The following is a 55,342-nucleotide window of genomic DNA, read 5'->3' as shown; positions in this document are numbered from 1 at the left end:
GACGACCGTGTGCGGGGAGTACGCCGCGAAGGAGAACAGCCCGGCGAGGCGGGCCGGCCCGTCGTGGTCCCCGACCAGGTGACCCCAGCCGCGCACCGGGTCGTTGAGCGTGGTGTGCCGCAGCGCGGGGCGCGGCCGGACGACCCGGAAGGCGTATCGGCCGGCGCGCGGCCGGAACTCGTCGACTCCCAGCCGCACGGAAGCTCCCCCATGACGTCAGGGATACGCGCGACGGGCCGGGCGCTGCAACAGGATTGCGCCCCGGCGCGGTCCGTGCCGGTCAGAGACCGACGCCGACCATGACCGGCTCGTTCACCAAGGTGATCCCGAACGCGTCCCGGACGCCCGCCACGACCTCGCGGGCCAGCGCCAGCAGGTCCTCCGCGGTGGCGTCGCCCCGGTTGGTGAGGGCGAGGGTGTGCTTGGTGGAGATGCGGGCCGGCCCGCTGCCGTACCCCTTGGTGAAGCCGGCCCTGTCGATCAGCCAGGCCGCGGAGGTCTTGGTGCGGCCCTCGCCCGCGGGGTAGGCGGGCGGTTCCACGCCCTCACCGAGCCGCTCCCGCACACGCGCACGGAAGGCCGCGAACGCCTCGTCGTCGAGGATCGGGTTGGTGAAGAAGGAGCCGGCCGACCAGGTGTCGTGGTCCTCCGGGTCCAGGACCATGCCCTTGCCGGCACGGAGCTTCAGGACCGTCTCGCGCGCCGCGGCCAGCGGTACCCGCTCGCCCGGCTCGACGCCGAGGGCACGGGCCGTCTCGGCGTACCTGACGGGCCCGGACAGTCCGCCCGCGTCCTCCAGCCGGAAGCGCACGCGCAGGACGACGTAGCGCTCGGGATCGGCCTTGAAGCGGCTGTGCCGGTAGGAGAAGGCGCACTCCTCGTTGCCGAGGGTGACCGTCTCGCCGGTGCGGCGGTCGTAGGCGACGACCTCGGTGAGGGTGGAGGAGACCTCCTGGCCGTACGCCCCGACGTTCTGGATCGGGGTCGCGCCCGCCGAGCCGGGGATGCCGGCCAGGCACTCGATGCCGGCGAGGCCCGCCTCCACGGTGCGGGCGACGGCGTCGGTCCACACCTCTCCGGCGGCCAGCTCCAGGCTCGTGCCGTCCAGGACGACGCCCTTGGTGGCGACGACGAGGGCGGTGCCGTCGAAGCCCTTGTCGCCGATGACCAGGTTGGAGCCGCCGCCGACGACCAGCAGCGGCGTACCGCTGTCGTCGGCCTCGCGGACCGCGGCGATCACCTCGTCGTCGGTCGTCGCGGTGACCAGCCGGGCCGCGGGACCGCCCAGCCGGAAGGTGGTGAGCGGGGCGAGGGGGGCGTCGTGGAGTTCCTGCACGGGCCCAAGACTACGAGACGGCGCCGCCGGCCTCGCTCCCCCGGCCGGTTCCGGCTCAGCCCAGCCGGACGACCGCCCGCGACATGCCCAGGACCTTCTGTCCGGCGCTGGTCGCGGTGAGGTCCACGCGCACCGTGTGGTCGTCGAGCTTGGCGGCGACCTTGCCGCCGACCTCGACGACGGCGCCCCGCTCGTCGTCGGGGACGACGACCGGACGGGTGAAGCGGACGCCGTACTCGACGACCGCGCCCGGGTCGCCCACCCAGTCGGTCACCACGCGGATCGCCTCGGCCATGGTGAACATGCCGTGCGCGATGACGTCGGGCAGGCCGACCTCCTTGGCGAACCTCTCGTTCCAGTGGATGGGGTTGAAGTCGCCGGAGGCACCCGCGTACCGGACGAGGGTGGCGCGGGTCACGGGGAACGTCTGTGCGGGCAGCTCGGTGCCGACCTCGACGTCGGCGTAGGAGATCTTCGCCGTCATGGTGTTCGTCACGCCTCCTCGGCCGCGCGGGCCACCAGCTTGGTCCAGGCGGTGACGACGTGCTCGCCGTCCTGGTCGTGCACCTCGCCGCGGATGTCCAGTATGTCGTTGCCGGCCATCGACTTGATCGTCTCGATGGTCGAGGTGACGGTGAGCCGGTCACCGGCGCGCACCGGGCGGTTGTAGGCGAACTTCTGGTCGCCGTGCACCACCCGGCTGTAGTCGAGGCCGAGCCGGGGGTCGGCGACGACCTCGCCCGCGGCCTTGAACGTGATCGCGAACACGAAGGTGGGCGGGGCGATCACATCGGGGTGGCCGAGCGCCTTGGCGGCCTCCACGTCCGTGTACGCGGGGTTGGCGTCCCCCACCGCCTCGGCGAACTCGCGGATCTTCTCCCGGCCCACCTCGTAGGGCGCGGTGGGCGGATAGGTCCGCCCCACGAAGGACTGGTCGAGCGCCATGCGCGCGGCACCTCCTGTGTCGTCTGTCTCTGCCTGCGTCCGGCCGGTCCTGACCGTATCCGGTCGGTGGGAAAACGACACGAGGCCGTCCCCCTGGCGGGGAGACGGCCTCGTGTACGAGCCTGTTTTATCGCGTTTCGCGGTGCGCGGTGTGCGCGTTGCAACGCGGGCAGTGCTTCTTCATCTCAAGACGGTCCGGGTTGTTACGCCGGTTCTTCTTGGTGATGTAGTTCCGCTCCTTGCACTCCACGCAGGCCAGCGTGATCTTCGGGCGGACGTCGGTGGCAGCCACGTGAGTGCTCCTTGACGAACGGATTGACTGTATTAACGCAAGAAGAGTAGCCGATCGAAGGACCGACCCCGCAATCGGCTACTGTCTGTAGCGGTGACCGGACTTGAACCGGTGACACAGCGATTATGAGCCGCTTGCTCTACCGACTGAGCTACACCGCTTTGATGCGATCGGGCCCCGCCTCGCGGCGGGAACCTCACGCACCAGAGCCCCAAAACGGAATCGAACCGTTGACCTTCTCCTTACCATGGAGACGCTCTGCCGACTGAGCTATTGGGGCGAGCGAGGAAGACATTACACGGTCCGCCGCCGTTCGCCCAAATCCGTTGCGGTCCCCCCTCCTCCGGCGCGGACCACGCCGGTACGACTATTGGGCTCCTCCCGGCGAGGGGCGGGCCCCCGGCCTAGGCTCGTCTCACTCTGCGTGATCTTGCCTGCGTGACCTTGCCCTCCGTGCGCAGCCCGAGCCCCTGGAGCGCGATGCCCGACAGCCGGCCGCAGCCACCGCCCCGTCCGCCCTCGCCCCCGGAGCCGGTCCCGGTCGATCCGGCCGCCCCGCTGCTGCTGTGCGGCGCGCGCCTCACCGACGGGCGGACCGTGGACGTACGGCTGGGCGGCGGGCGCATCGAGGCGGTCGGCACGGCCGGCAGCCTGGCGACGGACGGCACCCGGATCGACCTCACCGGCTATCTGCTCCTGCCGGCCCCCGCCGAGCCCCACGTCCACGCGGACACGGCCCTGTCCGCCGACGCCGGCGGCCCCGCCTCGTACGACCCCCGGGACGTCCGGCGCCGCGCGACGGAGGCGGCGCTGCTCCAGCTCGGGCACGGTGCGACGGCACTGCGGGCGCATGTGCGGGTGGGCGACGTGGCCGGGCTCGGCACGCTGACCGCCGTGCTGCTGGCGGAGCGTTCGCTGCGCGGACTGGCCGAACTGACGGTGGTGGCGATGCCCCGGGTGCTGACCGGGGTGGCCGGGGCGGACGGGCTCGCGGTGCTGCGGGACGCGCTGAAGATGGGCGCGTCCGTGGTGGGCGGCTGTCCGGACCTCGATCCCGATCCCCTCGGGTACGTGGAGGCGGTCCTGGAGATCGCCTCCGAACACGGCTGTCCCGTCGATCTGCACACGGACGCCGCCGATCCCGCCCGGCTGGCCCGGTTCGCGGCCATGGCGGGCGGGCTGCGGCCGGGGGTCGTCCTCGGCCCGTGCGGCGGTCTCGCCCGACTGCCCGCCGAACCGGCCGCACGGACCGCGGACCGGCTGGCGGCGGCCGGGGTGACGGTGGCGTGCCTGCCGCAGGGCGGCTGCGGCGCCGTGGACCGCCGGGGCGTGGCTCCGGTACGGCTGCTGCGGTCGGCGGGGGTGCGGGTGGCCGCCGGGAGCGGCGCCCTGCGGGACGCGTCGAACCCGGTGGGCCGCGGCGACCCGCTGGAGGCGGCGTACCTGCTCGCCTCCTGCCACGGGTTGTCCCCGGAGGACGCCTACACCGCGGTGAGCACGTCGGCGCGGGCGGCCCTGGGGCTGCCCGAGGTGCGCGTGGAGGCGGGTTTCCCGGCCGAACTGCTGGCGGTCCGCGGGGACGGGCTCCCCGGGGCGCTGGCGCCGTCGTACAGCCGCGTCGTGGTGCACGGGGGGCGGGTGGTGGCGTGGACGAACGCGGTGCGGGAGTACTGCGGTTCGGCGCCGGCGGCGTGGGAGGCGGACGCGGGGCTGCCCAGGCAGGGCCGGGGCCCCGCGTAGGGCCGGACGGCTCTCCGGGGCGTTGCGCGGCGGATGCGGTCGCCCCGGCGTACGGTCGGAGGCATGCGCATTGTCATCGCTGGTGGTCATGGTCAGATCGCGCTGCGGCTGGAGCGGCTGCTCGCCGCGCGCGGGGACGAGGTGGCGGGCATCATCCGCAAACCCGAACAGGCCGACGAGCTGCGGCGGCTGGGTGCCGAACCGGTGGTGCTCGACCTGGAGTCGGCGTCGGTGGAGGAGGTCGCCGAGCGGCTGGAGGGCGCGGACGCCGCGGTGTTCGCGGCGGGCGCCGGGCCGGGCAGCGGGGTGGACCGCAAGGAGACGGTGGACAGGGCGGCGGCGGTCCTCTTCGCCGACGCTGCCGTCCGCGCGGGGGTGCGGCGTTTCGTGGTCGTGTCGTCCATGGGCGCGGATCCGGCCCACGAGGGCGACGAGGTCTTCGACGCGTACCTGCGCGCCAAGGGCGAGGCGGACGCGTACGTGCGCGGTCTGGACGCCCTGGACTGGACGATCCTGCGCCCCGGTCAGCTCACCGACGACGCCGGCACCGGTCTGGTCCGTCTGGAGGCCCGCACGGGCCGCGGACCCGTTCCGCGCGACGACGTGGCCGCCGTGCTGGCGGAGCTGGTGGACACCCCCGCGACGGCCGGCCTGACCCTGGAGCTGATCGGCGGTCACGCGCCGGTGTCGGTGGCGGTGAAGTCGGTGGCCGGCAACTGAGGCGGCCTGGTCAGAAGAGGGGCATCTGTCCCGGGAAGTCGGGCACCGCGTACCCGTCCAGCGAGGGCTGCTCCGCCCCGAGCGGGGCGAGCCTGCGCGACCCGGGGCACGAGGTCAGCTCCCCGTTCCCCCGGGCGCCGGGCGGATCGTGCCGCGCGTACCGCCCGGCGACGACGGCGATCTCACGACGGCACTCGGGACAGGGGCGACGACGGGACGACATGGGGCCAGTGTGCCCCGGGGCCTTCGCCGGCGGACAGGAAGCCCCCGCGGACACGAAAGGACCCCCTCCCGACCGCGTTTCCGCGATCGGGAGGGGGTCTTCCCCAGTGTGGCGGCGCCAGGATTCGAACCTGGGAAGGCTGAGCCGGCAGATTTACAGTCTGCTCCCTTTGGCCGCTCGGGCACACCGCCGGGGTTGCCGCCTCGAACCGCTTTTCGGCGGTGCTCCTTGGCGACGACGTAAACAATACCCGATGGACAGGGGTGCTTCGCCACCCGATTGATCGCCGTCGGGAAGCCGGAGGTTGACTAGGCTGGTCCGGATGCGGCCGGGGACCGATGCCGGGCTCGGGGGCCGCTTCACGTACGCCGGTACGCACCCGGTGCGCAGCCCGGTACGCACCCCGATACAAGGAGCCACAGGACATGGCCGACTCCAGTTTCGACATCGTCTCGAAGGTCGAGCGGCAGGAGGTCGACAACGCCCTCAACCAGACCGCCAAGGAGATCTCGCAGCGCTACGACTTCAAGGGCGTCGGTGCCTCGATCTCGTGGTCCGGGGAGAAGATCCTCATGGAGGCGAACTCCGAGGACCGGGTGAAGGCCGTCCTCGACGTCTTCCAGTCCAAGCTGATCAAGCGGGGCATCTCCCTGAAGGCCCTGGACGCGGGTGAGCCCCAGCTCTCGGGCAAGGAGTACAAGATCTTCGCGTCGATCGAGGAGGGCATCTCCCAGGAGAACGCGAAGAAGGTCGCGAAGATCATCCGCGATGAGGGCCCGAAGGGCGTGAAGGCCCAGGTGCAGGGCGACGAGCTGCGGGTCAGCTCCAAGAGCCGTGACGACCTGCAGGCCGTCATCGCGCTGCTCAAGGGCAAGGACTTCGACTTCGCCCTGCAGTTCGTGAACTACCGGTAGGTCCGGTCGGCCGGCACCGGTGGCGTTCGCACGCCGCACGGGCGCGGGGAAGGACGGACACCCGAGCGGTGACCGCCCTTCCCGCCCGCCGCGGGCCCCGGGGGCCCGCGGTCCGCGGTCAGTCGCGGGAGTGGCCGAACAGGATGCGGTAGGCGATCAGCAGGACCAGCGAGCCGCCGATCGCGGCGACCCAGGTGGTGCCGTCGTAGAAGTCCTCGGCGATCGGACGGTCGAGCCAACGGGCCGAGATCCAGCCGCCGATGAAGGCGCCGGCGACACCGATCAGCGTCGTGCCGACGAGACCGCCAGGATCGCGTCCGGGCAGCAGGAGCTTCGCCACCGCCCCGGCCAGCAGTCCCAGGATGATCCAGCTGATGATCGTCATGCCCCGTACCTGCCCTTTCCTGCCGCCCTTGCACCATGAGGGACGTCACGGGCGCGCCTGCCGGTTGCGCGCGGACAGTAGGGTGCGGCCCCATGACGCACCCCTCCGGACCCGGACTGCGCCGCACGCTCGGCGTCGGTGACGCCGTGGTCATCGGTCTCGGCTCGATGGTGGGCGCCGGGATCTTCGCCGCCCTGGCGCCCGCCGCGCGCGCGGCCGGTTCCGGACTGCTCCTCGGGCTGGCGGTGGCCGCCGTGGTCGCCTACTGCAACGCCACGTCGTCGGCGCGCCTCGCCGCCCGTCACCCGGCCTCGGGCGGCACGTACGTGTACGGGCGCGAGCGGCTCGGGGACTTCTGGGGTTACCTCGCGGGCTGGGCGTTCGTGGTCGGGAAGACGGCCTCCTGCGCGGCGATGGCCCTCACCGTGGGCGCGTACGTCTGGCCGGGGCAGGCGCACGCCGTGGCGGTCGCCGCCGTGGTGGCGCTGACCGCGGTGAACTACGGCGGTGTCCGGAAGTCCGCGTGGCTGACGCGGGCGATCGTGGGTGTGGTCCTGGCCGTCCTCGCTCTGGTGGTGGTCGTGTGCCTGGCCTCGGGGGAAGCCGGTGCCGGGCGGCCGGGCAGCGGGGTGTCCGGCGGCGCCGGCGGGGTGCTGCAGGCGGCCGGCCTGCTGTTCTTCGCCTTCGCCGGGTACGCCCGTATCGCGACCCTCGGTGAGGAGGTCCGGGATCCGGCGCGCACCATCCCCCGGGCGATCCCGCTGGCCCTGGGCATCGCGCTGGTCGTGTACGCGGCCGTCGCGGTGGCCGTCCTCTCGGTACTGGGGCCGGAGGGGCTGGGCGGGGCCACCGCGCCGCTCGCCGACGCGGGGCGGGCCGCCGGCGCTCCCTGGCTGGTGCCGGTGGTGCGGGCGGGGGCGGCGGTGGCCGCGCTGGGGTCGCTGCTCGCCCTGATCCTGGGTGTCTCGCGGACGACGCTGGCCATGGCCCGGGACCGGCATCTGCCGGGTGCCCTCGCCGTCGTGCACCCGCGGTTCCGGGTGCCGCACCGGGCGGAGTCGGCCGTGGGCGCGGTGGTCGCCGTCCTGGCCGCCACGGTGGACGTGCGGGGCGCGATCGGGTTCTCCTCCTTCGGTGTGCTGGCGTACTACGCGGTGGCCAACGCGTCGGCCTGGACGCTCGATCCACGGCCGGTGACGCGGGTGGTGCCGGCGGTGGGGTTCGCCGGGTGCCTGGTGCTGGCGTTCTCGCTGCCGCGGGTCTCGGTGGCCGTGGGCGCGGGGGTGCTGGCGGCGGGGGTGGCGGTCTACGGCGTGCGGCGGGGGTCGGGGGCGGGCCGCGGCCGGTAGCCGTGGCGGGTCCGGGGCAGCCGTGCTCGCGGGTGCGGCGGGCTCCCCGGGTGCGTCCGGCCCCTTCGTCAGCGCTGTGCGAACGTCTGGTCGGTGCGCACGATCTCCCGGCCCAGCGGGAACAACGAGACCGGGATCAGCTTGAAGTTGGCGATGCCGAGCGGGATGCCGATGATCGTCACGCACAGGACGATGCCGGTGAGGACGTGGCCGAGCGCCAGCCACCAGCCGGCCAGGAGCAGCCAGAGCACGTTGACGAGGAAGGAGGGGGCTCCCGCGTCCCGGCGCTCGACCGTCGTGTACCCGAAGGGCCACAGGGCGTAGAGGCCGATGCGGAAGGCGGCCACGCCGAAGGGGATGCCGATGACCGTGACGCAGAGCAGCACGCCCGCGAGCAGGTAGCCGAGGAACAGCCAGAAGCCGCTGAGGACGAGCCAGATGAGGTTCAGGATGGTCTTCACTGGTGGTGACCTGCCATCTTCTCGAGCCGGGCGATGCGTTCCGTCATCGGCGGGTGGGTGGAGAACATCTTCGAGAGCCCCTGGCCCGGCCGGAACGGGTTCGCGATCATCATGTGACTGGCCGTCTCGATGCGGGGCTCGGGGGGCAGGGGAAGCTGCCTGGTGCCGTGTTCCAGCTTGCGCAGGGCGTCGGCGAGGGCGAGGGGGTCGCCGGTGAGCTGGGCGCCGGAGGCGTCGGCCTCGTACTCCCGGGAGCGGCTGACGGCCAGCTGGATGAGGGAGGCCGCGAGCGGTCCGAGGATCATGATCAGCAGCATGCCGAGGAGGCCGGGGCCGTCGTCGTCGTCCGAGCGGCCGATCGGGATCAGCCAGGCGAAGTTGACCAGGAACATGATCACGGAGGCGAGGGCGCCGGCCACCGAGGAGATCAGGATGTCCCGGTTGTAGACGTGGCTGAGCTCGTGGCCGATGACGCCGCGCAGCTCCCGTTCGTCGAGCAGGCGCAGGATGCCCTCGGTGCAGCACACGGCCGCGTTGCGCGGGTTGCGGCCGGTGGCGAACGCGTTGGGGGCCTCGGTCGGGGAGATGTACAGGCGCGGCATGGGCTGGCGGGCCTGGGTGGAGAGCTCGCGGACCATGCGGTACAGCCCCGGGGCCTCGAACTCGCTCACCGGGCGGGCGCGCATCGCCCGCAGGGCCAGCTTGTCGCTGTTCCAGTACGCGTACGCGTTGGTGCCCAGCGCGATCAGGACGGCGACGACGAGCCCCGTGCGGCCGAAGAAGCCGCCGATGACGATGATGAGTGCGGACAGTCCCCCGAGGAGGACCGCTGTCCTGAGCCCGTTGTGCCGGCGGTGCACGGTGCGCCCTCCAAGTCGTGCGGCAGGGGGACCCTTGCTTGCTGATCTTCTTCTGACCTGCGCTCTCCACTGGCCTCGTGGTGTCACGTCCAGTGGACCCTCCCGTACCGGTCAACGCCAGGCGAAGGGCACTAGTTCCCTTGTGCGCGCGGTGGCGCGTGTCAACCGTCCGGGTGACGGCCGTCCCGGGCGGTGCCCGGTGTGGTCAGAAGAGACCGGTGCCGGTGAAGCGCAGGACCAGCTGGGGGGCGCCGGAGAGGGCGATGCCGAGGACGCCGGTCAGGGCGAGGGCCGCGGTGAGGGGGGCGGGGAGCCGGTGCTTCACCGGCTCGCCCTCGGGGGCGCGGAACAGCAGGGCCGTCCACCGGAGGTAGTAGACCAGCGCGATGACGACGTTGACGGCCATGACGACGGCGAGCCAGCCCAGTCCGGCGTCGACGGCCGCGGAGAACACGGTGACCTTGGCGAAGAGGCCGATGACGCCCGGCGGGAGTCCGGCGAGGCAGAGCAGGAAGAAGCCCATCAGGAGCGCGGTGAGGGGGCTGGAGGCGTAGAGGCCGCGGTAGTCGGCGACGCGGTTGGGGCGGTGCGCGCGGCCGACGAGGGCGGCCACGGCGAACGCACCCAGGTTCACGGCGCCGTACATGAGGGCGTAGGCGACGGTGGAGCCGATCGGCTTCTCGGCGTCGTCGGAGTACGCGGCGGCGGCGATCGGCACCAGGAGGTAGCCGGCCTGGCCGACGGACGACCAGGCGAGGAGGCGTACCGCGCTGTGTGCGCGCGTGGCCCGCTGCCTGAGGGCGCCCACGTTGCCGACGGTCATGGTGAGGGCGGCCAGCGCGGCGAGGGCCGGGCCCCAGACGTCGGCGTACGACGGGAGGGCGACGACGGTGACGAGGATCAGGCCGGAGAAGCCGACCGCCTTGCCGATGACCGACAGGTAGGCGGCGATGGGCAGAGGGGCGCCCACGTAGGTGTCGGGGACCCAGAAGTGGAAGGGGACGGCGGCGGTCTTGAAGGCGAAGCCGACGAGGGTGAGGACGACGCCGGTCTGGGTGAGGGTGTGGAGCTGTCCGTCGACGCCCTGGACGCGCTCGGCGACCAGGGTGAGGTGGAGGGTTCCGGTGGCGGCGTAGACGAAGCTGATGCCCAGCAGGCTGACCGCGGTGGCGGTGACGGAGGACAGGAAGAACTTCAGGGCGGCTTCGGAGGACTTCCGGTCGCCGTGCCGGAGGCCGACCAGGGCGAAGGCGGGCAGGGAGGCGACCTCCAGGGCGACGACGAGGGTCGCGAGGTCGCGGGAGGCGGGCAGGAGGGCGGCGCCGGCCGCGGAGGAGAGGAACAGGAACCAGTACTCGCCCTCGGGGAGCCGCTTGCGTTCGTCCTTCAGGGCGGTGACCGACAGGAGGGCGGCCAGGAGGGCGCCGCCGAGCACCAGGAACTGGATGACGAGGGTGAAGCGGTCCGCGGTGTAGCTGCACACGCCTTCGTCGCCGACCAGGCAGAAGGTGCTGCGGTCGGCGTCGAGGAGGGGCAGCAGCATGAGCGTGGCGGCGGCGAGGCCGGCCACCGAGAGCCCGCCCAGGAGCGGTTTGCGCCTCTCGTCGACGAACAGGTCGGCGACGAGGACGACGAGTCCGACGACGGCCGTGATGGTGGGCGGCGCGATGGCCAGCCAGTCGACGGACTGGACGAGGGAGCTCATCGGGTGCCTCCTGCGAGGAGCTGCTGCACGGCCGGGTCGGTCAGGCCGAGGAGGGCCCCCGGCCAGAGGCCGGCGACGACGGTGAGGACGACGAGCGGGGTCCAGGCCGCGAACTCGTGGGAGCGCACGTCGGTGAGGTTCGGGGTGTCCTGGTGCACGGCGCCCATGCAGACCCTGCGGACCACGACCAGCAGGTAGGCGGCGGTCAGCAGGGTGCCGAACGCGCCGATCGCCGTGAAGGTGAGGAAGGCGGGGCGGCTGAGGCCTTCGGCGGGGTCGAAGGCGCCGAACAGGGCGAGCATCTCGCCCCAGAACCCGGCGAGGCCGGGCAGGCCGAGGGAGGCGACGGCGGCGAAGGCGAGCAGGCCGCCGAGGCGCGGGGCCCTGCCGTAGAGGGCGGCGCCGGTCTCCTGCGCGAGGGTGTCGAGGTCGGTGCTGCCGGTGCGGTCCTTGAGGGCGCCGACCAGGAAGAACAGCAGGCCGGTGATGAGGCCGTGGGCGACGTTGGCGAACAGGGCGCCGTTGACGCCGGTCGGGGTCATGGTCGCGATGCCGAGGAGGACGAAGCCCATGTGGCCGACGGAGGAGTAGGCGATGAGGCGCTTGAGGTCGCCCTTCGCGCCCCGTCTCGCGAGGGCCAGGCAGGCGAGGGATCCGTAGATGACGCCGACGACGGCGAAGGCGGCGAGGTACGGCGCGAAGGTGCGGAAGCCGTCCGGCGCGGCGGGCAGCAGGATCCGTACGAACCCGTACGTGCCCATCTTCAGCAGGACGCCGGCCAGCAGGACCGAGCCGACGGTCGGCGCGGCGGTGTGGGCGTCGGGCAACCAGCTGTGCAGCGGCCACATCGGGGTCTTCACCGCGAGCCCGATCCCGATCGCCAGTACCGCGGTGACCTGCACGGACGTGGTCAGGAACCGGCCGTTGTCAGTGGCGAGCGCCACCATGTCGAACGTGCCCGCCTCGATTCCGATCAGGAGCAGGCCGAGCAGCATGACCACGGAGCCGAGCAGCGTGTAGAGGATGAACCTCCAGGCGGCCCCGGCCCGGCCCTCGCCGCCCCAGCGGGCGATGAGGAAGTACATCGGGACGAGGACCGTCTCGAAGGCGAGGAAGAAGAGGATCAGGTCGAGGACGGCGAAGGTCGCCAGGGTGCCGGACTCGAGGACGAGCAGCAGGGCGACGAAGGCCTTCGGGGACGGTCCCGCGGGCGGCTTGAAGTACGCGTGGAGCGCGCAGAGGAAGGTCAGCAGCGCGGTCAGGACCAGAAGGGGGAGGGAGATGCCGTCGGTGCCGAGGTGGATGCGCACGTCGAGTGCGGGGATCCAGCTGATGTCGGTCGTGGCCTGCATCGTCGACGGCCGGTCGTGGTCGAAGCCGAGCGCGAGGACGGTCGCCGCGACGAGGACCGCGCCGGTGACGGTCACGCCGTGGCGGAGCACCGCCTGGTCGGGTGACTTCCCCTTCAGTCCGGGCGGGGCCGGCAGGAGGGCGGCGGCGGCGCCGAGGAGCGGGCCGGCGACGAGGAACACCAGGAGGAACCGCATCACGGACTCGTTGATATCGATCACGCCTGCTCACGCTCCCGTGGCGACGAGGACGGCGGCGACCGCGAGGACGACGGTGCCGGCGAGCAGCGCGCTCACATAGGTCTGCAGATTGCCCGTCTGGGCCCGTCGTACGGCGGCGCCGAGCCAGCGGGGCAGTGTGCCCGCGCCGCGTACGTAGGTCTCGACGACCTCGCGGTCGAGGAACCGGACGAGGCTCGCGCCGGCCCGGACCGGGCGGACGAAGAGGGTCGTGTACACGGCGTCCAGGTGGAAGCCGGCGGCCGCGTGGCGGTGCAGCGGGCCGAGCAGCAGCCGTCCGGGGTCCGACGGGTCGGGCGCGTACGCGATGTCTCCGTAGGCCGGTTCGTGGGTGGCGATGGCCTCCGCCTCGACCCGCCCGGCGTCGCCCTCGGGGTGGGCGGCGACGGCACCGAGGGGGACGCGGGCGGCGGCGTGTGCGGTGGTGTGCCGCCAGGTGCCGTAGGTGATGATGCCGCCGACCAGCGCCACGCCCGTGCCGAGCACGGAGGTGGTGAGCGTCGGGGCCAGGTCGTGGCCGTCGAACCAGTCGGGCAGTACGCGGAAGGCGAACCCGCCGAGCGCGAGGGACGGTACGGCCAGCACCCACAGCACCGTGGTCATCGTCAGCGGCTGCCTGCCGTGGTCGGGCGCCTCGACGCCGTGTCCGCGGAAGGCCAGCAGCCACAGCCGCGTCGCGTACGCGGCGGTGAGCAGGGCGGTGACGAGGCCGGCGAGGAGGACGATCCAGCCCGCCGCGGCGGGAGCGTGTCCGGTGTGGCCGGTGACGACGTGTTCGGCCGCGCCGAGGACGGCCTCCTTGGAGAAGAAGCCGCTGAAGGGCGGGATCGCGGCGAGCGCGAGGAGCGCCACGGTCATCGTCCAGTAGGCGTCGGGGACCCGGTCCCGCAGGTGGCCCATGCGGGACATGGCGGCCAGTGAGTTGGTGCCGGCGGCGTGGATGACCACGCCGGCCGCGAGGAACAGCAGCGCCTTGAAGGCGCCGTGGGACAGGAGGTGGAAGACGGCGGCGTCGCGGTCGGCGACGGCGAGGGCGCCGGTCATGTAGCCGAGCTGGCCGATCGTCGAGTAGGCGAGGACGCGTTTGACGTCGTCCTGGGCGAGCGCTGCGAGCGCCGAGCCGGCCATGGTGACGGCGGCCATGACGGCGAGGACGACCATCGCGGCCTGCGAGGCCTCGAAGAGCGGGAGGAGACGGGCGATGAAGTAGACGCCGGCGGCGACCATGGTCGCGGCGTGGATCAGCGCGGAGACGGGGGTCGGGCCCGCCATCGCGTCGGGGAGCCAGGTGTGCAGCGGGAACTGCGCCGACTTGCCGGCCACGCCCGCCAGGAGCAGCAGGGCGATGAGCGTGGGGTGTTCGATGCCGCCGTTCGCGACGGCGCCGAGGATCCGGGTGATGCGGAAGGAGCCGGCCTCGGTGGCGAGGGCGAACAGGCCGATGAGGAAGGGGACGTCGCCGAGCTTGGTGACCAGGAAGGCCTTGAGGGAGGCGGCGCGGGCCTCGGGGGTCTCCCAGTAGTGGCCGACGAGGAAGTAGGAGCAGATGCCCATGACCTCCCAGCCGACCAGCAGCACCATCAGGTCGCCGGAGTAGACGACCAGGAGCATCGCGGAGGTGAACAGGGAGACGAGGGCCGCGTAGGAGGGGTAGCGCGGGTCGTCGCGCAGGTAGCCCGTCGAGTAGATCTGCACGCAGCCGGCGACGGCGGTGACCAGGACGGCGGTCAGCGCGGCGAAGCCGTCGATGTGCAGGGCGAGTTCGATCGGGACCGAGCCGGTGGGGGTGAGCTCGGTCGCGGCGTCGACGGCCTGGCCGCCGCCCTGGCGCCAGGCGACCGCGGCGGCCAGTGCGAGGGAGGCGAGCGTCGGCAGGACGGCGAGCGGGCGGACGAAACCGGGGGCGGTGCGGCCCAGGAGGAGCCCGGCGAGCGCGCCGAGGAACGGAAGGAGGGGGACGAGGACGGCGAGGGTGGTCGTGGTCACGCGGTGGCCTCGGCCTTCTCGCCGGCCGTCTGCAGTGCGGCGGCCTCGCCGTCGGGGCCGTCGGGCTCGTGACCCTCGGCGGTGTCGCGGAGCTTGTCGATGTCCGAGGTGCCGCGGTTGCGGTACACGGCGAGGACGATCGCCAGGCCGATGCCGATCTCGGCGGCGGCGACGGCGATGGTGAACAGGGCCAGGGCCTGGCCGGAGTGCAGGGTCTCCTCGGCGGTCCGGCTGAGCCAGACGTCGAAGGCGACCAGGTTCAGGTTGACGGCGTTGAGCATCAGCTCGACCGACATCAGGACCAGGATCGCGTTGCGGCGGGCGAGGACGCCGTACAGGCCGGTGCAGAAGAGGAGCGCGGACAGGACGGCCGGATAGGCGAGGTGCATCAGCGGGCCCCTTCCGTGGCGCGCCGGGTGTCCGCCGTGCGGGCCGCGGCGTCGGCCTTCGCCCTGCGGGACAGGACGATCGCGCCGACGAGGGCGGCGAGGAGGAGGACGGAGAGGGCCTCGAAGGGGAGGACCCAGTGCTGGAAGAGGCTCGCGCCGGTCACCTCGGTCGAGCCGGCGGGGGCGCCGTCCAGGTCGATCCAGGTGGTGCGGAAGGCGTCCACGACCACCCAGACCAGGGCGGCCGCGGCGGCCACCGCCACGGCGAGGGCGACCCGGCGGTTGCCGGAGTCGGCGTCCGGTGAGCGGCCGATGGGGGCCCGGGTGAGCATCAGACCGAACAGGAGGAGGACGACGACGGAACCGACGTAGATGAGGACCTGCACCCAGGCGATGAACTCGGCGGTGAGGAGGAGGTATTCGACGGCGAGTCCGCCGAGGGCCACCACCAGCCACAGGGCGGCGTGCACCAGCTGCCGGGTGGTGACGGTGATGACGGCGGCCCCGAAGGTGACCAGGCCGACGAGGAGGAAGGCGATCTCCACTCCGGTCGGGGAGAGGAAGCCGCGGGACTCGGCCGCCAGGTTCACGCTGCCGGCCGCGAGGCCGCCGAGAGTCGCTGCGGGGGTCATTCCCGGCCCTCCTGCCGTGGCTGGTCCACCTGCTGCTTCGAGTCGCCCGCCGGCCGTGCGGGCGACTCGGCGGCGCGGGCCTGTTCGTCGGCGTGCGGCTCGGTGCCCGCCGACGGCTCCGAGGGCGGGGCCGTCGTCCCCGCGGTCCGGGCGGCGGCCGACTTCTCGGCGGCCTTGCGGGCGGCGGCGAGTTCCTTCGGCTCCTCGGCGCCGGGGTCGAGGGCGGGCGGGGCCGGGACGGTCCACATCCACTCGCGGAGCTTGTCGCGTTCGTGGGTGAGGTCGCGGATGTCGGTCTCGGCGTACTCGAACTCCGGGGACCAGAACAGCGCGTCGAAGGGGCAGACCTCGATGCAGATGCCGCAGTACATGCACAGGGAGAAGTCGATGGCGAACCGGTCGAGGACGTTGCGGCTGCGTTCGCGGCCGCCGGGGGCCGCCGCCGGGACCGTCTCCTTGTGGGAGTCGATGTAGATGCACCAGTCCGGGCACTCGCGGGCGCACAGCATGCAGACCGTGCAGTTCTCCTCGAACAGGCCGATCACTCCGCGGGTGCGGGGCGGGAGGTCGGGCTGGGTGTCCGGGTACGGGGCGGTGACGGACTTCCTCGTCATCGTCCGCAGGGTGACGGCCAGGCCCTTGGCCAGGCCGGAGCCGGGGATCGGGGCCATCAGAGGAACACCACCTTGACGACGCCGGTGAGGGCGATCTGGGCGAGGGACAGGGGGACGAGGAGGGTCCAGGAGAACTTCTGGAGCTGGTCCTCGCGCATGCGGGGGTAGGTGACGCGCAGCCAGATGACGACGAAGGCGAGGAGCGCGGTCTTCAGCAGGGTCCAGAACCAGCCGAGCCCGTCGGCGCCCCAGGGGCCGTGCCAGCCGCCCAGGAAGAGGACGGTGGTCAGGGCGCACAGGACGACGATCCCGGCGTACTCGGCGAGGAGGAAGAGGGCGAAGCGCAGGCCGGTGTACTCGGTGTACGCGCCGAAGATGATCTCCGAGTCGGCGACCGGCATGTCGAAGGGCGGGCGCTGCAGCTCGGCGAGGCCGGCGACGAAGAAGACGAGCGCGCCGGTGATCTGCCAGGGCAGCCACCACCACTCGAAGGCGTCGAGGATGCCGACGAGGGAGACGGTTCCGGCCGCCATCGCCACCGAGGCGGCGGTGAGCAGCATCGGGAGTTCGTAGGAGAGGAGCTGGGCGGCGGTGCGCAGGCCGCCGAGGAGGGAGAACTTGTTGGCGGAGGCCCAGCCGGCCATGAGCGAGCCGAGGACGCCGACCCCCATGACGGCGAGGACGAAGAACACGCCCGCGTCGATCACCTGGCCGACCGCGCCCTCGCCCGGTCCGACCGGGACGGCGAGCAGGACGAGGAGGTAGGGCAGGAGGGCGACGGCGGGGGCGAGCTGGAAGACGCGGCGGTCCGCGCCGGCCGGGACCACGTCCTCCTTCTGCGCGAACTTCACGCCGTCGGCGATGAGCTGGGCCCAGCCGTGGAAGCCGCCGGCGTACATCGGGCCGAGGCGGCCCTGCATGTGGGCCATCACCTTGTGCTCGGTCTGCCCCACGAGCAGGGGGAAGGTGAGGAAGACGACGAACACGGCCAGGAGGCGCAGGGCGACGTCGAGCACGTCGTTCACCGCGGGCCTCCTGAGGGGTCGTCGGGGGCGGGGTTCCCGGGGTCGCTTCCGGGCTCCGGGCGGGGCTCGGGGGCCGCGCCGGCGTCGGGCTCCGCCTCCGTCCCGGGCCGGGCGGAGGCGGGGCGGGCGTGGTGCCAGGGGGCGTCCGGGCTGCGGGGAGCGGCGGGAGGCCTCCGGTCCCGGCGGTCCTCGGTGGGCGCGGAGGCCGGTGCGCCGCCCGTCGACGCGGGTTCCCCGGACGGCTCCGGGGTCCTCGGCGCGGCAGCGCGCTGACTCGCGGACCCCCCGGACGCGGTGCGCGCCCGGCGGGGGCCGCCGCCCGCGGCAGGACCCGGACGCTGCGACGCCGACCCCTCGCTCGCGCTCCTCGTACGTCGTGCGGGGGCGGCGGCCGGCCCGGGGGACGCCTCCGCGGCCCGGCTCGCCGAGCCCTCCGCCGCCGTCCGGGTGCGGCGGGGCGGAGTCGTGGGCCGGTCGGGGGGCTCCGGGGCGGCCGACTGGCTCGCCGAACCCTCCGCCGCCGTCCGGGTGCGGCGGGGACGGTCCCCCGCCCCCGCCGCTCGGGGCGCGCCCGCCGCCGTCCTGCCCGCGCCCCGGGCCGGGCGGGCCGGGGCCGGGGGGAGCTGCCCCTTGAGGGGACCCCATTCGTTCGGGTCGGGGACACCGGGGGGAAGCATCTGGCGGCGCTTGGGGCCGCCGTGCGCCGCGCCCGCCGCCTGCTCCCCGGGTTCCTTGGCGCCGGGCCAGGCCTTGGCGACCCGGGCGGCGAGGACGAAGTCCTTGCGCAGGGGGTGGCCCTCGAAGGTGTCCGGCAGGAGGAGGTGGTCCAGCCCCGGGTGACCGGTGAAGTCGACGCCGAACATCTCGTGCGTCTCGCGCTCGTGCCAGGCGGCGCCCGCGTAGACGTCCACCGCGGAGGGCAGCACCGGGGCCTCGTGCGGCACCGTGGTGCGCAGCAGCAGGCGCCGTACGGGACGCAGGGCGGCGACGTGCGCCGTGACCCGGAAGCCCGTGCCGGGTTCGTCGACCGCGCTCAGCCAGTCGAAGAAGGTGCAGCCGGCACGGTCGCGCGCGGCCTCCAGCGCGGTGATCCAGGAGGCGGGCGGCACGTCGACGGTCAGGACGCCGTACGACTCCTCCGCCGTGGCCTCCGTACCGAACAGTTCCTCGGCGTCGGCGGGGAGCCAGCCGACCGCGGTCATCGGTCCTCCCCCTCACCGGACGGCGCCGGCGGCCGGACCAGCCCGCTTCGCAGCGCCGCCGTGGACGGCCGCGCGCCGCCGCCGGTCCCGTACCGCTCCCCCAGCGACTCCCGGGCGATCTTCTCCTGGAGCTTCAGGATCCCCTGGAGCAGCGCCTCGGGCCGGGGCGGGCAGCCGGGGACGTACACGTCGACCGGGATGATCTGGTCCACGCCCTTGGTGACGGAGTAGGAGTCCCAGTACGGGCCGCCGCAGTTGCTGCACGCGCCGAAGGAGATGACGTACTTGGGCTCGGGCATCTGCTCGTACAGGCGCTTCACCGCGGGCGCCATCTTGTCCGTGACCGTGCCGGAGACGACCATCAGGTCGGCCTGGCGCGGCCCCGGCGCGAAGGGGATGACGCCGAGGCGGATGAAGTCGTGGCGGGCCATCGACGCGGCGATGAACTCGATCGCGCAGCAGGCGAGGCCGAAGTTGAAGACCCACAGCGAGTAGCGGCGGCCCCAGTTGAGGACCACCTTCATCGGCTCGGGTGCCAGCCGGGCGAGCGCGCCGAGCCGCTTCGGTTCCGGGAGCAGGACGGGCTCGGGGGCGGCAGGGTTCACGTCCATGTCAGGACGCCCTTCTTGTATGCGTACAGCAGACCCACGGCGAGGAAGCCGAGGAAGACGAACATCTCCACGAGGGTGGCCGCGCCGTAGCCGTCGGCGGCGAAGACGGTCGCCCAGGGGAAGAGGAAGATCGAGTCGACGGCGAAGATCACGTAGAGGAAGGCGTAGACGTAGTAGCGGACCTGGGTGTGGGCCCAGCCCTCGCCGACGGGGTCGACCCCGCACTCGTACGTCAGGAGCTTCTCGGGCGTGGGGACCACCGGCCGCAGCAGGCGTCCCGCCCCGAAGGCGACGGCGACGAACAGCAGGCCGACGACGGCGAGCAGTCCGACGACCGAGTAGGACTGGAAGTAGTCCGCCGCGACGACGGTCGTTTCCCGCACGTCCGCCCCTCACTCCCTTGATCGACGCCCTGGCCCGTGCCTGTGCCGTGCCCGTGATCCGTGCCGGTGAACGTCACGGTTCGACGGTCCGCACGCACGGGAGTCTAGGCCCTCGTAAATGCACCGTAAGCAGCCCGTCGCGGCCCGGCACGCGGGGGGTGGGGTTTTCCCCCGTGCGTCCTGGCGGTCCGCCTCATGGCGCGAACCCCCGGCTCCGGGCACGCTGATGCCCATGACCGAACCCTTCCCGAGTCCGGGCGCGCCCGTCACCGCAGTTCCGGATCCGGCCGGACGCGGCGACCGCCCGCCGCCGGCCCGCTTCGCGTACGACGTGCACACCTGGAAGGAGATCGCCCATCTCCTGGCGAACCTGCCGGCGTCGCTGATCGGCTTCGTCTACACGGTGACCATGCTGTTCACCAGTGCCGGGCTGACCGTGACGGTGATCGGGTTCCCGCTGCTCGCGCTCGGGCTGACGGGCTCCCGGCTGCTGGGCGGGATGGAGCGGGCGCGGGCCAGGAAACTGCTCGGGGTGCGGGTGGAGGAGCCGAGCCGGCTGCCGTGGGGCGGTGGTGCCGGAGGGTTCTGGCGGCCGCTGTGGATGGCGCTGCGGGACCCGGTGGGCTGGCGCACGGTGCTGTACGAGCTGATACGGCTGCCGTGGGGCGTGCTCACCTTCGTGGTCACGCTGACCGGTCTGTTCGTGCTGTGGCCGGTGCTGCCGTTCGTCGTGCGGGCCCTGACCAACGCCGACCGCGCGATGGTGCGCGGCCTGCTGTCGCCCTCCGACGAGCTGGAGCGGCGCATCGCCGAGCTGGAGTCCGACCGGGGCGTGGTGGTCGACACGGCGGCGGCGGACCTGCGGCGCATCGAGCGCGATCTGCACGACGGGGCGCAGGCCCGGCTGGTCAATCTGGCGATGGGGCTGGGACTGGCCAAGGAGAAGCTGCTGGAGGACCCCGACGCCGCGGCGTCGATGGTCGAGGAGGCGCACGGCGAGGTGAAGCTGGCGCTGCAGGAGCTGCGGGACCTGGCCCGCGGGATCCACCCGGCGGTGCTGACCGACCGGGGCCTGGACGCCGCGCTGTCCTCGGTCGCCTCGCGCTGCACGGTGCCGGTGAAGGTGACGGCCGACCTGGACGAGCGGCCGGCCGCCGCCATCGAGGGCATCGCCTACTTCACCGTCTCGGAGCTGCTGCAGAACGTCAGCAAGCACAGCCGGGCCCGGTCGGCCTCGGTGGACGTGTGGCGGTCGGAGGACCGGCTGTTCATCCAGGTGCGGGACGACGGGTGCGGGGGCGCGAGCCTGGACGGCGGGACCGGCATGCGGGGCCTCGCCGACCGGCTGGGCGCGGTGGACGGCCTGTTCGTCGTGGAGTCGCCGCAGGGCGGTCCGACGACGGTGACGGCGGAGCTGCCGTGGCGGGACCGTTCCGGCGCCCCGGCCGGGGACGCACCCGGGGCCAGGAGGGCGGCCGGGAAGGTGGTCGGGGGGTAGGGAAAACCCCCCGCCCAAGACTGCGACGGACTCCATGGTCCGTCGACCTGCGGCGGAGGAGTCTGGAGGTACGACACAGCACAGCCGCCGGACGAGAAAAGGGACGACGTCGATGGCCACGGAGTACGGACAGGGCTACGGGCTCCTCACGGAGTCCGGGCATCCCGGGCGCACCGGGGGGCGGCGGCACCGGCTGCCGGCCGCGCTGCGGGCGCCGGTCGAGGGACGCGCCTGGCGCGAGCTGGGGCACGTGCTGCTGAGCCTGCCGATCAGCATCCTGCTGTTCACCTACGCGGTGACGATGGTGTCGCTGGGGGCGGGTCTGCTGGTGACGTTCCTCGGCGTCCCGGTGCTGGCGGCGGCGCTCGCCGGCTGCCGCGGGTTCGGGGCGGTCGAGCGGGCGCGGGCGCGGGGGCTGCTGGGCCTGGAGGTGGGCGAGCCGGAGCCGCTGCGGATGAGGCGGCAGGGGTTCATGGCGTGGATCGGGGCCGTGCTCAAGAGCGGCGCCTCCTGGCGGGCCCTGCTGTACGCGGTGCTGCACATGCCGTGGGCGGTGCTCTCCTTCACCGTCTCCGTGACCGTCTGGTCGGTGGGCTGGTCGCTGCTGACGTATCCGCTGTGGTTCTGGGTGCTCCCGACGTACGCCGGGCAGGACGGCATACAGCTGTACGGCGACGAGCACCACCGGATCCATCTGGACAACCCGTTCGAGATCGCGGTCACCACCCTGGTGGGGCTGCTGTTCACGCTCGCCACGCCCTGGATCGTGCGGGCGCTGACGATGGTGGACCGGGTGATGGTGCACGGGCTGCTCGGGCCGTCGCGGCTGGCCACGCGGGTGGTGGAGCTGGAGTCGGACCGCGGGGTCGTGGTGGACACGGCGGCGGCCGACCTGCGGCGCATCGAGCGCGATCTGCACGACGGGGCGCAGGCCCGGCTGGTGGCCCTGGCCATGGACCTGGGGCTGGCGAAGGAGAAGCTGCGGGAGGATCCGCAGGTCGCGGCACGGATGGTGGACGAGGCGCACGGCGAGGTGAAGACGGCGCTGCAGGAGCTGCGGGACCTGGCCCGCGGGATCCACCCGGCGGTGCTGACCGACCGGGGCCTGGACGCCGCGCTGTCCTCGGTCGCCTCGCGCTGCACGGTCCCGGTGCAGGTGGAGGTGGACCTGACGGAGCGGCCCGCGCCGGCCATCGAGGGGATCGCCTACTTCACCGTCTCGGAGCTGCTGCAGAACGTCAGCAAGCACGCGCGGGCGACCTGGGCGGCCGTGGAGGTGTGGCGGACGGAGAACCGGCTGATGCTCCAGGTGGTGGACAACGGTGTGGGCGGCGCCGAGGTGTCCGGGGGTTCCGGGCTGGCCGGGCTGGCGGAGCGGCTGGACGCGGTGGACGGGATCCTGGTGGTGGACTCCCCGGCGGGCGGTCCGACGCGGGTGACCGCCGAGCTGCCGTGGCGGGCGGAGCGGACCCGGTGAGCGCGGGCTGAGACCGGCGGAACCGGCGGCGGGTGCGGGCCTCGGGCCGGCACCCGCCGCGTCGACGGCGGGTGCCGGCGGCCCGTCGCCCCGGTCTTCCGGCACTCCGGCGGCCGTCGATCGCGGTGCCGCGCCGCATTCCCCGCCGGATGCTGGAATGCTGGGCCCGACGACCGGGTCCGCCACGGGGGCGGGCACGGATCAGGGTCATGGGGGCCGAGGAACATGGAAGACAGGGTGCGGGTGGTCATCGCCGAGGATTCGGTGCTGCTGCGGGAGGGCCTGACCCGGTTGCTGACCGACCGCGGGCACGAGGTCGTGGCCGGGGTGGGGGACGGCGACGCGCTGATCGAGACGATCACCGAGCTGGACGGGGAGAACCTGCTCCCGGACGTCGTGGTGGCCGACGTGCGGATGCCGCCGACGCACACCGACGAGGGCGTGCGGGCCGCGGTGCGGCTGCGCAGGACGCATCCGGGCGTGGGGGTGCTGGTGCTGTCGCAGTACGTGGAGGAGCGTTACGCCACGGAGCTGCTCGCGGGTTCCAGCCGCGGCGTCGGCTACCTGCTCAAGGACCGGGTGGCCGAGGTCCGTGAGTTCGTGGACGCGGTGGTGCGGGTGGCCCGGGGCGGCACGGCGCTGGACCCGGAGGTGGTCGCCCAGCTGCTGGGGCGCAGCCGCAAGCAGGACGTGCTCGCGGGGCTCACCCCGCGCGAGCGGGAGGTCCTGGGCCTGATGGCGGAGGGCAGGACCAACTCGGCGATCGCCAGGCAGCTGGTGGTCAGCGACGGCGCCGTGGAGAAGCACGTCAGCAACATCTTCCTGAAGCTGGGGCTGTCCCCGAGCGACGGCGATCACCGGCGGGTGCTGGCCGTGCTCACCTACCTCAACTCCTGAGCGGGGCCGCCTTCGTGTCGTGTCCATCATGCGAATGACCCGGGGAAGGCGCCCCTTGCGGACGTAGGGTTTATGCGGGGAAGGCCTGTGGGAAGGCCGTCCCGGACAGCCGCCCTCGAGGAGGTCCAGTTCAGTGACCAGTCAGGTCAGCAGCACAGCGGAGCAGGCCGACGGAGCAGTCGTGGGGGAGCAACGCACGGCGGCGGGCGGGAAGGACGTCCGCCGGCTCGACCGGGTGATCATCAGGTTCGCGGGGGACTCGGGTGACGGCATGCAGCTCACCGGTGACCGTTTCACCTCGGAGACCGCGTCCTTCGGCAACGACCTCTCCACCCTGCCGAACTTCCCGGCCGAGATCCGCGCGCCCGCCGGCACCCTGCCCGGCGTGTCGTCCTTCCAGCTCCACTTCGCCGACCACGACATCCTCACCCCCGGCGACGCGCCGAACGTGCTGGTGGCGATGAACCCGGCCGCGCTGAAGGCCAACGTCGGGGATCTGCCGCGCGGTGCGGAGATCATCGTCAACACCGACGAGTTCACCAAGCGGGCGATGCAGAAGGTCGGCTACGACTCCTCGCCGCTGGAGGACGGTTCGCTCGACGGCTACCACCTGCACCCGGTGCCGCTGACCACGCTGACCGTGGAGGCGCTCAAGGAGTTCGACCTCACCCGCAAGGAGGCCGAGCGCAGCAAGAACATGTTCGCCCTCGGCCTGCTGAGCTGGATGTACCACCGGCCCACGGAGGGCACGGAGAGGTTCCTGCGGTCGAAGTTCGCGAAGAAGCCGGACATCGCGGCGGCGAACATCGCGGCCTACCGGGCGGGGTGGAACTTCGGCGAGACGACGGAGGACTTCGCGGTCTCCTACGAGGTGGCCCCGGCGGCGAGGGCGTTCCCGCCCGGCGTCTACCGCAACATCTCGGGGAACCTGGCCCTGTCCTACGGGCTGATCGCCGCGTCCCGCCAGGCGGACCTGCCGCTCTACCTCGGCTCCTATCCGATCACCCCGGCCTCGGACATCCTGCACGAGCTGAGCCGGCACAAGAACTTCGGCGTGCGGACCTTCCAGGCGGAGGACGAGATCGCCGGCATCGGCGCGGCGCTGGGGGCGGCCTTCGGCGGTTCTCTCGCGGTCACCACCACGTCCGGGCCGGGGGTGGCGCTGAAGTCCGAGACGATCGGGCTCGCCGTCTCGCTGGAGCTGCCGCTGCTGATCGTGGACATCCAGCGCGGCGGCCCCTCCACCGGTCTGCCGACCAAGACCGAGCAGGCGGACCTGCTGCAGGCGATGTACGGCCGCAACGGTGAGGCACCGGTCCCGGTGGTCGCGCCCCGCACCCCGGCCGACTGCTTCGGCGCCGCCCTGGAGGCGGCCCGGATCGCGCTGACCTACCGCACGCCGGTGTTCCTGCTCTCCGACGGCTACCTCGCCAACGGCAGCGAGCCCTGGCGCGTCCCGGAGCTGCAGGAGCTGCCGGACCTGACCGTGCGGTTCGCGCAGGGGCCGAACCACGCGCTGGACGACGGCACGGAGGTGTTCTGGCCCTACAAGCGCGACCCGCAGACCCTGGCCCGCCCCTGGGCGATCCCCGGCACCCCGGGTCTGGAGCACCGCATCGGCGGCATCGAGAAGCAGGACGGCACCGGCAACATCTCCTACGACCCGGCCAACCACGACTTCATGGTCCGCACCCGGCAGGCGAAGATCGACGGCATCGACGTCCCCGACGTCGAGGTCGACGACCCGGACGGGACCGCGCGCGTGCTGGTGCTCGGCTGGGGTTCGACCTACGGGCCGATCACCGCCGCCGTGCGGCGGCTGCGCCGGGCCGGCGAGCCGGTCGCGCAGGCGCACCTGCGCCACCTCAATCCCTTCCCGCGCAACCTCGGCGCGGTCCTCCAGAAGTACGACAAGGTGGTGGTCCCGGAGATGAACCTCGGACAGCTCGCCACCCTCGTCCGGGCGAAGTACCTGGTCGACGCCCAGTCGTACAACCAGGTCAACGGCATGCCGTTCAAGGCGGAGCAGCTCGCCGCGGCGCTGAAGGAGGCCATCGATGACTGACCCCAACGCCCTTCTCCAGCTGGTGCCCAAGGCCGAGGGTCGGCAGTCCATGAAGGACTTCAAGTCCGACCAGGAAGTGCGCTGGTGCCCCGGCTGCGGCGACTACGCCGTCCTCGCCGCCGTGCAGGGCTTCATGCCCCAGCTCGGCCTGGCGAAGGAGAACATCGTCTTCGTCTCCGGCATCGGCTGCTCCTCCCGCTTCCCGTACTACATGAACACCTACGGGATGCACTCCATCCACGGCCGCGCCCCCGCCATCGCCACCGGCCTCGCCACCTCCCGCCGCGACCTGTCCGTCTGGGTCGTCACCGGTGACGGCGACGCGCTCTCCATCGGCGGCAACCACCTCATCCACGCCCTGCGCCGCAACGTCAACCTCAAGATCCTGCTGTTCAACAACCGGATCTACGGCCTGACCAAGGGGCAGTACTCCCCCACCTCCGAGGTCGGCAAGATCACCAAGTCGACGCCGATGGGGTCGCTGGACGCGCCCTTCAACCCGGTGTCGCTGGCGATCGGCGCGGAGGCGTCCTTCGTGGCCCGCACCGTCGACTCCGACCGCAAGCACCTCACCGAGGTCCTGCGCCAGGCCGCCGACCACCCCGGCACCGCGCTCGTGGAGATCTACCAGAACTGCAACATCTTCAACGACGGCGCCTTCGAGGTGCTCAAGGACCGGCAGCAGGCCGAGGAGGCGGTGATCCGCCTGGAGCACGGGCAGCCGATCCGCTTCGGCGCCGAGGGCGCGAAGGGCGTCGTACGGGACCCGGCCACCGGTGACCTGAGGGTCGTCGCGGTGACGGCGGAGAACGAGGCCGACGTCCTGGTCCACGACGCCCACGCCGCGTCCCCGACCACGGCGTTCGCGCTGTCCCGGCTCGCGGACCCGAACACCCTGCACAACACCCCGATCGGCGTCTTCCGCTCCGTCGACCGGCCGGTCTACGACACCCTGATGGCCGACCAGCTCGACACCGCCGTCGAGCAGCAGGGCAAGGGCGACCTCGCCGCGCTGCTCGCCGGCGGGGACACCTGGACCGTCGTGGGCTGAACCCCGCCGAGGACCGGGACGAGGCCCGGGCGCCCTAGGGCGCCCGGGCCTCGTCGTACGCCTGGCGGGCGGCGAGGACGTCGGCCAGGCGCTTCTCGGTCCACAGGGCCAGGTCGCGCACCTGCTCGGCCGCCTCGCGGCCCAGGCCGGTGAGGGAGTAGTCGACGCGGGGCGGGATGACCGGCCGGGCGTCGCGGTGGACCAGGCCGTCGCGCTCCAGGGTCTGGAGGGTCTGGGTGAGCATCTTCTCGCTGACCCGGCCGATCGCCCGGCGCAGTTCGCTGAAGCGGTGCGGACGCTCCAGCAGCCGGATCAGCACCAGCACGCCCCAGCGGCTGGTCACGTGCTCCAGGACCAGCCGGTGCGGGCACATCGCCTCGGCGTCGCTCCGCCGCCCACCGTCACTTACCGCCATGCCCGTACCTTACTTCAAGGTGGGCACTTTCCAAAAGTTAGCGCTTCCCTTAGGGTTGGTGAAACACCCGTACACATCCCCACAGGAGTCCCGCACCATGAGCATCGTCGTCACCGGCGCCACCGGACAGCTCGGCCGTCACGTCGTGGAGCAGCTGCTGGAGAAGGTTCCGGCCGAGCAGGTCACCGCCGTCGTCCGCAGCGCGGAGAAGGCGGCGGGTCTCGCCGCGCGCGGGGTGCGGATCGCGGTCGCCGACTACAACGCCCCCGAGACCTTCGACGGCCTGTTCGCGGCCGGCGACAAGGTCCTGCTGATCTCGGGCAACGAGTTCGACAGGGGCCGGGTGGGCCAGCACCGGGTCGTCATCGACGCCGCGAAGGCCGCGGGGGTCGCCCTGCTCGCCTACACCAGCGCGCCCGGCGCCCTGACCGCCGCGCTCGCCGACGACCACCGCGGCACCGAGGAGGCGCTGCTGGACTCGGGCGTGCCGTACGTGCTGCTGCGCAACGGCTGGTACCACGAGAACTACACCGAGAACCTCGCCCCGGTCCTGGAGCACTCCGCGGTCGTCGCCGCCGCCGGCGAGGGCCGGGTCTCCTCCGCCTCGCGGGCCGACTACGCGGCCGCCGCCGTCGCCGTGCTGACCGGCGAGGGACACGAGAACACGACGTACGAGCTGGGCGGGGACGAGGCGTGGAGCTTCGCCGAGTACGCGGCCGAGCTGAGCCGGCAGACCGGCAGGGAGATCGCCTACCACCCGGTCACGCCCGAGGCGCTCACCGGCATCCTGGCCGGCGCCGGGGTCCCCGGGCCGATGGCCGCCGTACTGGCGGGCGTGGACGCCTCGATCGAGAAGGGGGAGCTGGTCGTCGACAGCGGCGACCTGTCCCGGCTGGCCGGCCGCCCGACCACCCCGCTCGCCGAGGCCGTCGCCGCAGCGCTCAAGGGCTGACCGGAGGGCCGCCGGCCCCGCCACCCCCGCCCGTCATGACCGTATGCCGGTACGGACATGACGCGCGGGGGTGCCCGGCGTTACCGTCGTCCGGCGGGCACCGCGTGTGCGGGCTTCGCATGCGCGGGCTTCACGGGAGACAGGGCACGCGTCGGACACGAAGGAGGGTTCCGTGACCGGGAAGTCGGCCGCAGAGCGGCGCACAGGACTGTTGAACGGCTTCGCCGCGTACGGGATGTGGGGACTCGTCCCGCTGTTCTGGCCCCTGCTCAAGCCCGCCGGGGCGGTGGAGATCCTGGCCCACCGGATGGTCTGGTCCCTGCTCTTCGTGGCCGCCGCCCTGCTCCTCATACGCCGCTGGGCCTGGCTCGGCGAGCTGTTGCGGCAGCCGCGCAGACTGGCGCTGGTCACGGTCGCCGCGGCGGTCATCACCGTCAACTGGGGCGTCTACATCTGGTCCGTGAACTCCGGGCACGTCGTCGAGGCCTCCCTCGGCTACTTCATCAACCCGCTGGTCACCATCGCGATGGGCGTGCTGCTGCTGAAGGAGCGCCTGCGGCCCGTCCAGTGGGCGGCGGTCGGGGTGGGCGCCGCGGCGGTGCTCGTCCTCACCGTCGGTTACGGCCGGCCACCGTGGATCTCGCTCTGCCTCGCCTTCTCCTTCGCCACGTACGGACTGGTGAAGAAGAAGGTCAACCTCGGCGGCGTCGAGTCGCTGGCCGCCGAGACCGCGGTCCAGTTCCTGCCCGCCCTCGGCTACCTGCTGTGGCTGGGCGCCCGGGGCGATTCCACGTTCGCCGCCGAAGGGACCGGGCACGCCGCGCTGCTCGCCGCGACCGGGATCGTCACGGCGCTCCCCCTGGTCTGCTTCGGCGCCGCCGCGATCCGCGTGCCGCTGTCCACGCTGGGCCTGCTGCAGTACCTGGCCCCGGTCTTCCAGTTCCTGCTCGGGATCCTCTACTTCAAGGAGGCCATGCCGCCCGAGCGCTGGGCCGGCTTCGCGCTGGTGTGGCTGGCGCTCACCCTCCTCACCTCGGACGCGCTGCGCACCGCCCACCGGGCCGCCCGCGCGCTCGCCGGGAAGGCCGGCGCCGCCGGGACCGGCGTGCCGGCCGGCGCGGTGGGCGCGGCTCCGGCCCCGGACACCGGGAGCGTGCCCGTCGGGGCCGAGGCGGGCCGGCTGGAGACCAGGCCGTAGGACCGGACGCTGTCGGTGCCAGGACCTATAACGGGGGCATGACGCAGACACCGACACCGGCCACCCCCGTGCACTGGAAGATCGTCATCGACGCGGCCGACCCGCACGCGCAGGCCGACTTCTGGGCCGCCGCCCTCCGGTACGTGGTCGAGGACAACAGCGTGCTGATCGGAAGACTGCTGGGCGCCGGAGCAGTGCCGGCCGACCTCACCGTCGAGTCGCACGGCCGCCGGGCCTGGCGCGACCTGGCGGCGGTACGGCACCCCGACGACCCGTACGACGAGGAGAGCGGCACCGGCCGCGGACGGCGGCTGCTGTTCCAGCGCGTCCCCGAGGAGAAGACGGTCAAGAACCGGCTCCACCTCGATCTGCACCCCGGTGCCGGGCGCCGCGAGGAGGAGCTCGCACGGCTGGCGGGGCTCGGCGCGCGCGTGCTGCGGCAGGTGGAGGAGCCTTCCGGGGGATGGCTCGTGATGGCCGACCCGGAAGGCAACGAATTCTGCCTGCATTAGGGCCTTTGCCCGGTTCCCCGGGGCGGGGGCCGCTCAGGACCGCCGGGCGCGGGCGCGTTCGGTCAGCCGGCCCATGCGGGCGCGGGCGGACTCCAGTTCCTCGATCTCGTCGGCGGCGGGCCCGTCCTCGGCGGTGAGCCCGGTCCACAGGGCGATCAGCTCGTGCCCGAGCTCCAGTCCGAGCAGCGGGTCGCGCACCGCGCGCCATGCGGTCGCCGCGCTGCGGACGTTGCCGTAGGCGGCCTCCGCGTCCCCCGCGCGGCGGCAGATCGCGGCGAGGTCGAGGGAGATCCGGAAGGCACGCAGCGGCTCACCGCCCAGGTAGGCGATGTACGCGGCGAGCTCGCGCAGCCGCAGCACCTCCGGGTGCTCCGGCCCCAGGGTGCCCGAGGCCTCCGCGACGGTCTCCTCGGCCAGCCGGTCCGCCGTGTCGATCCTGCCCTCCCGCACGGCGCCGCTGATCCGCGCCATGGGCACGGCGAGGTGGTTCTCACCGGCGGGGGGCCCGTCGCCGAGCACCGCCTCCGCCACGGCGTCGAACCCGCGGGGCGGGGCGGGCCCGGGGTCGGGGTCGGGCAGGGGCTCGGGGACCGGTGCGGCTCCGTGGGCCCGGAGCCGGTCGGGGCGCGGCCCCGCGTCCATGGGCGGGGGCGGACCGAACGTGCCGGTGGGAGGCGCGACCGTGCCGGGCGGGACGACCTCCGCCGGCTCGGGCACGGCCCGCGGGGGGAAGGCCGGGGCGGCGTCCCGGGGGGCCTCCGGTCCGGGCACGGGACGCAGCGCGAAGGTGGGGGTGGAGTCCCCGGCGGAGTCCCGCGGGGGCGCCGGCTCGGGCACGGAGCGCAGGAGGTGCGTCGGCCGGTCCGGGCCGGTGGACTCCCGCGCCGTCCCCGCCGGGACCGTCCCCATCGGGACCGGCCGCGCCGTGAAGTGGCTGGAGCCGTCCGGGTCGACCCGGAGCGGGACGACGCAGCCGAGGCGCTCGTCGTGCACGGTGGCCAGGACGGCGTGACCGGAGGCGACGGCGATGCGGTGGAGGCGGTCCAGCACCGCCTGCTGGATCTCCTCGCCGGGCCCGGCGATCACCGTCACCCCGCCGACCGACGCCCCGCGCGTGTCCGCCCCGCCCACGGGGACACGGACGTCGATCGGCGCTGCCGCAAGGTTCGCCGCATGTGCGGCCTGCTGCTGTTCCCGCTTCTTCTCGCGGCTGAGTCGAGACATCGTTCCCTCATTCGGGTCGTACACCTACCGCCGAGTCTGTCCGCTCGCCCGCGCTTCTCACGTCACCGCGTTGTCACAGGCTCGTCCCAACGAACGCCCGCGCGGCTTTCCCGTCCGCCCGGCGGCATGAAGGATCGAGGCGGCGAGCAGGAGAGGGGACATGGGACAGGGACCGGAGATCTGGATCCGAGGGCCGGTGGCGGTACCGGAGGCGGCCCCGCCGGAGCCCGCCCCCGCACGGACGGCGGCGCGGCGCTTCTCCTGGGTCGGCCTGCACGGCGGCGCGGGCGTCTCCACGCTCGCCGCGGTCTACGGCGGTCATGACGGCGGACGCGCCTGGCCCGGCCCCGACGGTCCGCCGTCGGTGCTGCTCGTCGCCCGGACCCACGCCGCCGGTCTGGACGCCGTGCTCCCGGCGGTGGACACGGTCCGGCGCGGCGGGGCGCCGCGAGGGCTCGACCTGGACGCCGTGGTCCTGGTGGCGGACGCGCCGGGGCGGCTGCCGCGTCCCCTCGCCCACCGGATCCGGCTCATCGAGTCGGTGATCGACGTGTACCGCGTGCCCTGGGTCGACGCGTGGCGCCTGGGCGACCTGACCGGCCGGCCGCCCCGCGGGACGGAGCCGCTGGCCCGCCTGACGGGCGCGACGCGCTGAGCGGGGACCGGGCGCAGGAGATCGCGTCCGCCGTGCGCGGGCGGCGGCTGCGGGCCGTGGACGTGGTCGCGGAGGCGCTGGAGCGGATCGGGCGGGCCGATCCGGAGCTGTGCGCGTTCCTCGAGGTCTGGGACGAGCAGGCGCTGCGGCGGGCCCACGAGGTGGACGCGCGGGTCGCCGCCGGTGAGCGGCCGCCGCTGGCCGGGGTGCCGGTCGCGGTCAAGGGGCGGCACGGGCTGCGGGCGGCGAAGCCGCTGCTGGCGGCCGGCGCCGTCGCCGTGGGCGCCACCTCGGTGCCCGGTCCGGGAACGCCCTGGCGGACCTGGGGACTCGGGGCGCACGGCCGTACCGTCAACCCGTGGCGGGCGGACCGTACGCCGGGCGGCTCCTCGGCCGGGGCGGCGGTGGCGGTGGCGGCCGGGCTGGTGCCGCTGGCGACGGGCGGTGACGGCGCGGGCTCGGTGCGGATCCCGGCGGCGTGGTGCGGGACCGTCGGGCTGAAGGTCACGAACGGCCGTCTCCCCTCGGCCGACCGTACGGGGCTCGCGGCGCCCGGAGTCCTCACCCGCACGGCCGCGGACGCGGCGGCCTGGTGGCGGGTGGTGTCGGGGCGGCCCGTCGCGGCCGGGGCCCCCGTGGCCTTCCCCGTCGACGCCTGCTGGTCCCCCGACCTCGGCTTCGCCGACCCCGCCCCGGAGCCCGTCGCCCTGGCCCGGACGGCGGTGGACCGGCTGGTCGGCACCGGGGTCGTACGGCTCGTACGCCCCGCGCCGCCACCGCGGCTCCTCGATCCCGCCCCGGCCTGGCTCACCCTGCGCACTCCTGGCGCCGATCCCGTCGACGCCCACCGCGTCCGGGCGGAGAACGACCGGCGCCTGGACGCCCTCTTCGCCCGTGCCGGCCTGCTGCTCACCCCCACGGCGCCCACCGCACCGCACGGCCACGACGGCCCCGGGGCGGTCTACTCGACCGCCCTCACCTGGGCGTTCAACGTCAGCGGGCACCCCGCGCTGAGTCTCCCGGCCGGGTTCGGCGCCGACGGCTGCCCGGCGGGGCTCCAGCTGGTGGCACCGCGCGGGCGGGAGGAGCTGCTGCTCGCGGTGGCGACGGAGGCGGAACGGCGCGGAGGCACCGCCGCCCGCTGAACAGCCCGTGAGGCCGCGCCGTCCCCGTGCCATGCCGTCCCTTCCGACGGGCCACCCCGTTGACATATAAATGCACGCGCATATGATGCAGATGCCTGTAATTGACGTACGCCGAGTATCTGGGGATGATCATGACGCGCCGCTTCCTCTTCGTCCTGGGCAGCTCCCGCCCCGACGGCAACACCGAACTGCTGGCCCGCCGGGCCGCCGAACAGCTGCCCCCGGACGTGGAGCAGCAGTGGATCGACCTCGCCGCCCACCCCCTGCCCGACTTCGAGGACCTGCGCCACGACAGCGACCACACCCGTCCCACCGGGGGCAACACGGCCGCGCTGCTGGACGCCACCCTCGCGGCGACGGACATCGTGATCGCCTCGCCGCTGTACTGGTACTCGGTGTCCGCCCAGGCCAAGCGCTACCTGGACCACTGGGCGGGCTGGCTGCGCACCCCGGGACTGGACTTCGAGGCGACGCTGGCGGGGCGCACCCTGTGGGGCGTCACCGCGCTCGCGCACGAGGAGCCGGAGGTCGCCGACCCGCTGGTCGGCACGCTGAACAACTCGGCCGCGTACATGGGGATGCGCTTCGGCGGGGTGCTGCTCGGCAACGGCAGCAAGCCGGGCGACGTGCTGAGGGACACGGAGGCGCTGGCACGGGCCAAGACGTTCTTCGCCCGGGAGGCGCCCCTCGCCCGCTTCCCGTACGAGGCGGGCTGACGCCGGGCCGCCTCACCGGCCGAGCCGCTCCTCGCCCAGGACCTCACCGCCGATGCGGGCGGCGAGCCTCCGGGGGCGGTCCGGGGGCGATCGCGGCGAGCTGCCGCACCTCACGGACCGTCGCCGGTTCGGCGAACGGCCACACCTCGTCCTCGACGTCCTCCAGCAGCGTGCGCGGCCGCTCGGCCTGCCGGTACGCCTCGGCCGCGTCGGTGGTCCGCAGGACGGGGTACGCCCGTGCGTCGCCCACGGGCCGGACCGTCGCACGTCCCGGCCCGCCCGTGCCGGCGCGTTTCCCTACGCGGTGATGTCCTTCGCCGTGAACCGCGCCCACGCCGCCGAGCCGAACACGGCCGCGTAGAGGGCCTGGAGGCCGAGGTTCCTCGTCAGGTCGTCCCAGTAGACCGGCTCGCGCATCAGGTCGGCGAAGGACAGCCAGTAGTGGGAGAAGAGGTAGGGGTGCAGGGCGTGCAGCTGCGGGATCTGGTCGAGGATCTGGACCGTGATCAGCAGTCCGACCGTGGTCGCCATCGCCGCGATGCCGCTGTTGGTCAGCGTGGAGACGAACAGGCCGAGCGCCGCCACCCCGATCAGTGACACGGCGACGACCAGGGCGATCAGCAGGGCTCTGGCCAGTCCCTCGGAGAAGCCGATCCGGGTGCCGGAGATGGTCGTGAGGTCGCCCAGCGGGAACAGCAGCGCGCCGGTGGCCAGGGCCGAGACGGCGACCACCAGGGTGGCGACCAGGCAGAAGGCCATGACCGTCGCGTACTTGGTGAGCAGCAGGCGGCCGCGGCCCGCGGGGGCGACCAGGAGGTAGCGCAGGGTGCCGGCGTTCGCCTCGCCGGCGACGGCGTCGCCCGCGACCACCCCGACCGCCATGGGCAGGAAGAACGGCAGGGTGGCGGCGAGCGCGGTGAAGACCAGGAACAGTCCGTTGTTGGTGATCTGCGAGATGAACGCCGGCCCGCCCCCGCCGCCGGCCGACGAACCGTCACCGGTCTCGATCCGTACGGCGACGCCGACCAGGACCGGCACGGCCGCCAGCACCCCGAGCAGGGCGAGGGTGCGCCAGCGCCGGAAGGTGGTGAGCAGCTCGCTGCGCAGCAGCCCCAGGGCCCACAGCGGGCTCGCCTTCCGCACCGCTTCAGCCCGCGACATCGAAGCCCTCCCCGGTCAGCGCCACGAAGGCGTCCTCCAGCGAGGCCCGTTCCGCCCCGAAGCCGCGCACCCGGACCCCGGCCGTCACCAGCGCCGCGTTGACCTCGGCGAGGTCCCGCTCGGGCGCCTCACCGGTCACCCGTTCCCCGGCCACGACGACATCGGAGACCCCCTGTTCCTCGAGCACCCGGGCCGCGTCCGCCGGGTCCGGTGTGGTCACCACCAGCCGCCCGCGGGCGCCCGCGGCCAGCTCGGCGACCGGGCCCTGGGTGATCAGTCGGCCCCGGGCCATCACGGCGGCGTGCGTGCACACCTGCTCGATCTCGTCGAGCAGGTGGGAGGAGAGGAAGACGGTGGTGCCGTCCGAGGCCAGCTCGCGCACCAGCGTGCGGATCTCCCGCATGCCCTGCGGATCGAGGCCGTTGGTGGGCTCGTCCAGGACGAGCAGCCGGCGCGGCTGGAGCAGGGCGGCCGCCAGACCGAGGCGCTGCTTCATGCCGAGGGAGTACGCCTTCGCCCTCTTGCCGGCGGCGGCCGTGAGGCCCACCCGGTCCAGTGCGGCGGCGACGCGGGCGCGGCGGGTGCGCGGATCGGCGGTCGGGTCGGCGGCGTCGTAGCGCAGCAGGTTGTCCCGGCCGGAGAGGAAGCCGTACAGGGCCGGGCCCTCGATGAGGGCGCCGACGTGGGGCAGCACGGCGCGCGCGGAGCGCGGCACGGGGTGCCCCAGGACGTGCGCCGTGCCGGAGGTCGGTTCGATCAGGCCCATCAGCATGCGGATGGTGGTGGTCTTGCCGGAGCCGTTGGGGCCGAGGAAGCCGAAGACGCTGCCCGCCGGGACGGTCAGGTGCAGGCCGTCGACGGCGAGCTGCCCGCCGCGGTAGCGCTTGGTGAGCGCGCGGGTGACGATGACGGCACCGTCGTCCGCGGCCTGCCCGTCACGCCGTTCCCGCTCCGTGGCGGACGCCTCGCCCATCGGCTCCCTCGTTCCCTGTCGCGTCGTGAGGTTTCCGGGTCCTCACTTCCCCGCGTCGGCCGCCTTCACGAGCGCGTCCTTGGTGACGGCTCCCACGTAGGCCTTGCCGTCCTCGGTGATCAGGGCGTTCACCAGGCGGGTGCTGAACACCGTGCCGGTGCCGAACCCGCCCTCGACCCGGTCGCCGAGCGAGCCGAGGAAGCCGTCGAGGTCGCCGCCGGTGTCACCGGTGGGCAGGCCGGCGCCGGTGCCGTCCTCGTAGGCGACGATGGTGTTCCAGCCCTCGCCGATCGTCCTCGTCCCGTCGAGGCCCTTGGCCAGGTCCTCCTCGGACTTCGGGCCCCGCTCCGGCTTCCCCGGCTTCCCGGAGCGCTCCGGTGCGCCCTCCTCGGTCACCTTCGCGCCCTTGGGCGGGGCGAACGCGAAGGTCGACGCGTCGGGCCGGTCGAAGCTCACCTTGGTGAAGCCGACGTCCACGACGGCCGCGCCGCCGCTCGCCGGGGTGAGGGTGAACTTCAGCGGCAGGCCCGTCTCGTGGTCGACCGCGATGCTGATCGCGCCGACCGTGGAACCGGCCCGCTTCGGCTCGACGACCAGCTTGTACGCGTCCCGTCCGGCCACCTGGGCGGTGCCGTCGACGGTCACGGACGTGGTGTCGTCGACCGCCTTCAGCGCTTCCTCGGCGAAGTCCTCCGGGGTGGCGGGGGGCCGCTGCCCCCGGTCCTCGCCGGAGGTGTCGACCGTGCCGTGGTAGACCTCGTTGGACGCGCTGTCGTACCCCCAGACGTCCTCGCCGTTGTGGATCAGGCTGTACTCGGCGGCGTTCTCCAGGAGCGACAGCTTCTGCCGGTCCGGGCCGTCGACCGCGATCCGCAGCGTGTGCGTGCCGGAGGCCAGTTCGGTGAGCTTGGCGGAGGGGTCGGCCGAGGAGCCGCCCTCCTCGCCCTGCCCCAGGGCGCCGGAGGCGAGGCCGTTCTCCAGTCCGCCGAGGTTCGGCAGACCGAGGTCCGTGGTGATCTTCACCGTGCCGGACAGCCGCTCGACGTCCGACTGCGCGATCTTCTCGATGAGCTGCGCGGCGGTGATCTCCGGCAGGTCGGGGTCGCCGGAGTCGGCGAGCGCGGGGACGAGGCCGATGGTCGCGGCCGCCACTCCCATCACGGTGACCGGGACGAGGTACCGCGCGGCCCTGCGCCGTCCCGCTCCCGGCGCGCCGGCCGCCTCCCCCGCGGTCGTCGTCTTCTCGGATTCGTACGGTGCCATGTGTGCCCTACCTCCGTGGTCGGCGGCGGCTTCCGTCTCGTGTCCTCACACCAGTTCCGCTCTGAGCCGCCATTCTCACCCGAACCGGTGAGAAGTGGTGTTGTCCGTCGTGGTCCATCCGACCAAATCCGGCGGACGGATTCGTCAGCCTCCGGACGCAACTCCCCGTACTGCTGGGGTATGACACGCGGGACGGTTCCCTCCCCCGCCCCGTAGGGGTCGTGCGGGGGTCCGGGCCGGCTCAGCCCGCGCGGTGCACCACCGCGTCGCACAGCTGCACGAGCGCCCTCTTGGCCTCGCACTCCCGCAGCGGGGCCAGCGCCGCGCGCGCCTCCTCGGCGTAGCGCACGGTGTCCCGGCGGGCCTGCTCCAGCGCGGGGTGGGCGCGCAGCAGCCGCAGCGCCTCGGCGTGCCGGGCGTCGTCGGTGAGGTCGGAGTCGAGCAGCTCGCACAGGGCGATGTCCTCGGCGAGGCCCAGCCGGGCCGCCCGCTCGCGCAGCCGCAGCACGGGCAGGGTGGCGATGCCCTCGCGCAGGTCGGTGCCGGGCGTCTTGCCGGACTCGTGGGAGTCGGAGGCGATGTCCAGGACGTCGTCGGCGAGCTGGAAGGCGACGCCGAGCCGCTCGCCGTACTGGGTGAGCACGTCCACGACCGTCTCGTCGGCACCGGACATCATCGCGCCGAAGCGGCAGGAGACGGCGACCAGGGAGCCGGTCTTGCCGCCGAGCACGTCGAGGTAGTGGTCGACCGGGTCGCGGCCGTCCTGCGGTCCCGCGGTCTCCAGGATCTGCCCGGTGACCAGCCGCTCGAACGCCTCGGCCTGCACCCGCACGGCCTCCGGGCCGAGGTCGGCCAGGATGTGCGAGGCCCGGGCGAAGAGGAAGTCGCCGGTGAGGACCGCGACGGAGTTGCCCCAGCGGGTGTTGGCGCTGTCGACGCCGCGCCGCACCTCGGCCTCGTCCATCACGTCGTCGTGGTACAGCGTGGCCAGATGGGTGAGTTCCACGACCACGGCCGAGGGCACGACGCCGGGCGCGTAGGGGTCGCCGAACTGGGCGGCGAGCATCACGAGCAGGGGACGGAACCGCTTGCCGCCGGCCCGCACCAGGTGCTGGGCGGCCCCCGTGATGAAGGGGACCTCACTCTTGGTGGCCTCGATCAGCCCTTCCTCGACAGCCGTCATCCCGGCCTGGACATCGGCCTCCAGAGCCTGGTCCCGCACGCTCAGCCCGAACGGCCCGACGACGGTCACGAGGGGTCTCCTGTCTGCTGGTGTCCACTGGCGATTACACGGAATGTCGATAGGTCGCTGCCCTCACTCAAGTCAGCGTATCCGGTCACGTTTCGATCACCGCCAGCGCCCGGGGTTACGGGCAGGGCGGCGCGGGGCCGGCGCCGGATCGCTTTCACGCATCGACCACAACGGACATTCCACGACTTTCCAGGACGCGGCAACCCGCCTCTCGCCCCGCTCCCCGGACCCCGTCTCGCCACGCGGACCATCCTGCCCGCCCCGACGCCCGATTTGCCGTAAACACCGGCTTCATTCCTCTTGGCGAGAAATGCACTCGCGACCGGCCCCCCGTGAAGTGGGTCACGCACGATCCGGTACCCCCGCCACGGGCCGCCATTCCCCATCCCCCTTGACCGGCGGCCGAGTTGGCCCTCGATACCCATGAAGGATCAAGTGCCGCAAAACGCCCATTCCAAGATCAAAAGGCGTCTTATGTGATTCCCGGACTTGTTCCCGACATCTCCTCTCGCATACGTTCCGGGCCTGCCGGGTGGACGCCTAATCCTGCCGCCGCCCGCATCAACCGACGACGATCACTCACGACGGCAGGAGCGGGGGACCCAGGTAAGCCGCCGGACCGGACACCGCGCCGGGACGGCTAGGGGTGAAGCCATGCCCGCAGGGGCACGGCCGGGCACTCTCCCGCCCGAACCCGACAGCTCACCTCGCAGGCGTAGGAGAGGAACCCAGACATGCCTGCTTCCGGTCAGTACCGCCGCCGCCTCGCCCGCTCCCTCGCCGTCGCCGGCGCCGGCGTCGCCGTGGTCGCCCTGCCGCTGTTCGGGGCGACCGGCGCCTCCGCGGCCACCACCGAGCCGACGACGACCGCCGCCGGCTCCGTGACGGCGTACCCGGACGACCTCGACGGCTGGATCCGCGAGTCGCTGGACGTCATGGCGCAGAACGGCATCCCGGGCAGCTACGACAGCATCCACCGCAACATCATGCGCGAGTCCTCCGGCAACCCGTACGCCATCAACAACTGGGACTCCAACGCCGCCGCCGGCACCCCGTCGAAGGGCCTGCTGCAGATCATCGACCCGACCTTCGCGGCCTACCACGTGCCCGGCACCGCCTTCGACCCGTTCGACCCGGTCGCGAACATCACGGCGGCCTGCAACTACGCCGCCGACCGCTACGGCTCCATCGACAACGTCTTCGGCGCGTACTGAGCCACCCGCTGACGGGCGAGCGCCGTCGCCCCGCCGAACAGCCGCTCGAGGACGACGGCCACGCCGTCGTCCTCGTTCGACGCGGTGACCTCGTCCGCCACCGCCTTCAGCTCGGGATGCGCGTTGGCCATGGCGACGCCGCGGGCCGCCCAGTCGAACATGGGGACGTCGTTCGGCATGTCGCCGAAGGCGATCGTCCGCGCCGGGCCCAGCCCCAGGTGCTCGGCGGCCAGCGCCAGCCCCGTCGCCTTGGTCACCCCGCACGGCTGGAGCTCCACGGTGCCCGGCCCCGACATGGTGACCGTGGCCAGGGAGCCGACCACCGACCGGGCCGCCGCCGCCAGCGCGTCGTCGGACAGGTCCGGGTGGCGCAGCAGCACCTTGCTGATCGGCCGGTCCCACAGCTCGTCGCGCCGCTCGACGCGCACCGCGGGCAGGGTCGGGTGCGGCATCAGATAGCCGGGCTCGATCAGCGTCAGCCCGTCGACCCCGTCCTGGTCGACCGCGGCGCACACCTCCCCCACCTCGGCCTCGATCTTGCCGAGCGCGGCCTCCGCCAGCTCCCGGTCCAGCGTGACCGACCACAGCAGCCGGTCCGCGCCGGCGTCGTACACCTGCGCGCCCTGGCCGCACACCGCGAGCCCCGTGCAGCCGAGGTCGTCCAGGAGCGGCCGCACCCTGGGGGCCGGGCGCCCCGTCACCACGAGGTGCCGCGCGCCGGCCCGCTCCGCCCGCGCGAGCGCGGCGAGGGACCGGTCGGAGAAGGTGTCGTCGCCGCGCAGCAGCGTCCCGTCCAGGTCGGTGGCGATGAGTGAGTACGCGGTGGGTGCGGCCATGATCAGAGAATACGGACAACCCGACGGTCCGATTCGCCATGCCCGTTTCCGCTCGCTTTCGATGCGTTTCCCCTTCTTCGGACGCCAGGTAAGGACCGGTTCAGGACTCTTTCCCCGTTTGGCAAGAACATGGTCCGCTATCTACCGTCCGCCCGGTCCCGGGCGGTACCTTCCAAGGGCCCAGGGGGGACTTGATCGGGGGGTCGGGTGAGCGGTGGACGCGTGCGCGTGCTGGGGCCCGGGGAGCTCGGCGAGGGGGAGCGGGAGCGCTGGCGGGAGCTGCGTGCCGCGACGGACGCACCGCGCAACCCGTTCATGGAACCGGAGTTCAGCGTCGCCGTGGCCCGGGTGCGGCCGCGGGCCCGGGTCGCCGTGCTGTACGAGGGTGCGCAGCCGGTGGGTTTCCTGCCGTACGAGCGGGGCGCGCTGGGGCAGGGGCGGGCGATCGGACTCGGGGTGTCGGACTGCCAGGGCGCGGTCCTGGCTCCCGGTGTCGCCCCGGAGACCGCCGAACTGCTGCGGGCCTGCTCGGTGTCGAGCTTCGTCTTCGACAACCTGGAGGCCGGCCAGGGGCTGTTCGTGCCGTACGCGGCCGAGGAGCACGCCACCTACGTCGTCGACGTGGGGAAGGGCTACGCGGCGTACGAGTCGGTGCTGCGCACCCGGTCGCCGAAGTTCCTGAGGACCACGCTGGCCAAGGAGCGCAGGCTGGGCCGCCGGGCCGGGGCCGTGCGGTTCGTCTTCGACGAGCGCGACCCGGCGGCGCTGCGCGCGCTCATGGAGTGGAAGTCGGCGCAGTACCGCAGGACCGGACGGCGCGACCGGTTCGCGCGGGAGTGGATCGTCCGGCTCGTGGGCCGGCTGGCCGGGACCCGGGCCGCCCAGTGCACCGGCGCGCTGTCGGTCCTGTACGCCGGGGAGCGTCCCGTCGCCGCGCACTTCGGACTGCGGTCGGCGTCCGTCCTGGCCTGCTGGTTCCCGGCGTACGACCCAAAGTTCGCGACGTACTCGCCCGGCCTGGTGCTGCACCTGCGGATGGCCGAGGCGGCGGCGGCCGAGGGCATCGGGATGCTCGACCTGGGACGCGGTCCGGCCGCGTACAAGGACTCCCTGAAGACCGGTGAACTCGCCGTGTACGAGGGGGCGGCGACCCGTCCGGGGGTGGGCGCCGCGCTGCACCGGCTGGGCCGCGGGCCCGCGCGCCGCGCGCACGGCTTCGTCCGCGCCCGTCCGCGCCTGGCGGCGCTGGCGGCGCGGACCCTGAAGGGCGCGGCACGGCTGCGCCGGTCGTGAGGAGGGGGACGGGTGTTCCGCAGAGCGCGTACGCAGGAGGAGATACGGCGGTTCCTGGCCATCGGCGCGGTACAGGTCGCCGAACTGGACCTGGACGGTGACGAGTCCGCGCCGAGACCCGGCCCGGGCAGCCCCCCGGTGACCCACGGCGAGGTGTTCCTACTGGTCAGACGGGCGGGCCGCCCGGTGGGGACCCTGCTGGCGCGGGTGCCGGAGGGCGCGGACCCGCGGACCGTGCTGACGCGGGCGGCCGCCGGGGTGGCGGGGGACGCCGCGGTGGCGGAGGCCGCGGGGGACGGCGGGGGGCCGCCGTACGCCTCGGTCGTCGTGGCCACCCGGGAGCGGGCCGGGCGGCTCGCCCGGACGCTGGACTCGCTGCTCGCGCAGGAGCATCCGCGGTTCGAGGTCGTCGTCGTCGACAACGCGCCGGTGACCGGCGGGACCCGCGAGCTGGTGGAGCGCGCGTACGGCGAGCGGGTGCGGTACGCGTGCGAGCCGGTGCCCGGGCTCGCCGTCGCGCACAACAGGGGGCTGGCGGCGGCCCGGGGCGAGGTGGTCGCCTTCACCGACGACGACGTGGTCGCCGATCCCCACTGGCTCACCGAGCTGACCGCGCCGTTCGCCGCCGACCCCCGGCTCGGCTGCGTCACCGGACTGATCCTGCCCGCCCGGCTGCGCACCCCGGCCCAGGTCCTGCTGGAGAGCCACGGCGGCTTCGCGAAGGGCTTCACACCGACGACGTACGATCCCGGCGACCCGCCCCGCGACGAGCCGCTGTTCCCCTTCACCGCGGGCCGCTTCGGCTCCGGCGCGAACATGGCCTTCCGCACGGAGGTGCTGCGTGCCGTCGGCGGCTTCGACCCGGCCACCGGCACCGGGACGCCCGCCCGGGGCGGCGACGACCTGTACGGGTTCGTGCGCGTCCTCGCCCAGGGGTACCGGCTGCACTACACGCCGCGGGCGCTGGTGTGGCACCACCACCGGGAGACCTGGGCCGACCTGGAGGCCCAGGCGTACGGCTACGGCGCCGGCCTCACCGCCTACCTCACCGCGATCCTGGTCAACCGGCCCGCGCTGCTGCCGGCGTTCCTCGCCCGGCTGCCGCGCGGCCTCGCCCACGCCCGCGCGCTGACCGGGGCGCGCGACACGGACGGCGGCGGCGCGCCGGGCGGACACGGAGCCCGCGCCCACCCCTGGCCGCGCCGTCTGTCGCGGCTGCAGCGCAGGGGGATGGCGTACGGGCCGCTCGGGTACCTGCGGGCGAGGCGGGCGCTGGCGGGCGCCACGGGACGGGGGACGGGATGAACCAGGCCGTACCCGTCCTCCTCTACCACGCCGTGATGGACGATCCGCCGGACTGGATCGCCGAGTTCACCGTCACGCCCGAGGAGTTCGCGGCCCACCTCGACGCCGTCGTGGACAGCGGACGCACGCCCGTCACCATCAGCGCCCTCGCCGACCAACTCACCGGACGGGCCCCCCTGCCGCCCCGGCCGGTGCTGCTCACCTTCGACGACGGCTTCGCCGACCTGCCCGGTCCCACCGCCGAGGCGCTCGCCGGGCGCTCGCTGCCCGCGACCGCGTACCTGACCACCGGCGCCATCGCCCCGGGCGGCCGCAGCCTGCTGCCACCCGCCCCGATGATGACCCTGGACCGGGTGGTGGAGCTGGAACGGTCCGGCATGGAGATCGGCAGCCACACGGTCACCCACGCCCAGCTCGACACCCTGAGCTCCGGGCGGCTGCGCGCCGAACTGGTGGACTCCCGGGCGGTGCTGGAGGACGCCCTCGGCCACCCCGTCCCCCACCTCGCCTATCCGCACGGCTACAACAGCCCCCGGGTGCGCGCCATGGCCGCTCGCGCCGGCTACGAGACGGCGACCGCCGTGCGGCACGCGCTCAGTTCGGGGCGGGACGAGCGCTACCGCATCGCCCGTCTGATCGTCCGGCGCGGCCACACCGTCGCCGACGTCGAGGCGTGGCTGGCGGGCGACGGTGCGCGGATCGCCCCGTACCGGGACGGGCCGAGGACCGTCGGCTGGCGGTGGTACCGCCGGGTCCGCACCGTCCTGCGCGGCCGTCCCTCCTTCGCCGGTTGAGGGGGGCGGGCGGGCCGGGGAGGTCCGCGCGGGAGATATCGGGCAGCTGCCGCTTCACAGGCGAGTCCGCCGTTTTTGGTGTGAAAACCAGAGGTAATTCCTATACTCGTCGCGGGGGAGGGGAGTCCCGGCGTGCAACAGCGTGTGCCCGTACCGACCACCGGGAGCAGTGAGTCGCCCGGGCCGGCCAGCGGCCCGAAGGAGCCGGGACGCGGCCCCGGCGGGGGCCGCGGATCCTGGCCCCTCCCGAGCGGTCCGCCCGACGCCGGGCTGCTGACGCTGCCGCTCGCCACCGGGCTGTGGTGCCACGCACTGCCCCGCATCGGCTTCCGGGAGATGGGTGACTACGGGCTGCTGGACCGTCTTCCGGCTTCCTACTACCTGTCGCTGCTGGTCCTCACCGCCGGCTTCGTCCTCAGCCTGCGGCGCGCGGGCACCGCGCCCTGGTGGCCGGCCGCGCACTGCGCCGCGCTGCTGTGCGCGCTCAAGGCGCCGCCGGCGGTGCTGTACGACGCCGTGCGCTACCCGTGGGCCTCCAAGCACGACGCCGTCGTCGACACCCTGCTCGCCAACGGTGAACTGCGGCCCGGCGCGGCGCTGTCGGGCAACATGTCCGCGTACGACCAGTGGCCTGGCTTCTTCACGCTGAACGCCGGCCTGGTGCGCGCCTTCGGCGTGGAGGGCGCCGCCGCGTACGCCAACTGGGCGCCGGTCGCCCTCGGCCTGCTGACGATGCCGGTGCTCGTCCTGCTCTACCGCACCTTCTGCGAGGACTGGCGGCTGGTGTGGACCGCCGTGTGGATCTTCCAGCTCGCCAACTGGGTGGGCCAGGACTACTTCGCCCCCCAGGGACTCGCGTACCTGCTGCACCTGACGGTCATCGCGGTGGTGCTGCGGCACTTCGTGCGCCCCGGGTCCGCCGGGCGGCTGCGGGACCGCACCACCCTCGACCCGGCCGCCGCCGGCGTGCCACCGCCCACGGGGACCCGGCAGCGCGCCGTCTGCGTGGTGGTCCTCGCCCCGCTGATCGCCGCCGTCAACGCCACGCACCAGCTCACCCCGGTGATGCTCTGCGTCTGCCTGTTCGCGCTCACCCTCACGCGCCGCTACCGCAATCACGGGCTGCTGGCCGTCGCCGTGCTGCTGATGCTCGCCTGGGACCTCACCATGGGCCGGCCGCTGTTCGTCGAGACGCTGTCCACCCTCGAGGAGTCGATCGGCGAGCTGACGCGGAACTCCCGCGCGGGATACGCGGGGCGGCTCACCGGGCCCGGCCCCGAACTCGCCGGAACCGCCAACGTGCTGATGGTGCTCGCGGTCGCCGCGCTCGCCGCGCTCGCCCTCGTGCTGCGGCGCCGGCTGGTCCGCAGCGCACTGCCGCTGCTGCTGGTCTCCGCCGCCCCGGTGCCGCTCTTCGCCGTCAACGACTACGGCGGCGAGATGCTCTTCCGCGTCTACCTGTTCGGCCTGCCGGGTGCGGCGTTCTTCGCCGCCGCCGCGCTCGTGCCCGCCGCGGGCGTCCGCCCCGGCCGGGCGAGGACGCTGCGGCGCGGGGCCGCGGCCGTCGCCCTGCCGGCCGTCCTGCTGGTGCTGACGGCCGGCTTCCTGCCGTCGTACTACGGCAAGGAGAGGATGTACTACACACCGCCCGAGGAGACCGCACTGGTCACCCGGACCCTCGACAACGCCCCCGACGGCTCGCTGATCCTCTCCACCAGCGGTTCCTTCCCGCAGGCGCTGCACCGGTACGACCGCCTGGAACACTGGTTCTTCGCCGAGCGGGAACTGCCGGAGAACGAGAGGATGCTCGAGGACCCGGCCCGTCACCTCGCCGACGGGATCCCGCCGGGCACCAGGGCGTACGTCGTCCTCACCCGCACCCAGGACGTCTACACCGCCGGCGAGGGCCTGCTGCCGGCCGGCGGCTTCGAGACCCTGCGCACGAAGCTCTCCGCCTCACCGCTCTTCCGGACCGTCGAAAGCCACCCCTACGGCGTCGTCCTGGAGTACCGTCCGGCCGCCCGACGATCGACCACAAGGTGATCGAAGTGACGTTGAAGTCCAGCCAGTTCCGTCAGGTCAGCCCATGAACAGCACCGGCTCCCCGAACTCCGCCGGTCCCGGGGGCCTTCGGGTCACCGGGACGCACCTCAGGGTCCTCATCGGCGCCTCGGGCTGGCTCGCGCTGGCCGCCACCGCCGTGCCCGGCCCCTCACCGTTGCGCTGGATCCCGGTGCTGCTCTTCACCCTGTTCGGCCCGGGCGGGGCGGCGCTGTACCCGCGGCCGGGCCGGCCGGCCGCCGGCGCCCGGCTGGAGGCCGTCGCGCTCGCCGCGCCGGTCAGCCTCTCGCTCGGTGTGCTCACCGCCACCTCGCTGTTCCTGGTGGAGGGCTTCTCGACGGTCTCCTTCCTCGTCCCGCTCGCCGTCTTCACCACGGTCGCCGCGGCCCTGCCGGGGCTGCCACTGCCCGCCGCCCGGCGCGGCGCGGTGGGACGCGTCGGGCGCGGGTCCGCGCACGGCGGTGGCGCATGACGGGGCCGCGCGGGTGGTCCGGGTGGCGCGCGCCGGGGGACGCGGGGCGCGCGAGGCGCGGTTGCACGGCGGCCGTCCTGGTGACGGTCGCCGCGCTGCTGACCGGGCTCGGGTTCTGGGCCGGCCGGCCCGGCGACGACGCCCCCTCCGGCCGGGGGCTGCCCGGCAACGCGGCCTCCGGTGCGCTGCCCACCGGCCCCTGCGCCCCCACCGGCACGCTGGTCCCGCCCTGCGGCGCCTGGTGGGGAGCGTACGTGCCGTACGCGGCGAACGGCTCGCTCGAGGACGCCGTGCTCGGTTTCGAGAAGCGGATCGGCCGCAGGCTCGACCTCGTCTACAACTACCACGACATGTCGGGCACCGAGCTCGACGGGCAGCTGCTCACCCCCGACGAGCAGGAGCTGGGCAGGGACCGGCTGCTCATGCTGGCCTGGGAGTCCACCGTCTGGACCGAGCCGCACCACGAGAACTGGACGGAGACCCAGCTCGGCTGGAGGAACATCGCCTCCGGGACGTACGACGAGGAGGTCGTCGACCCGCAGATCCGGCGCCTCAAGGCCTACGGCAAACGCGTCTTCCTCTCCTTCGACCAGGAGACCGACGCCCGCATCGAGGAGGGCGCCGGCACCCCGGCGGAGTTCGTCGCGGCGTACCGCCACCTCCACGACCGGTTCCGTGAGCTGGGGGCCGACAACGTCGTGTGGGTGTGGACCGTCTCCGGCTACCTCGGCAGCGGGAAGGAGATGAAGGCCCTCTACCCCGGGGACGAGTACGTCGACTGGATCGCGATGGACCAGTACAACTACTACGGCTGCCACGGCACCACCGACTGGAAGGACTTCCTGCGCAGCCAGCGGCCCGGCTACGCGTGGCTGCGCGCGAACGTCACCGACGACAAGCCGGTGATGCTCGCGGAGTTCGCCACCGCGCCCGACGCCGACGACCCGGGGCGCCAGCGCGACTGGTACGCCCGCATCCCCGACGCCGTGAAGGAACTCCCGGAGGTGAAGGCCCTGGTGCACTGGAACCGGCCGACCTCCGGGAAACCCGAGTGCGACCTGACCGTCAACGACGGACCGGGGCTCGAGGGCTACCGGGAGGCGGGGAGGGACGGGTACTTCCGGCAGCCCGTGCCGCCCCGTTGAGCGGCGCCCGGCCCGGGCCCGGCCCCGAGGCGCCCGGCCCGGACCGCTCAGCGGCCGGGCGGGCCGTCCCGTCCGCCGCGGAGCGCACGCCACGCCGCCGGCGCCGCCCGGCCGAGCAGCAGCAGCCCGAGGAGCGCGACCAGCAGCGGCGGCGCGACCGGTGCGAGCGCCTGCCGGAACGTCCAGCCGGCCACCCCGACGAGATACAGCACGCCCCAGCGGACCGGCCGGGCCGCCCGCCCGCCCGCGCGGGCGAGCAGCAGCCACAGCGGTACGAGACACAGCGGCTGGGCCACCACGGGGGCCCACTGCAGCAGGGGGCCGGGGCCGTCCAGCCCCACCGCCTCCGCGAGGAGGCGGGCCGTGCCGGAGTACGGCGCCCCGGCCACCGGGTCGGGCCGCCATCCGAGGGCGACGGGCGCGGCGTACAGGGCGGCCAGGGCGGAACCCAGCGCGACGCCGGGGAGCAGGGGAACCGGCCGCCGGCACCACGTGACCGAGGCGACGAAGACGAGCAGCAGCAGGACCCCGGCGGCCAGCGCGGGCGGCGGCAGTCCTTCCAGCAGCTGACGTCCCGTGGGCTCGCCCCCGCGGGCCCCGCCGGGCCGGCGGAGTCCGTGCACCGAGCACCAGAAGACCAGGGTCGCGAGGGCCAGCAGGGTCCAGAGGGTCCCCGCGACCCGGCGGCCGGGGCCGTCGCCGGGCTCCTCCGTCCGGACCGGCCCCACGCCCGCCGGGTCCTCCTCCCGGCCCTGCTTCCCCGGCTCCCCCGGGTCCGGCGACCTGGCGACGAACGCCACCGCATCCGCCCGGAGGGCTTCCCGTTCGTAGCCGGGACGGCCGGTGAACAGCGTGACGGTGTCCTCGTCGCCCTCCGCGTCCTCGCGTCCGTACGCCGCCCGGCGCGCCCCGTGCGTGCCGTATCCGGCGGTGGCGTTGAGCCTGGCCCAGCGCGTGCCGTACTCGGGGACGGCGGTGGCCCGCTCCACCGGCCCGCCGGCCCTTCCGCGCAGCGCCGCACGCAGCCCGAACACCGAGACGGCCGCGACCGGCGTCATGCCGATCAGCACCGCCCATCCGGCCCCCGCGATCCCCGCCGGGGTGAACAGCACGGCCGCGCTGCCCAGCACCAGCGTGCACATCGCGCCCTGGAGCGCGGCGAGCACACCGGTGCGCCCCTGCACCCGCAGCACCCCGATGTACAGCTCCACGACCACCCGGGGCAGCGCCCCGAGCGCCAGCAGCCGCAGCACGGTCGAGCCGTGCTCGGCGTAGTCCGCGTCGAACGGGGTGAGGATCCGGGGCGCGAAGACGACCAGCACCGCGACCACCGGCACCAGCAGCAGCACCATCCGGCGCAGCGCCCCCCGCACCCCGTCGGCGAGCCGGCGCGGGTCGTGCGAGGCGTGGGCGGTGAGCGACGAGGCCATGTTGACGGCCATGAACTCCATGGTGCCGCCGACGGTGTACGCCACGTAGAAGTAGCCGTTCTCCGCCGCGCCGAAGCGGACCGCGACCATCACCGGCAGCAGGTTGATCATGGCGAGGCTGAACAGCGCGCCGAGCGAGTCGCCCACCAGGAAGCGGCCCATGGGCCGCAGGCCGGGCGGTTCCACGTCGCGGTCGGCGGCGGCCTGACGCGGGATGAGCCGACGGAAGATCAGCCAGCCGAGCGGCAGGGTGGAGAACGCGATGGCCACGGCCCAGGACACGAAGATGCCCAGCACGGGCAGCGCGCTCGCGAGGACGGCCAGCAGGACCAGCTTGCCGACGGAGAACACCGCGTTCCCGGCCGGCACCCACTCGGCCTTGCGCAGCCCCGTGAGCACGCCGTCCTGGAGGGTGAGCAGCGCCCACGCCACGCACGCGGCGACGAACAGCGCCCCGGCCACCGGTGTGCCGAGGGGCGCGTAGGAGGGGCCCCACCGGTCGAGCGTGAGCAGGAAGACGCCCGCGGCCAGCGCGACGACCACCGAACTCACCAGGTACACGCCTGCCACCAGGCGTCCGGTCCCGCGGCCGGCCCGCGGCACGAAGCGGACCACGGCGCCGATCATCGTGGTCGCGGTGACACTGGCGAGCAGCCGCATCGCGGCGATCGCGGCGGAGCCCTGGCCGACCGCGTCCTCGGAGTAGCAGCGGGCGGCCACGAGCCAGAATCCCAGCCCGAGGACGGCGGACACGCCCGTGCTGAGCATCAGGAAGTAGGCGTTCTTGAACAGGGAGTCGGAGCCGGGCGCGGCCCCGTCGGACCGGGGCCCGCCTTCGGCGCGCGCCGCGGCGGCCCCGTGCACCCGGGTGTCGGTCACGGGCCGGCCCCGGCCCCGCCGGCCGGTGTCCGCGGTCGCGCCGGCTCCTCCGGCGGTTCGGCCGGCCGCGCACCGGACCGCTCCAGCACGTCGACGACCTCCCTCGCCCGCAGCGGGTCCACCGGCAGCGCGTGCCGCGCGAACCAGCGGGCCGCCCCGGGCGCGGGCGACGGGTCGGTGAACTCCTCCCCCGCGTAGTCGTCGAGGGGCGGGTCGTAGAGGTAGCCGACGACGATCCCGCGCCGGGCCAGTGCCGTGATCGCCGCGTCCCGGTCCGCCACCAGCAGCGGCACCCGGAACAGCGGCTGCACCCCGCTTCCGTCCCCGGGCCGGGCCCACCGGGTCGACAGCAGCAGCTCGGTGCCGTCCCGGCAGGCCCGGAGCACCTCGTCCAGCCGTCCGAGCCGGCGCCGGATCCGCCGCAGCCGCAGCGGGCCGGACTCCAGGCGGTAGGAGTGCATGTCGACGCGGACCCAGGGGTCGTACGCGGCCAGGTCCGGGGCCGCGCCGGCGGCCCGGACCAGCGCCTCGGGACGCAGCGGCATCCTGATCCCGTCGCGTTCGGTCGGACCCAGCAGTCCCAGCGTGGCCCGGGCGACCCGTCGCAGCCCCGGCCCGCGTACGGCGGCCTCCGCGTACGGCCTCAGGGCATAGGCGAGTTCGGACGCCGCACGGGGCGGGGTGAGCAGTTCGGCGCAGGCGGCCCGGACCGCCTCGGCCAGGCCCGGGTCGGCGAGCGAGAGGATGCCGCCCGCCCGGGCGCCGACGTGCTTGGAGAGGCTGAGGACGGAGGCCTCGCCCCAGGTCCCGACCGGCCGCCCGCCGGTCTCGCTGCCGATCGCGTGCGCCCCGTCCTCCAGCAGCGGGATGCCCAGCGCGTCGCAACGCGCCCGCAGCCGCGGCGCCGGGTCCGGGTTGCCGTACAGGTTCGTGGTCAGGACGGCGGACAGTGAGCCCCATGTCCCCTCGGGCACGGCGTCGACGTCGACGGTCCCGTCGAACGGGTTCAACGGCGCCTGCACCGGCCGCAGTCCCGCCGCCAGCACCACGAAGAAGACGACGTCGTCGTTGACCGGCGACATCAGCACCCGGCCGCCCGGCGGGCACCAGTGGCGCAGCGCCACGAACAGCCCGAATCTGCACGACGGCACGTACACGCATTCCCGGCCGAGCCGGCCGCGCACGGTCTCTTCCAGCCGTTTCGGCCACGGTCCCGAGCGCGCCGGGCGCGGGCCGGCCTCCCCCATGGTCATCCGCCCCCCAGGGTGCCGTCGGAACGCCCCCTCCCCGAGGCCTTCCGGCACCCGCCCAGAGTCGCCCCGTTCGCACCGCTCCGTCAAGATTGCCTCCCCTCCTGTGGATAACTTCCGGTACGCGGGGGGGGGACGCGGAAGGGGCGCGGGAGGGGCGCGGGAGGTGCGCCGCCACGTCGGCTCTGCCCAAGACCGCCGTGCCACCCGTAACGTGTGGCACGGCCACGGACACGTGGAGCACCTGCGCACCCGAAAGCGAGGCAGCACCCGATGCCCCCCTTCGATGTCCCCGAGGGCGATCCCTTCGGCCCGCACAACCTGCCGTACGGCGTCTTCTCGTCCCCCGGCTCGGCGGAGCGGACCGTGGGCGTCCGGCTCGGCGACCACGTCCTCGACGCCGGTGCGGCGGCGCGCGCCCTGGGGTCCCCCTACGCCTCCCTGCTCGCCCGCCCGACCCTCAACCCGCTGCTGGCGGCGGGCCGCACGGCCTGGTCGGACGTGCGGCGCGCGCTCACGGCGTGGGTGACCGTCCCGGCGCACCGGGAGACCGTCGAGCCCCTGTTCCACCCGCTGTCCGAGGTGACCCTGCACCTCCCCTTCGAGGTCGCGGACTACGTCGACTTCTACGCCTCCGAGAACCACGCCCGGAACGTCGGCAGGATCTTCCGTCCCGACGCCGCCGACTCCCTGACCCCCAACTGGAAACACCTGCCGATCGGTTACCACGGCCGCTCCGGCACGGTCGTGGTGTCCGGCACCGACGTGGTGCGCCCCTCCGGCCAGCGCAAGGCGCCCACGGACCCCGCCCCGGTCTTCGGGCCGTCCGTCCGGCTGGACATCGAGGCCGAGGTCGGCTTCGTGGTCGGCGTGCCGTCCGAGCCGGGCCGGCCGGTGCCGCTCGGTGGCTTCCGCGACCACGTCTTCGGCCTCTGCCTCCTCAACGACTGGTCCGCCCGCGACGTCCAGGCCTGGGAGTACGTGCCCCTCGGCCCGTTCCTCGGCAAGTCCTTCGCCACCTCGGTGTCGGCCTGGATCACCCCGCTGGACGCCCTGGACGAGGCCCGTGTCGCGCCGCCGGAGCGCACCCACGGACTGCTGCCCTACCTGGACGACGCGGCCGAGGAACCCGGCGGCTACGACCTGCGGATCACCGTCGCGGTCAACGGTCACGTCGTCTCCGAACCCCCCTTCTCCACCATGTACTGGACGGCCGCCCAGCAGCTCGCCCACATGACCGTCAACGGCGCCTGGCTGCGCACCGGCGACCTGTACGGCTCCGGCACGGTGAGCGGACCCGCCGAACGGGAACGCGGGTCGCTGCTCGAGCTGACCTGGAACGGCCGCGACGCCCTCGAACTCCCCGACGGCAAGCGGACGTTCCTGGAGGACGGCGACGTGGTGACGCTGTCGGCCTGGGCGCCGGGACCGGGCGGCGTCCGCGTGGGCCTCGGCGAGGTCACGGGCCGGGTGGTCCCCGCGGTCTGACCCGTCCGGTCCTCACCGATCTTCGGCGAACCCCGACCCGCACCGCCCATCACCGTCATACTTGGTGCCGGGCGGTGTGTGCGTTCACGCCGCGCGCCCCCGCACCGCCCGCACGCCCCCAGCACGACCCGAAGCCGCCCTCTTCCGACAGGATCCGGAGCCCGTGGCATGACCGTCTGCCTGCTCCTGCTGAGCGTCGTCGCCGTGACGGCCGCCGTGCCCGCCCCCCGGGCACTGACCCGGGCGAAGTGGCCGGAACGGGAACCGGTGGTCGCCCTGTGGGTGTGGCAGTGCCTGGTCGCCACCGTCCTGCTGTGCTGCGTCACGGCTCTCGCCCTGGGCGCCGCGGCCGTCTTCGGCACCGTACGCGCCCAGCTCTTCGCCCCGGCCCCGCCCGCGGTCACCGCGGCCTACGACCTGTCCGCCGCCTCGCCCTGGACGATCGTCCTCACCGTGCTGCTCGCCTGCGGGGCGGCCTGGACGACCGCCATGCTCGGGCGCGAACTGGTCGAGGCCCGTCGCCGGCGCGCCCGGGCCCGGGCCCATCTGCGGGAACGCGCCCCCGACCTGCCCGCCGGTCTGCCCGCGGCCCGCGGTCCGCTGCTGGTGCTGGAGGACGAGTACCCCGACGCCTGGTGGATGCCGGGCAGCCCGCCCCAGCTGGTCGTCACCACCGGCGCCCTGCAGCGGCTCACCGACCACCAGCTCGACGCCGTCCTCACCCACGAGCGCGGTCACGCCCGCGCCCGCCACGACTGGCTGCTGCACCTGTCCACCGCGCTGGCCACCGGTTTCCCCCGCATCCCGCTGTTCGCGCACTTCTGCGACCAGACCCACCGCCTGGTGGAGCTGTCCGCCGACGACACGGCCTCCCGTCGCTGCGGCCACCTGACCACGGCGCTGGCGCTGATCGAGCTCAACCAGCACCGCGGCGTGCTGTCCTGCGCCTCCAGCCACCGCCTCCTCGGCGAACGCGTCGACCGCCTCCTGGAGCCCCCGCCCCGTCTCGACCGCCGCCACCGCGCCCTGACCACGGCCGCGGCGGCCCTGGTACCGCTGGTCCCCCTGTTGATCACCTTCGCCCCGGGCCTGACGGCCCTGCCGTAGGCAGCCGCGGGCGGTCGGACCGCCGCCCGCGGGCAGTCGCGCCGCAAAGGCGGTGGGGGTCCCCCCGCTCGAGCGGAGCCGGGAGGGGGGAGGCGCCCCGCGGACGCCGGGCCGCGCGACGACCCCCGCCCGGCCCCGGCGCGCGGCCGCCTACGTCCAGTCGGGCTCCGGCTCCTCCTCGGGCCAGTCGTCCGGACCGCCGGGGTCCTCGGCCCCGGCCCCGGCACCGCCGTCCCCCGGCGCCGTCAACCCGGCCAGCACCGCCACCACACCCTCCCCGTACGTCGCCCGCTTCTTCTCCCCCACCCCGCTGATCCCGCCGAGCTCGGCCACCGACGTGGGCCACACCGTGGCGATCTCCCGCAGCGTGGCGTCGTGGAAGATGACGTACGCCGGGACCCCCTGCTCCCGGGCCTGCTCCGCGCGCCAGGCGCGCAGCGCCTCGAACGCGGGCTGGAGCTCCTCGGGCAGCTCGGCCGCGGCGGCCTTGGCCTTGCGCTCCCCCCGCCCCGAACCCGACCGGGCGGTCACCGGCTTCTTCGGCTCCTTGCGCAGCGGCACCTCCCGCTCCCGCCGCAGCACCGCCCCGCTGGCCTCGGTCAGCACCAGCGTGCCGTACTCGCCCTCGACCGCGAGCAGTCCCTGGGCGAGCAACTGGCGTACCACGCCCCGCCATTCCGCCTCGGTCAGCTCCTCACCGATGCCGAACACGGAGAGCTGGTCGTGGTCGAACTGGATGACCTTGGCGGTGCGCCGCCCCAGCAGGATGTCGACGATCTGCACCGCGCCGAACTTCTGCCCGCGCTCCCGCTGCAGCCGCACCACCGTGGACAGCACCTTCTGCGCCGCGACGGTCCCGTCCCAGGTCTCCGGCGGGGTGAGGCAGGTGTCGCAGTTGCCGCAGCCCGCCGGGTCGGGGTCCTGGCCGAAGTAGGCGAGGAGCCGGCCGCGCCGGCACCGGACGGTCTCGCACAGGCCGAGCATCGCGTCCAGGTGCTGGTTCGCCCGCCGCCGGAACGCCTCGTCGCCCTCGCCGGACTGGATCAGCTTGCGCTGCTGTATGACGTCGTTGAGCCCGTACGCCATCCAGGCCGTGGACGGCAGCCCGTCGCGCCCCGCGCGACCCGTCTCCTGGTAGTAGCCCTCGACCGACTTGGGCAGGTCGAGGTGGGCGACGAAGCGGACGTCCGGCTTGTCGATGCCCATGCCGAAGGCGATGGTCGCCACCACGACCAGGCCCTCCTCCCGCAGGAACCGCGCCTGGTGCGCGGCGCGCGTCCCCGCGTCGAGGCCCGCGTGGTACGGGACCGCCTCGATGCCGTTGCGGCTGAGGAACTCGGCGGTCTTCTCCACCGAGTTGCGCGACAGGCAGTAGACGATGCCCGCGTCCCCGGCGTGCTCCTCGCGCAGGAAGCCCAGCAGCTGCTTCCTGGGGTCCGCCTTGGGCACGATCCGGTACTGGATGTTGGGCCGGTCGAAGCTCGCCACGAAGTGCCGGGCGTCCGGCATGCCGAGCCGCTCGGTGATCTCCCGGTGCGTGGCGTGCGTGGCGGTCGCCGTGAGCGCGATGCGGGGCACGTCCGGCCACCGCTCGCCCAGCACCGAGAGGGTGAGGTAGTCCGGCCGGAAGTCGTGCCCCCACTGGGACACGCAGTGCGCCTCGTCGATCGCGAAGACGGAGATCTTGCCGCGTGAGAGCAGGTCCTGGGCGCTGTCCAGCCGCAGCCGCTCCGGTGCGAGGTACAGCAGGTCCAGCTCGCCGGCGAGGAACTCCGCCTCGACCACGCGCCGCTCGTCGAAGTCCTGCGTGGAGTTCATGAACCCGGCCCGCACGCCCAGCGCCCGCAGCGCGTCCACCTGGTCCTGCATCAGCGCGATGAGCGGGGAGACGACGACTCCCGTGCCCGGCCTGACCAGGGCCGGGATCTGGTAGCAGAGCGACTTGCCGCCGCCGGTCGGCATGAGCACGACGGCGTCGCCGCCCGCGATCACGTGCTCGACGACCGCTTCCTGCTCGCCGCGGAAGGCGTCGTACCCGAACACCCGGTGCAGCGCGGCCAGCGCCTCGCTCTCCGTCACTGCCATCCCGCCACTACCGCCCGTCACCGTGTCCCCGTGAGCCGTCCCTCGACCACTGCCTCCACGATAGGGGCCCGCACCGACAGCCCCGGAGTTGTCCACGGATTCACCCGTACGACGACGGCGGCGGCGCCGCGCCCCGGGGGGGGGCGGGGCCCCGCCCGCCGGGGAGAG

Annotated in this window: 53 protein-coding genes, 3 tRNA genes and 1 riboswitch; of the genes, 24 read left to right on the top strand and 32 right to left on the bottom strand. The window is 73.8% G+C overall.

Going from position 1 to position 55,342, the window contains the following annotated elements:
• Positions 1-280: 280 nt before the first annotated feature.
• From ABTY20_RS04815 to ABTY20_RS04790, 6 genes are all read right to left on the bottom strand, one after another.
• Positions 281-1,336, bottom strand: coding sequence for a UDP-N-acetylmuramate dehydrogenase (locus ABTY20_RS04815; protein ID WP_351995571.1), 1,056 nt, complete (start codon positions 1,334-1,336; stop codon positions 281-283).
• A 55-nt stretch (positions 1,337-1,391) separates the two neighbouring features.
• On the bottom strand, positions 1,392-1,820 hold the full coding sequence (locus tag ABTY20_RS04810) for a MaoC family dehydratase (protein WP_351995647.1): 429 nt from the start codon (positions 1,818-1,820) through the stop codon (positions 1,392-1,394).
• Between the two features lie 8 nt (positions 1,821-1,828).
• Positions 1,829-2,281: an FAS1-like dehydratase domain-containing protein gene (locus tag ABTY20_RS04805; protein WP_351995570.1), complete on the bottom strand. Its 453-nt coding sequence runs from the start codon at positions 2,279-2,281 to the stop codon at positions 1,829-1,831.
• Positions 2,282-2,408: 127 nt separating this feature from the next.
• Complete coding sequence (rpmG, locus tag ABTY20_RS04800) at positions 2,409-2,573, bottom strand: 50S ribosomal protein L33 (protein WP_003948671.1); 165 nt, start codon at positions 2,571-2,573, stop codon at positions 2,409-2,411.
• Between the two features lie 88 nt (positions 2,574-2,661).
• Positions 2,662-2,734: transfer RNA gene (locus tag ABTY20_RS04795), tRNA-Met, on the bottom strand.
• Between the two features lie 46 nt (positions 2,735-2,780).
• Positions 2,781-2,853: transfer RNA gene (locus ABTY20_RS04790), tRNA-Thr, on the bottom strand.
• Between the two features lie 200 nt (positions 2,854-3,053).
• Between ABTY20_RS04790 and ABTY20_RS04785 the strand changes: the two genes are divergently transcribed.
• Entirely contained in the window at positions 3,054-4,313 is a 1,260-nt protein-coding gene (locus ABTY20_RS04785; RefSeq protein WP_351995646.1) for an amidohydrolase family protein, read from the top strand.
• A 63-nt stretch (positions 4,314-4,376) separates the two neighbouring features.
• Entirely contained in the window at positions 4,377-5,033 is a 657-nt protein-coding gene (locus ABTY20_RS04780; RefSeq protein ID WP_351995569.1) for an SDR family oxidoreductase, read from the top strand.
• Positions 5,034-5,043: 10 nt separating this feature from the next.
• Here the strand turns inward: ABTY20_RS04780 and ABTY20_RS04775 are convergent, their stop codons facing one another.
• Together ABTY20_RS04775 and ABTY20_RS04770 are read right to left on the bottom strand one after the other, a co-directional pair.
• Complete coding sequence (locus tag ABTY20_RS04775) at positions 5,044-5,256, bottom strand: hypothetical protein (RefSeq protein ID WP_351995568.1); 213 nt, start codon at positions 5,254-5,256, stop codon at positions 5,044-5,046.
• Between the two features lie 109 nt (positions 5,257-5,365).
• Positions 5,366-5,447: transfer RNA gene (locus ABTY20_RS04770), tRNA-Tyr, on the bottom strand.
• Between the two features lie 234 nt (positions 5,448-5,681).
• Here ABTY20_RS04770 and ABTY20_RS04765 point away from each other — a divergent pair.
• Positions 5,682-6,170 carry a YajQ family cyclic di-GMP-binding protein gene (locus tag ABTY20_RS04765; RefSeq protein WP_108708220.1) on the top strand — a complete coding sequence of 163 codons (489 nt, stop codon included), beginning with the start codon at positions 5,682-5,684 and terminating at the stop codon, positions 6,168-6,170.
• Between the two features lie 118 nt (positions 6,171-6,288).
• Here ABTY20_RS04765 and ABTY20_RS04760 read toward each other — a convergent pair whose 3' ends face one another.
• Entirely contained in the window at positions 6,289-6,555 is a 267-nt protein-coding gene (locus tag ABTY20_RS04760; protein WP_351995567.1) for a GlsB/YeaQ/YmgE family stress response membrane protein, read from the bottom strand.
• A 92-nt stretch (positions 6,556-6,647) separates the two neighbouring features.
• On the opposite strand from ABTY20_RS04760, the gene ABTY20_RS04755 reads away from it, so the two are divergent.
• Positions 6,648-7,904: an APC family permease gene (locus tag ABTY20_RS04755; RefSeq protein ID WP_351995566.1), complete on the top strand. Its 1,257-nt coding sequence runs from the start codon at positions 6,648-6,650 to the stop codon at positions 7,902-7,904.
• 68 nt (positions 7,905-7,972) lie between these two features.
• Here ABTY20_RS04755 and ABTY20_RS04750 read toward each other — a convergent pair whose 3' ends face one another.
• The 12 genes from ABTY20_RS04750 to ABTY20_RS04695 form a co-directional block, all read right to left on the bottom strand.
• Positions 7,973-8,365 carry a YccF domain-containing protein gene (locus ABTY20_RS04750; RefSeq protein WP_351995565.1) on the bottom strand — a complete coding sequence of 131 codons (393 nt, stop codon included), beginning with the start codon at positions 8,363-8,365 and terminating at the stop codon, positions 7,973-7,975.
• Positions 8,362-9,225 (bottom strand): zinc metalloprotease HtpX, encoded by an 864-nt coding sequence (gene htpX / locus ABTY20_RS04745; RefSeq protein WP_351995564.1) that lies wholly within the window; start codon positions 9,223-9,225, stop codon positions 8,362-8,364. Before htpX ends, ABTY20_RS04750 begins: the two co-directional genes overlap by 4 nt.
• A 205-nt stretch (positions 9,226-9,430) precedes the next feature.
• Entirely contained in the window at positions 9,431-10,930 is a 1,500-nt protein-coding gene (locus tag ABTY20_RS04740) for an NADH-quinone oxidoreductase subunit N (RefSeq protein WP_351995563.1), read from the bottom strand.
• Positions 10,927-12,501, bottom strand: a complete 1,575-nt coding sequence (locus ABTY20_RS04735) for a complex I subunit 4 family protein (protein WP_351995562.1) — start codon at positions 12,499-12,501, stop codon at positions 10,927-10,929. Before ABTY20_RS04735 ends, ABTY20_RS04740 begins: the two co-directional genes overlap by 4 nt.
• 6 nt (positions 12,502-12,507) lie before the next feature.
• Positions 12,508-14,505 (bottom strand): NADH-quinone oxidoreductase subunit 5 family protein, encoded by a 1,998-nt coding sequence (locus ABTY20_RS04730; RefSeq protein WP_351995561.1) that lies wholly within the window; start codon positions 14,503-14,505, stop codon positions 12,508-12,510.
• Entirely contained in the window at positions 14,502-14,894 is a 393-nt protein-coding gene (gene nuoK, locus ABTY20_RS04725) for an NADH-quinone oxidoreductase subunit NuoK (RefSeq protein WP_351995560.1), read from the bottom strand. The genes ABTY20_RS04730 and nuoK overlap by 4 nt, the downstream gene beginning before the upstream one ends.
• A complete protein-coding gene (locus tag ABTY20_RS04720; protein WP_351995559.1) occupies positions 14,894-15,526 on the bottom strand; it encodes an NADH-quinone oxidoreductase subunit J family protein in 633 nt (210 codons plus the stop codon). The genes nuoK and ABTY20_RS04720 overlap by 1 nt, the downstream gene beginning before the upstream one ends.
• On the bottom strand, positions 15,523-16,197 hold the full coding sequence (locus tag ABTY20_RS04715) for a NuoI/complex I 23 kDa subunit family protein (protein ID WP_351995558.1): 675 nt from the start codon (positions 16,195-16,197) through the stop codon (positions 15,523-15,525). Before ABTY20_RS04715 ends, ABTY20_RS04720 begins: the two co-directional genes overlap by 4 nt.
• Entirely contained in the window at positions 16,197-17,165 is a 969-nt protein-coding gene (locus tag ABTY20_RS04710; protein ID WP_351995557.1) for a complex I subunit 1/NuoH family protein, read from the bottom strand. Before ABTY20_RS04710 ends, ABTY20_RS04715 begins: the two co-directional genes overlap by 1 nt.
• Positions 17,162-18,367 carry an NADH-quinone oxidoreductase subunit C gene (locus ABTY20_RS04705; RefSeq protein WP_351995556.1) on the bottom strand — a complete coding sequence of 402 codons (1,206 nt, stop codon included), beginning with the start codon at positions 18,365-18,367 and terminating at the stop codon, positions 17,162-17,164. The genes ABTY20_RS04710 and ABTY20_RS04705 overlap by 4 nt, the downstream gene beginning before the upstream one ends.
• Positions 18,364-18,978: an NADH-quinone oxidoreductase subunit B gene (locus ABTY20_RS04700; RefSeq protein WP_351995555.1), complete on the bottom strand. Its 615-nt coding sequence runs from the start codon at positions 18,976-18,978 to the stop codon at positions 18,364-18,366. The genes ABTY20_RS04705 and ABTY20_RS04700 overlap by 4 nt, the downstream gene beginning before the upstream one ends.
• Positions 18,969-19,361 carry an NADH-quinone oxidoreductase subunit A gene (locus tag ABTY20_RS04695; protein WP_093765436.1) on the bottom strand — a complete coding sequence of 131 codons (393 nt, stop codon included), beginning with the start codon at positions 19,359-19,361 and terminating at the stop codon, positions 18,969-18,971. The genes ABTY20_RS04700 and ABTY20_RS04695 overlap by 10 nt, the downstream gene beginning before the upstream one ends.
• A gap of 232 nt (positions 19,362-19,593) precedes the next feature.
• On the opposite strand from ABTY20_RS04695, the gene ABTY20_RS04690 reads away from it, so the two are divergent.
• From ABTY20_RS04690 to ABTY20_RS04670, 5 genes are all read left to right on the top strand, one after another.
• Positions 19,594-20,859: a sensor histidine kinase gene (locus tag ABTY20_RS04690; RefSeq protein WP_502991744.1), complete on the top strand. Its 1,266-nt coding sequence runs from the start codon at positions 19,594-19,596 to the stop codon at positions 20,857-20,859.
• A 112-nt stretch (positions 20,860-20,971) separates the two neighbouring features.
• The gene (locus ABTY20_RS04685; RefSeq protein WP_351995553.1) at positions 20,972-22,336 is read left to right on the top strand and encodes a sensor histidine kinase; all 1,365 of its coding nucleotides are present in this window, start codon (positions 20,972-20,974) and stop codon (positions 22,334-22,336) included.
• Between the two features lie 225 nt (positions 22,337-22,561).
• Entirely contained in the window at positions 22,562-23,233 is a 672-nt protein-coding gene (locus ABTY20_RS04680; RefSeq protein ID WP_351995552.1) for a LuxR C-terminal-related transcriptional regulator, read from the top strand.
• 133 nt (positions 23,234-23,366) lie between these two features.
• A complete protein-coding gene (locus tag ABTY20_RS04675) occupies positions 23,367-25,298 on the top strand; it encodes a 2-oxoacid:acceptor oxidoreductase subunit alpha (RefSeq protein WP_351995551.1) in 1,932 nt (643 codons plus the stop codon).
• A complete protein-coding gene (locus tag ABTY20_RS04670; protein ID WP_351995550.1) occupies positions 25,291-26,349 on the top strand; it encodes a 2-oxoacid:ferredoxin oxidoreductase subunit beta in 1,059 nt (352 codons plus the stop codon). Before ABTY20_RS04675 ends, ABTY20_RS04670 begins: the two co-directional genes overlap by 8 nt.
• Before the next feature lie 34 nt (positions 26,350-26,383).
• Here the strand turns inward: ABTY20_RS04670 and ABTY20_RS04665 are convergent, their stop codons facing one another.
• On the bottom strand, positions 26,384-26,764 hold the full coding sequence (locus ABTY20_RS04665) for a winged helix-turn-helix transcriptional regulator (protein ID WP_351995549.1): 381 nt from the start codon (positions 26,762-26,764) through the stop codon (positions 26,384-26,386).
• 97 nt (positions 26,765-26,861) lie between these two features.
• On the opposite strand from ABTY20_RS04665, the gene ABTY20_RS04660 reads away from it, so the two are divergent.
• The 3 genes from ABTY20_RS04660 to ABTY20_RS04650 all read left to right on the top strand — a co-directional run bounded on the left by ABTY20_RS04660 (position 26,862) and on the right by ABTY20_RS04650 (position 29,426).
• Positions 26,862-27,716 (top strand): SDR family oxidoreductase, encoded by an 855-nt coding sequence (locus ABTY20_RS04660; protein WP_351995548.1) that lies wholly within the window; start codon positions 26,862-26,864, stop codon positions 27,714-27,716.
• A 172-nt stretch (positions 27,717-27,888) separates the two neighbouring features.
• The gene (gene rarD, locus ABTY20_RS04655; RefSeq protein ID WP_351995547.1) at positions 27,889-28,914 is read left to right on the top strand and encodes an EamA family transporter RarD; all 1,026 of its coding nucleotides are present in this window, start codon (positions 27,889-27,891) and stop codon (positions 28,912-28,914) included.
• A gap of 38 nt (positions 28,915-28,952) precedes the next feature.
• A complete protein-coding gene (locus tag ABTY20_RS04650) occupies positions 28,953-29,426 on the top strand; it encodes a VOC family protein (protein ID WP_351995546.1) in 474 nt (157 codons plus the stop codon).
• Between the two features lie 33 nt (positions 29,427-29,459).
• Here ABTY20_RS04650 and ABTY20_RS04645 read toward each other — a convergent pair whose 3' ends face one another.
• Entirely contained in the window at positions 29,460-30,650 is a 1,191-nt protein-coding gene (locus ABTY20_RS04645; protein WP_351995545.1) for a tetratricopeptide repeat protein, read from the bottom strand.
• A 160-nt stretch (positions 30,651-30,810) separates the two neighbouring features.
• Here ABTY20_RS04645 and ABTY20_RS04640 point away from each other — a divergent pair, with 160 nt between their 5' ends.
• The 3 genes from ABTY20_RS04640 (at position 30,811) to ABTY20_RS04630 (ending at position 33,166) form a co-directional block, all read left to right on the top strand.
• Positions 30,811-31,305, top strand: coding sequence for a DUF6668 family protein (locus tag ABTY20_RS04640; protein WP_351995544.1), 495 nt, complete (start codon positions 30,811-30,813; stop codon positions 31,303-31,305).
• The gene (locus ABTY20_RS04635; RefSeq protein WP_351995645.1) at positions 31,302-32,450 is read left to right on the top strand and encodes an amidase; all 1,149 of its coding nucleotides are present in this window, start codon (positions 31,302-31,304) and stop codon (positions 32,448-32,450) included. Before ABTY20_RS04640 ends, ABTY20_RS04635 begins: the two co-directional genes overlap by 4 nt.
• Before the next feature lie 131 nt (positions 32,451-32,581).
• The gene (locus ABTY20_RS04630; RefSeq protein ID WP_351995644.1) at positions 32,582-33,166 is read left to right on the top strand and encodes a flavodoxin family protein; all 585 of its coding nucleotides are present in this window, start codon (positions 32,582-32,584) and stop codon (positions 33,164-33,166) included.
• A 43-nt stretch (positions 33,167-33,209) separates the two neighbouring features.
• Here ABTY20_RS04630 and ABTY20_RS04625 read toward each other — a convergent pair whose 3' ends face one another.
• From ABTY20_RS04625 to ABTY20_RS04605, 5 genes are all read right to left on the bottom strand, one after another.
• Complete coding sequence (locus tag ABTY20_RS04625) at positions 33,210-33,416, bottom strand: hypothetical protein (RefSeq protein ID WP_351995543.1); 207 nt, start codon at positions 33,414-33,416, stop codon at positions 33,210-33,212.
• Between the two features lie 47 nt (positions 33,417-33,463).
• Positions 33,464-34,327 carry an ABC transporter permease gene (locus tag ABTY20_RS04620; RefSeq protein ID WP_351995542.1) on the bottom strand — a complete coding sequence of 288 codons (864 nt, stop codon included), beginning with the start codon at positions 34,325-34,327 and terminating at the stop codon, positions 33,464-33,466.
• A complete protein-coding gene (locus ABTY20_RS04615; RefSeq protein ID WP_351995541.1) occupies positions 34,314-35,300 on the bottom strand; it encodes an ABC transporter ATP-binding protein in 987 nt (328 codons plus the stop codon). The genes ABTY20_RS04620 and ABTY20_RS04615 overlap by 14 nt, the downstream gene beginning before the upstream one ends.
• A 42-nt stretch (positions 35,301-35,342) precedes the next feature.
• Positions 35,343-36,563, bottom strand: coding sequence for a LolA family protein (locus ABTY20_RS04610; protein ID WP_351995540.1), 1,221 nt, complete (start codon positions 36,561-36,563; stop codon positions 35,343-35,345).
• Between the two features lie 241 nt (positions 36,564-36,804).
• Positions 36,805-37,815, bottom strand: a complete 1,011-nt coding sequence (locus ABTY20_RS04605) for a polyprenyl synthetase family protein (protein ID WP_351995539.1) — start codon at positions 37,813-37,815, stop codon at positions 36,805-36,807.
• Between the two features lie 559 nt (positions 37,816-38,374).
• A riboswitch (cyclic di-AMP (ydaO/yuaA leader) is annotated at positions 38,375-38,546 on the top strand.
• 3 nt (positions 38,547-38,549) lie between these two features.
• Here ABTY20_RS04605 and ABTY20_RS04600 point away from each other — a divergent pair.
• Entirely contained in the window at positions 38,550-39,029 is a 480-nt protein-coding gene (locus ABTY20_RS04600) for a transglycosylase SLT domain-containing protein (protein ID WP_351995538.1), read from the top strand.
• Here the strand turns inward: ABTY20_RS04600 and ABTY20_RS04595 are convergent.
• On the bottom strand, positions 38,993-39,865 hold the full coding sequence (locus ABTY20_RS04595; protein WP_351995537.1) for an HAD family hydrolase: 873 nt from the start codon (positions 39,863-39,865) through the stop codon (positions 38,993-38,995). The two genes, ABTY20_RS04600 and ABTY20_RS04595, sit on opposite strands and share 37 nt — an antisense overlap.
• 207 nt (positions 39,866-40,072) lie before the next feature.
• Between ABTY20_RS04595 and ABTY20_RS04590 the strand changes: the two genes are divergently transcribed.
• The 6 genes from ABTY20_RS04590 (at position 40,073) to ABTY20_RS04565 (ending at position 46,935) form a co-directional block, all read left to right on the top strand.
• The gene (locus ABTY20_RS04590) at positions 40,073-41,158 is read left to right on the top strand and encodes a GNAT family N-acetyltransferase (protein ID WP_351995536.1); all 1,086 of its coding nucleotides are present in this window, start codon (positions 40,073-40,075) and stop codon (positions 41,156-41,158) included.
• A gap of 12 nt (positions 41,159-41,170) precedes the next feature.
• Positions 41,171-42,463 (top strand): glycosyltransferase family 2 protein, encoded by a 1,293-nt coding sequence (locus ABTY20_RS04585; protein ID WP_351995535.1) that lies wholly within the window; start codon positions 41,171-41,173, stop codon positions 42,461-42,463.
• The gene (locus ABTY20_RS04580) at positions 42,460-43,257 is read left to right on the top strand and encodes a polysaccharide deacetylase family protein (RefSeq protein ID WP_351995534.1); all 798 of its coding nucleotides are present in this window, start codon (positions 42,460-42,462) and stop codon (positions 43,255-43,257) included. The genes ABTY20_RS04585 and ABTY20_RS04580 overlap by 4 nt, the downstream gene beginning before the upstream one ends.
• Positions 43,258-43,389: 132 nt before the next feature.
• Positions 43,390-45,300 (top strand): hypothetical protein, encoded by a 1,911-nt coding sequence (locus tag ABTY20_RS04575; RefSeq protein ID WP_351995533.1) that lies wholly within the window; start codon positions 43,390-43,392, stop codon positions 45,298-45,300.
• 43 nt (positions 45,301-45,343) lie between these two features.
• Positions 45,344-45,790, top strand: a complete 447-nt coding sequence (locus tag ABTY20_RS04570; protein ID WP_351995532.1) for a hypothetical protein — start codon at positions 45,344-45,346, stop codon at positions 45,788-45,790.
• Positions 45,791-45,870: 80 nt separating this feature from the next.
• Complete coding sequence (locus ABTY20_RS04565) at positions 45,871-46,935, top strand: glycoside hydrolase family 26 protein (RefSeq protein ID WP_351995531.1); 1,065 nt, start codon at positions 45,871-45,873, stop codon at positions 46,933-46,935.
• Between the two features lie 47 nt (positions 46,936-46,982).
• On the opposite strand, the gene ABTY20_RS04560 is transcribed toward ABTY20_RS04565, so the two are convergent.
• Together ABTY20_RS04560 and ABTY20_RS04555 are read right to left on the bottom strand one after the other, a co-directional pair.
• Positions 46,983-49,244, bottom strand: a complete 2,262-nt coding sequence (locus ABTY20_RS04560) for a lipopolysaccharide biosynthesis protein (protein WP_351995530.1) — start codon at positions 49,242-49,244, stop codon at positions 46,983-46,985.
• Positions 49,241-50,428: a DegT/DnrJ/EryC1/StrS family aminotransferase gene (locus ABTY20_RS04555; protein WP_351995643.1), complete on the bottom strand. Its 1,188-nt coding sequence runs from the start codon at positions 50,426-50,428 to the stop codon at positions 49,241-49,243. The genes ABTY20_RS04560 and ABTY20_RS04555 overlap by 4 nt, the downstream gene beginning before the upstream one ends.
• A 339-nt stretch (positions 50,429-50,767) precedes the next feature.
• Between ABTY20_RS04555 and fahA the strand changes: the two genes are divergently transcribed.
• Both fahA and ABTY20_RS04545 read left to right on the top strand, forming a co-directional pair.
• The gene (gene fahA / locus ABTY20_RS04550; protein WP_351995529.1) at positions 50,768-51,982 is read left to right on the top strand and encodes a fumarylacetoacetase; all 1,215 of its coding nucleotides are present in this window, start codon (positions 50,768-50,770) and stop codon (positions 51,980-51,982) included.
• Positions 51,983-52,150: 168 nt separating this feature from the next.
• Entirely contained in the window at positions 52,151-53,089 is a 939-nt protein-coding gene (locus ABTY20_RS04545) for a M56 family metallopeptidase (protein ID WP_351995528.1), read from the top strand.
• A 150-nt stretch (positions 53,090-53,239) separates the two neighbouring features.
• Here ABTY20_RS04545 and recQ read toward each other — a convergent pair whose 3' ends face one another.
• Entirely contained in the window at positions 53,240-55,174 is a 1,935-nt protein-coding gene (recQ, locus tag ABTY20_RS04540; RefSeq protein ID WP_351995527.1) for a DNA helicase RecQ, read from the bottom strand.
• Between the last annotated feature and the right edge of the window lie 168 nt (positions 55,175-55,342).

Origin of the sequence: Streptomyces sp. NPDC126497, assembly GCF_040302425.1 — a bacterium.
In the GTDB taxonomy this organism is placed as follows: domain Bacteria; phylum Actinomycetota; class Actinomycetes; order Streptomycetales; family Streptomycetaceae; genus Streptomyces.
Note: the sequence above shows the minus strand (reverse complement) of the source record. Positions and strands in the feature narration are given on the sequence as shown.

Bases quoted from the DNA above. Each gene is read 5' to 3' on its own strand.
- ABTY20_RS04810 (WP_351995647.1), bottom strand. From the start codon at position 1,820: ATGACGGCGAAGATCTCCTACGCCGACGTCGAGGTCGGCACCGAGCTG.
- ABTY20_RS04805 (WP_351995570.1), bottom strand. From the start codon at position 2,281: ATGGCGCTCGACCAGTCCTTCGTGGGGCGGACCTATCCGCCCACCGCG.
- ABTY20_RS04785 (WP_351995646.1), top strand. From the start codon at position 3,054: ATGCCCGACAGCCGGCCGCAGCCACCGCCCCGTCCGCCCTCGCCCCCG.
- ABTY20_RS04780 (WP_351995569.1), top strand. From the start codon at position 4,377: ATGCGCATTGTCATCGCTGGTGGTCATGGTCAGATCGCGCTGCGGCTG.
- ABTY20_RS04775 (WP_351995568.1), bottom strand. From the start codon at position 5,256: ATGTCGTCCCGTCGTCGCCCCTGTCCCGAGTGCCGTCGTGAGATCGCC.
- ABTY20_RS04765 (WP_108708220.1), top strand. From the start codon at position 5,682: ATGGCCGACTCCAGTTTCGACATCGTCTCGAAGGTCGAGCGGCAGGAG.
- ABTY20_RS04760 (WP_351995567.1), bottom strand. From the start codon at position 6,555: ATGACGATCATCAGCTGGATCATCCTGGGACTGCTGGCCGGGGCGGTG.
- ABTY20_RS04755 (WP_351995566.1), top strand. From the start codon at position 6,648: ATGACGCACCCCTCCGGACCCGGACTGCGCCGCACGCTCGGCGTCGGT.
- ABTY20_RS04740 (WP_351995563.1), bottom strand. From the start codon at position 10,930: ATGAGCTCCCTCGTCCAGTCCGTCGACTGGCTGGCCATCGCGCCGCCC.
- nuoK (WP_351995560.1), bottom strand. From the start codon at position 14,894: ATGCACCTCGCCTATCCGGCCGTCCTGTCCGCGCTCCTCTTCTGCACC.
- ABTY20_RS04720 (WP_351995559.1), bottom strand. From the start codon at position 15,526: ATGACCCCCGCAGCGACTCTCGGCGGCCTCGCGGCCGGCAGCGTGAAC.
- ABTY20_RS04715 (WP_351995558.1), bottom strand. From the start codon at position 16,197: ATGGCCCCGATCCCCGGCTCCGGCCTGGCCAAGGGCCTGGCCGTCACC.
- ABTY20_RS04705 (WP_351995556.1), bottom strand. From the start codon at position 18,367: ATGACCGCGGTCGGCTGGCTCCCCGCCGACGCCGAGGAACTGTTCGGT.
- ABTY20_RS04700 (WP_351995555.1), bottom strand. From the start codon at position 18,978: ATGGACGTGAACCCTGCCGCCCCCGAGCCCGTCCTGCTCCCGGAACCG.
- ABTY20_RS04690 (WP_502991744.1), top strand. From the start codon at position 19,594: ATGACCGAACCCTTCCCGAGTCCGGGCGCGCCCGTCACCGCAGTTCCG.
- ABTY20_RS04685 (WP_351995553.1), top strand. From the start codon at position 20,972: ATGGCCACGGAGTACGGACAGGGCTACGGGCTCCTCACGGAGTCCGGG.
- ABTY20_RS04680 (WP_351995552.1), top strand. From the start codon at position 22,562: ATGGAAGACAGGGTGCGGGTGGTCATCGCCGAGGATTCGGTGCTGCTG.
- ABTY20_RS04670 (WP_351995550.1), top strand. From the start codon at position 25,291: ATGACTGACCCCAACGCCCTTCTCCAGCTGGTGCCCAAGGCCGAGGGT.
- ABTY20_RS04665 (WP_351995549.1), bottom strand. From the start codon at position 26,764: ATGGCGGTAAGTGACGGTGGGCGGCGGAGCGACGCCGAGGCGATGTGC.
- ABTY20_RS04660 (WP_351995548.1), top strand. From the start codon at position 26,862: ATGAGCATCGTCGTCACCGGCGCCACCGGACAGCTCGGCCGTCACGTC.
- ABTY20_RS04650 (WP_351995546.1), top strand. From the start codon at position 28,953: ATGACGCAGACACCGACACCGGCCACCCCCGTGCACTGGAAGATCGTC.
- ABTY20_RS04645 (WP_351995545.1), bottom strand. From the start codon at position 30,650: ATGTCTCGACTCAGCCGCGAGAAGAAGCGGGAACAGCAGCAGGCCGCA.
- ABTY20_RS04640 (WP_351995544.1), top strand. From the start codon at position 30,811: ATGGGACAGGGACCGGAGATCTGGATCCGAGGGCCGGTGGCGGTACCG.
- ABTY20_RS04630 (WP_351995644.1), top strand. From the start codon at position 32,582: ATGACGCGCCGCTTCCTCTTCGTCCTGGGCAGCTCCCGCCCCGACGGC.
- ABTY20_RS04620 (WP_351995542.1), bottom strand. From the start codon at position 34,327: ATGTCGCGGGCTGAAGCGGTGCGGAAGGCGAGCCCGCTGTGGGCCCTG.
- ABTY20_RS04615 (WP_351995541.1), bottom strand. From the start codon at position 35,300: ATGGGCGAGGCGTCCGCCACGGAGCGGGAACGGCGTGACGGGCAGGCC.
- ABTY20_RS04610 (WP_351995540.1), bottom strand. From the start codon at position 36,563: ATGGCACCGTACGAATCCGAGAAGACGACGACCGCGGGGGAGGCGGCC.
- ABTY20_RS04600 (WP_351995538.1), top strand. From the start codon at position 38,550: ATGCCTGCTTCCGGTCAGTACCGCCGCCGCCTCGCCCGCTCCCTCGCC.
- ABTY20_RS04595 (WP_351995537.1), bottom strand. From the start codon at position 39,865: ATGGCCGCACCCACCGCGTACTCACTCATCGCCACCGACCTGGACGGG.
- ABTY20_RS04580 (WP_351995534.1), top strand. From the start codon at position 42,460: ATGAACCAGGCCGTACCCGTCCTCCTCTACCACGCCGTGATGGACGAT.
- ABTY20_RS04570 (WP_351995532.1), top strand. From the start codon at position 45,344: ATGAACAGCACCGGCTCCCCGAACTCCGCCGGTCCCGGGGGCCTTCGG.
- fahA (WP_351995529.1), top strand. From the start codon at position 50,768: ATGCCCCCCTTCGATGTCCCCGAGGGCGATCCCTTCGGCCCGCACAAC.
- ABTY20_RS04545 (WP_351995528.1), top strand. From the start codon at position 52,151: ATGACCGTCTGCCTGCTCCTGCTGAGCGTCGTCGCCGTGACGGCCGCC.
- recQ (WP_351995527.1), bottom strand. From the start codon at position 55,174: ATGGCAGTGACGGAGAGCGAGGCGCTGGCCGCGCTGCACCGGGTGTTC.